Origin of the sequence: Clostridium algifaecis, assembly GCF_017874415.1 — a bacterium.
GTDB lineage: Bacteria > Bacillota > Clostridia > Clostridiales > Clostridiaceae > Clostridium_B > Clostridium_B algifaecis.
The window spans coordinates 1-57,671 of sequence record NZ_JAGGLM010000007.1; the positions used below are offsets into that span (position 1 = coordinate 1).

Annotated in this window: 57 protein-coding genes, 5 tRNA genes, 3 pseudogenes and 2 riboswitches (1 of these 67 running past the window's edge); of the genes and pseudogenes, 45 read left to right on the forward strand and 20 right to left on the reverse strand. The window is 29.2% G+C overall.

The features are described from left to right. The first annotated feature begins 570 nt into the window (after positions 1 to 570). The 5 genes from J2Z42_RS14840 to J2Z42_RS06890 all read left to right on the forward strand — a co-directional run bounded on the left by J2Z42_RS14840 (position 571) and on the right by J2Z42_RS06890 (position 2,957). Positions 571 to 690 carry a helix-turn-helix domain-containing protein gene (locus J2Z42_RS14840; RefSeq protein ID WP_209702023.1) on the forward strand — a complete coding sequence of 40 codons (120 nt, stop codon included), beginning with the start codon at positions 571 to 573 and terminating at the stop codon, positions 688 to 690. A gap of 207 nt (positions 691 to 897) precedes the next feature. Next, positions 898 to 1,017: a cell wall-binding repeat-containing protein gene (locus J2Z42_RS06875; protein WP_209701915.1), complete on the forward strand. Its 120-nt coding sequence runs from the start codon at positions 898 to 900 to the stop codon at positions 1,015 to 1,017. Positions 1,018 to 1,166: 149 nt separating this feature from the next. Beyond that, a complete protein-coding gene (locus tag J2Z42_RS06880; protein WP_209701916.1) occupies positions 1,167 to 2,000 on the forward strand; it encodes a cell wall-binding repeat-containing protein in 834 nt (277 codons plus the stop codon). Positions 2,001 to 2,060: 60 nt separating this feature from the next. After that, the gene (locus J2Z42_RS06885) at positions 2,061 to 2,237 is read left to right on the forward strand and encodes a hypothetical protein (RefSeq protein ID WP_209701917.1); all 177 of its coding nucleotides are present in this window, start codon (positions 2,061 to 2,063) and stop codon (positions 2,235 to 2,237) included. A gap of 30 nt (positions 2,238 to 2,267) precedes the next feature. Continuing rightward, positions 2,268 to 2,957: a DUF2786 domain-containing protein gene (locus tag J2Z42_RS06890; RefSeq protein WP_209701918.1), complete on the forward strand. Its 690-nt coding sequence runs from the start codon at positions 2,268 to 2,270 to the stop codon at positions 2,955 to 2,957. Positions 2,958 to 3,092: 135 nt separating this feature from the next. On the opposite strand, the gene J2Z42_RS06895 is transcribed toward J2Z42_RS06890, so the two are convergent. Further along, positions 3,093 to 4,124 carry a phosphatase domain-containing putative toxin gene (locus J2Z42_RS06895; RefSeq protein WP_209701919.1) on the reverse strand — a complete coding sequence of 344 codons (1,032 nt, stop codon included), beginning with the start codon at positions 4,122 to 4,124 and terminating at the stop codon, positions 3,093 to 3,095. Between the two features lie 272 nt (positions 4,125 to 4,396). Continuing rightward, positions 4,397 to 4,882 (reverse strand): DUF6803 family protein, encoded by a 486-nt coding sequence (locus J2Z42_RS06900; protein ID WP_209701920.1) that lies wholly within the window; start codon positions 4,880 to 4,882, stop codon positions 4,397 to 4,399. A 363-nt stretch (positions 4,883 to 5,245) separates the two neighbouring features. On the opposite strand from J2Z42_RS06900, the gene J2Z42_RS06905 reads away from it, so the two are divergent. Further along, positions 5,246 to 5,989 carry a LysE family translocator gene (locus J2Z42_RS06905; RefSeq protein ID WP_209701921.1) on the forward strand — a complete coding sequence of 248 codons (744 nt, stop codon included), beginning with the start codon at positions 5,246 to 5,248 and terminating at the stop codon, positions 5,987 to 5,989. Positions 5,990 to 6,206: 217 nt separating this feature from the next. On the opposite strand, the gene J2Z42_RS06910 is transcribed toward J2Z42_RS06905, so the two are convergent. Next, positions 6,207 to 7,142, reverse strand: coding sequence for a DMT family transporter (locus J2Z42_RS06910; protein ID WP_209701922.1), 936 nt, complete (start codon positions 7,140 to 7,142; stop codon positions 6,207 to 6,209). A 164-nt stretch (positions 7,143 to 7,306) separates the two neighbouring features. Between J2Z42_RS06910 and J2Z42_RS06915 the strand changes: the two genes are divergently transcribed. The 14 genes from J2Z42_RS06915 (at position 7,307) to rbr (ending at position 21,500) form a co-directional block, all read left to right on the forward strand. Then, positions 7,307 to 7,861: a helix-turn-helix domain-containing protein gene (locus J2Z42_RS06915; protein WP_209701923.1), complete on the forward strand. Its 555-nt coding sequence runs from the start codon at positions 7,307 to 7,309 to the stop codon at positions 7,859 to 7,861. Positions 7,862 to 8,308: 447 nt separating this feature from the next. Continuing rightward, positions 8,309 to 9,094 (forward strand): electron transfer flavoprotein subunit beta/FixA family protein, encoded by a 786-nt coding sequence (locus J2Z42_RS06920; protein WP_209701924.1) that lies wholly within the window; start codon positions 8,309 to 8,311, stop codon positions 9,092 to 9,094. A 20-nt stretch (positions 9,095 to 9,114) separates the two neighbouring features. Then, positions 9,115 to 10,053 (forward strand): electron transfer flavoprotein subunit alpha/FixB family protein, encoded by a 939-nt coding sequence (locus J2Z42_RS06925; RefSeq protein ID WP_209701925.1) that lies wholly within the window; start codon positions 9,115 to 9,117, stop codon positions 10,051 to 10,053. Positions 10,054 to 10,186: 133 nt separating this feature from the next. Continuing rightward, positions 10,187 to 11,620 (forward strand): D-lactate dehydrogenase, encoded by a 1,434-nt coding sequence (locus J2Z42_RS06930; protein ID WP_209701926.1) that lies wholly within the window; start codon positions 10,187 to 10,189, stop codon positions 11,618 to 11,620. Between the two features lie 43 nt (positions 11,621 to 11,663). Continuing rightward, positions 11,664 to 12,803, forward strand: coding sequence for an acyl-CoA dehydrogenase (locus J2Z42_RS06935; protein WP_209701927.1), 1,140 nt, complete (start codon positions 11,664 to 11,666; stop codon positions 12,801 to 12,803). Positions 12,804 to 13,072: 269 nt separating this feature from the next. After that, complete coding sequence (locus J2Z42_RS06940; protein WP_245331528.1) at positions 13,073 to 13,516, forward strand: MarR family winged helix-turn-helix transcriptional regulator; 444 nt, start codon at positions 13,073 to 13,075, stop codon at positions 13,514 to 13,516. A 153-nt stretch (positions 13,517 to 13,669) separates the two neighbouring features. Further along, positions 13,670 to 14,794 (forward strand): MFS transporter, encoded by a 1,125-nt coding sequence (locus J2Z42_RS06945; protein ID WP_209702025.1) that lies wholly within the window; start codon positions 13,670 to 13,672, stop codon positions 14,792 to 14,794. 392 nt (positions 14,795 to 15,186) lie between these two features. Beyond that, entirely contained in the window at positions 15,187 to 15,834 is a 648-nt protein-coding gene (locus J2Z42_RS06950) for a lactate utilization protein (RefSeq protein WP_209701928.1), read from the forward strand. A gap of 367 nt (positions 15,835 to 16,201) precedes the next feature. Next, positions 16,202 to 17,512 carry a glycosyltransferase family protein gene (locus J2Z42_RS06955; protein WP_209701929.1) on the forward strand — a complete coding sequence of 437 codons (1,311 nt, stop codon included), beginning with the start codon at positions 16,202 to 16,204 and terminating at the stop codon, positions 17,510 to 17,512. 52 nt (positions 17,513 to 17,564) lie between these two features. Next, entirely contained in the window at positions 17,565 to 18,257 is a 693-nt protein-coding gene (locus tag J2Z42_RS06960) for a response regulator transcription factor (protein WP_209701930.1), read from the forward strand. Next, positions 18,247 to 19,641 (forward strand): HAMP domain-containing sensor histidine kinase, encoded by a 1,395-nt coding sequence (locus J2Z42_RS06965; protein WP_209701931.1) that lies wholly within the window; start codon positions 18,247 to 18,249, stop codon positions 19,639 to 19,641. The genes J2Z42_RS06960 and J2Z42_RS06965 overlap by 11 nt, the downstream gene beginning before the upstream one ends. A gap of 67 nt (positions 19,642 to 19,708) precedes the next feature. Further along, positions 19,709 to 20,404 carry a DUF554 domain-containing protein gene (locus J2Z42_RS06970; RefSeq protein WP_342590010.1) on the forward strand — a complete coding sequence of 232 codons (696 nt, stop codon included), beginning with the start codon at positions 19,709 to 19,711 and terminating at the stop codon, positions 20,402 to 20,404. A gap of 70 nt (positions 20,405 to 20,474) precedes the next feature. Next, positions 20,475 to 20,858, forward strand: a complete 384-nt coding sequence (locus J2Z42_RS06975) for a desulfoferrodoxin (protein WP_209701933.1) — start codon at positions 20,475 to 20,477, stop codon at positions 20,856 to 20,858. Positions 20,859 to 20,915: 57 nt separating this feature from the next. Further along, positions 20,916 to 21,500, forward strand: a complete 585-nt coding sequence (gene rbr, locus J2Z42_RS06980; protein ID WP_209701934.1) for a rubrerythrin — start codon at positions 20,916 to 20,918, stop codon at positions 21,498 to 21,500. Between the two features lie 24 nt (positions 21,501 to 21,524). Here rbr and J2Z42_RS06985 read toward each other — a convergent pair whose 3' ends face one another. The 3 genes from J2Z42_RS06985 to J2Z42_RS06995 are packed head-to-tail and all read right to left on the reverse strand — an operon-like array spanning position 21,525 to position 24,345. Then, positions 21,525 to 22,313: an ABC transporter ATP-binding protein gene (locus J2Z42_RS06985; RefSeq protein ID WP_209701935.1), complete on the reverse strand. Its 789-nt coding sequence runs from the start codon at positions 22,311 to 22,313 to the stop codon at positions 21,525 to 21,527. After that, on the reverse strand, positions 22,313 to 23,365 hold the full coding sequence (locus J2Z42_RS06990) for a FecCD family ABC transporter permease (RefSeq protein ID WP_209701936.1): 1,053 nt from the start codon (positions 23,363 to 23,365) through the stop codon (positions 22,313 to 22,315). Before J2Z42_RS06990 ends, J2Z42_RS06985 begins: the two co-directional genes overlap by 1 nt. Before the next feature lie 23 nt (positions 23,366 to 23,388). Continuing rightward, positions 23,389 to 24,345: an ABC transporter substrate-binding protein gene (locus J2Z42_RS06995; RefSeq protein ID WP_209701937.1), complete on the reverse strand. Its 957-nt coding sequence runs from the start codon at positions 24,343 to 24,345 to the stop codon at positions 23,389 to 23,391. A gap of 106 nt (positions 24,346 to 24,451) precedes the next feature. Then, a riboswitch (cobalamin riboswitch) is annotated at positions 24,452 to 24,639 on the reverse strand. A 114-nt stretch (positions 24,640 to 24,753) separates the two neighbouring features. On the opposite strand from J2Z42_RS06995, the gene J2Z42_RS07000 reads away from it, so the two are divergent. The 16 genes from J2Z42_RS07000 to J2Z42_RS07075 all read left to right on the forward strand — a co-directional run bounded on the left by J2Z42_RS07000 (position 24,754) and on the right by J2Z42_RS07075 (position 41,259). Further along, the gene (locus J2Z42_RS07000; RefSeq protein WP_209701938.1) at positions 24,754 to 26,178 is read left to right on the forward strand and encodes an MFS transporter; all 1,425 of its coding nucleotides are present in this window, start codon (positions 24,754 to 24,756) and stop codon (positions 26,176 to 26,178) included. A gap of 77 nt (positions 26,179 to 26,255) precedes the next feature. Further along, positions 26,256 to 27,185: a methylenetetrahydrofolate reductase gene (locus J2Z42_RS07005; RefSeq protein ID WP_209701939.1), complete on the forward strand. Its 930-nt coding sequence runs from the start codon at positions 26,256 to 26,258 to the stop codon at positions 27,183 to 27,185. A 286-nt stretch (positions 27,186 to 27,471) separates the two neighbouring features. Then, on the forward strand, positions 27,472 to 28,395 hold the full coding sequence (gene pyrB / locus J2Z42_RS07010; protein WP_209701940.1) for an aspartate carbamoyltransferase: 924 nt from the start codon (positions 27,472 to 27,474) through the stop codon (positions 28,393 to 28,395). A 15-nt stretch (positions 28,396 to 28,410) separates the two neighbouring features. After that, on the forward strand, positions 28,411 to 28,845 hold the full coding sequence (locus J2Z42_RS07015) for an aspartate carbamoyltransferase regulatory subunit (protein ID WP_209701941.1): 435 nt from the start codon (positions 28,411 to 28,413) through the stop codon (positions 28,843 to 28,845). A 27-nt stretch (positions 28,846 to 28,872) separates the two neighbouring features. Beyond that, on the forward strand, positions 28,873 to 29,736 hold the full coding sequence (gene pyrF, locus J2Z42_RS07020) for an orotidine-5'-phosphate decarboxylase (protein WP_209701942.1): 864 nt from the start codon (positions 28,873 to 28,875) through the stop codon (positions 29,734 to 29,736). 1 nt (position 29,737) lies between these two features. Further along, entirely contained in the window at positions 29,738 to 30,511 is a 774-nt protein-coding gene (locus tag J2Z42_RS07025) for a dihydroorotate dehydrogenase electron transfer subunit (RefSeq protein ID WP_209702026.1), read from the forward strand. Between the two features lie 28 nt (positions 30,512 to 30,539). Further along, entirely contained in the window at positions 30,540 to 31,427 is an 888-nt protein-coding gene (locus J2Z42_RS07030; protein ID WP_209701943.1) for a dihydroorotate dehydrogenase, read from the forward strand. Between the two features lie 35 nt (positions 31,428 to 31,462). After that, positions 31,463 to 32,038: an orotate phosphoribosyltransferase gene (gene pyrE / locus J2Z42_RS07035; protein WP_209701944.1), complete on the forward strand. Its 576-nt coding sequence runs from the start codon at positions 31,463 to 31,465 to the stop codon at positions 32,036 to 32,038. A 231-nt stretch (positions 32,039 to 32,269) separates the two neighbouring features. Continuing rightward, a complete protein-coding gene (locus J2Z42_RS07040; protein ID WP_209701945.1) occupies positions 32,270 to 33,058 on the forward strand; it encodes a DUF3899 domain-containing protein in 789 nt (262 codons plus the stop codon). Between the two features lie 49 nt (positions 33,059 to 33,107). After that, positions 33,108 to 33,890 carry a sugar phosphate isomerase/epimerase family protein gene (locus J2Z42_RS07045; RefSeq protein ID WP_209701946.1) on the forward strand — a complete coding sequence of 261 codons (783 nt, stop codon included), beginning with the start codon at positions 33,108 to 33,110 and terminating at the stop codon, positions 33,888 to 33,890. A 201-nt stretch (positions 33,891 to 34,091) separates the two neighbouring features. Continuing rightward, positions 34,092 to 35,393: a trigger factor gene (tig, locus tag J2Z42_RS07050; RefSeq protein ID WP_209701947.1), complete on the forward strand. Its 1,302-nt coding sequence runs from the start codon at positions 34,092 to 34,094 to the stop codon at positions 35,391 to 35,393. Positions 35,394 to 35,517: 124 nt separating this feature from the next. After that, the gene (gene clpP / locus J2Z42_RS07055) at positions 35,518 to 36,102 is read left to right on the forward strand and encodes an ATP-dependent Clp endopeptidase proteolytic subunit ClpP (RefSeq protein WP_209701948.1); all 585 of its coding nucleotides are present in this window, start codon (positions 35,518 to 35,520) and stop codon (positions 36,100 to 36,102) included. A gap of 19 nt (positions 36,103 to 36,121) precedes the next feature. Beyond that, on the forward strand, positions 36,122 to 37,414 hold the full coding sequence (gene clpX, locus J2Z42_RS07060) for an ATP-dependent Clp protease ATP-binding subunit ClpX (RefSeq protein ID WP_209701949.1): 1,293 nt from the start codon (positions 36,122 to 36,124) through the stop codon (positions 37,412 to 37,414). 193 nt (positions 37,415 to 37,607) lie between these two features. Next, a complete protein-coding gene (gene lon, locus J2Z42_RS07065) occupies positions 37,608 to 39,923 on the forward strand; it encodes an endopeptidase La (protein ID WP_209701950.1) in 2,316 nt (771 codons plus the stop codon). Positions 39,924 to 39,953: 30 nt separating this feature from the next. Continuing rightward, on the forward strand, positions 39,954 to 40,544 hold the full coding sequence (gene yihA / locus J2Z42_RS07070) for a ribosome biogenesis GTP-binding protein YihA/YsxC (RefSeq protein ID WP_209701951.1): 591 nt from the start codon (positions 39,954 to 39,956) through the stop codon (positions 40,542 to 40,544). A gap of 22 nt (positions 40,545 to 40,566) precedes the next feature. Beyond that, complete coding sequence (locus tag J2Z42_RS07075) at positions 40,567 to 41,259, forward strand: CPBP family intramembrane glutamic endopeptidase (RefSeq protein WP_209701952.1); 693 nt, start codon at positions 40,567 to 40,569, stop codon at positions 41,257 to 41,259. A 62-nt stretch (positions 41,260 to 41,321) separates the two neighbouring features. Here the strand turns inward: J2Z42_RS07075 and J2Z42_RS07080 are convergent, their stop codons facing one another. Next, a complete protein-coding gene (locus J2Z42_RS07080) occupies positions 41,322 to 41,690 on the reverse strand; it encodes a hypothetical protein (RefSeq protein ID WP_209701953.1) in 369 nt (122 codons plus the stop codon). A gap of 193 nt (positions 41,691 to 41,883) precedes the next feature. Between J2Z42_RS07080 and J2Z42_RS07085 the strand changes: the two genes are divergently transcribed. Further along, positions 41,884 to 42,846, forward strand: a complete 963-nt coding sequence (locus tag J2Z42_RS07085; protein WP_209701954.1) for a helix-turn-helix transcriptional regulator — start codon at positions 41,884 to 41,886, stop codon at positions 42,844 to 42,846. Between the two features lie 145 nt (positions 42,847 to 42,991). On the opposite strand, the gene J2Z42_RS07090 is transcribed toward J2Z42_RS07085, so the two are convergent. Further along, positions 42,992 to 43,933, reverse strand: a complete 942-nt coding sequence (locus tag J2Z42_RS07090) for a VCBS repeat-containing protein (protein WP_209701955.1) — start codon at positions 43,931 to 43,933, stop codon at positions 42,992 to 42,994. A gap of 113 nt (positions 43,934 to 44,046) precedes the next feature. Between J2Z42_RS07090 and J2Z42_RS07095 the strand changes: the two genes are divergently transcribed. Continuing rightward, a complete protein-coding gene (locus tag J2Z42_RS07095; protein WP_209701956.1) occupies positions 44,047 to 45,255 on the forward strand; it encodes an ABC transporter substrate-binding protein in 1,209 nt (402 codons plus the stop codon). A gap of 70 nt (positions 45,256 to 45,325) precedes the next feature. Here J2Z42_RS07095 and perR read toward each other — a convergent pair whose 3' ends face one another. Beyond that, complete coding sequence (perR, locus tag J2Z42_RS07100) at positions 45,326 to 45,742, reverse strand: transcriptional regulator PerR (RefSeq protein WP_209701957.1); 417 nt, start codon at positions 45,740 to 45,742, stop codon at positions 45,326 to 45,328. 219 nt (positions 45,743 to 45,961) lie between these two features. Here perR and J2Z42_RS07105 point away from each other — a divergent pair. From J2Z42_RS07105 to J2Z42_RS07125, 5 genes are all read left to right on the forward strand, one after another. Further along, positions 45,962 to 46,037, forward strand: a tRNA-Val gene (locus J2Z42_RS07105). Between the two features lie 5 nt (positions 46,038 to 46,042). Then, positions 46,043 to 46,119: transfer RNA gene (locus J2Z42_RS07110), tRNA-Asp, on the forward strand. Positions 46,120 to 46,124: 5 nt separating this feature from the next. Then, positions 46,125 to 46,200: transfer RNA gene (locus J2Z42_RS07115), tRNA-Phe, on the forward strand. An 8-nt stretch (positions 46,201 to 46,208) separates the two neighbouring features. Next, positions 46,209 to 46,283, forward strand: a tRNA-Gly gene (locus tag J2Z42_RS07120). 23 nt (positions 46,284 to 46,306) lie between these two features. Next, positions 46,307 to 46,380, forward strand: a tRNA-Cys gene (locus J2Z42_RS07125). 149 nt (positions 46,381 to 46,529) lie between these two features. Here J2Z42_RS07125 and J2Z42_RS14755 read toward each other — a convergent pair. Beyond that, entirely contained in the window at positions 46,530 to 47,564 is a 1,035-nt protein-coding gene (locus tag J2Z42_RS14755; RefSeq protein ID WP_342590004.1) for a tyrosine-type recombinase/integrase, read from the reverse strand. Then, positions 47,509 to 47,631, reverse strand: a complete 123-nt coding sequence (locus J2Z42_RS14760) for an Arm DNA-binding domain-containing protein (protein ID WP_342590005.1) — start codon at positions 47,629 to 47,631, stop codon at positions 47,509 to 47,511. Before J2Z42_RS14760 ends, J2Z42_RS14755 begins: the two co-directional genes overlap by 56 nt. Positions 47,632 to 47,836: 205 nt before the next feature. On the opposite strand from J2Z42_RS14760, the gene tnpA reads away from it, so the two are divergent. Next, positions 47,837 to 48,235 (forward strand): IS200/IS605 family transposase, encoded by a 399-nt coding sequence (gene tnpA / locus J2Z42_RS07135; protein ID WP_209701958.1) that lies wholly within the window; start codon positions 47,837 to 47,839, stop codon positions 48,233 to 48,235. Between the two features lie 9 nt (positions 48,236 to 48,244). Then, positions 48,245 to 49,333 carry an IS200/IS605 family element RNA-guided endonuclease TnpB gene (tnpB, locus tag J2Z42_RS07140; protein ID WP_209701959.1) on the forward strand — a complete coding sequence of 363 codons (1,089 nt, stop codon included), beginning with the start codon at positions 48,245 to 48,247 and terminating at the stop codon, positions 49,331 to 49,333. Between the two features lie 87 nt (positions 49,334 to 49,420). Here tnpB and J2Z42_RS07145 read toward each other — a convergent pair whose 3' ends face one another. The 9 genes and pseudogenes from J2Z42_RS07145 to tnpC all read right to left on the reverse strand — a co-directional run. Next, complete coding sequence (locus J2Z42_RS07145) at positions 49,421 to 50,545, reverse strand: SLC13 family permease (protein ID WP_209701960.1); 1,125 nt, start codon at positions 50,543 to 50,545, stop codon at positions 49,421 to 49,423. A gap of 832 nt (positions 50,546 to 51,377) precedes the next feature. Next, positions 51,378 to 51,509, reverse strand: a pseudogene (locus tag J2Z42_RS14460) (flavodoxin); the annotation flags it as partial. A gap of 27 nt (positions 51,510 to 51,536) precedes the next feature. Further along, positions 51,537 to 52,571, reverse strand: a complete 1,035-nt coding sequence (locus tag J2Z42_RS07150; RefSeq protein ID WP_209701961.1) for a helix-turn-helix domain-containing protein — start codon at positions 52,569 to 52,571, stop codon at positions 51,537 to 51,539. 465 nt (positions 52,572 to 53,036) lie between these two features. Then, positions 53,037 to 53,501, reverse strand: a complete 465-nt coding sequence (locus J2Z42_RS07155) for a pyridoxamine 5'-phosphate oxidase family protein (RefSeq protein ID WP_209701962.1) — start codon at positions 53,499 to 53,501, stop codon at positions 53,037 to 53,039. Between the two features lie 42 nt (positions 53,502 to 53,543). Continuing rightward, on the reverse strand, positions 53,544 to 54,236 hold the full coding sequence (locus J2Z42_RS07160) for a radical SAM protein (RefSeq protein ID WP_209701963.1): 693 nt from the start codon (positions 54,234 to 54,236) through the stop codon (positions 53,544 to 53,546). 18 nt (positions 54,237 to 54,254) lie between these two features. After that, positions 54,255 to 54,962, reverse strand: a pseudogene (locus tag J2Z42_RS07165) (B3/B4 domain-containing protein). 110 nt (positions 54,963 to 55,072) lie between these two features. After that, complete coding sequence (locus tag J2Z42_RS07170; RefSeq protein ID WP_209701964.1) at positions 55,073 to 55,393, reverse strand: DMT family transporter; 321 nt, start codon at positions 55,391 to 55,393, stop codon at positions 55,073 to 55,075. 105 nt (positions 55,394 to 55,498) lie between these two features. Further along, positions 55,499 to 55,594, reverse strand: a riboswitch (guanidine-I (ykkC/yxkD leader). A 135-nt stretch (positions 55,595 to 55,729) separates the two neighbouring features. Beyond that, a complete protein-coding gene (locus J2Z42_RS07175) occupies positions 55,730 to 56,092 on the reverse strand; it encodes an NADPH-dependent FMN reductase family protein (RefSeq protein WP_209701965.1) in 363 nt (120 codons plus the stop codon). A 149-nt stretch (positions 56,093 to 56,241) separates the two neighbouring features. Next, positions 56,242 to 57,671: pseudogene (gene tnpC / locus J2Z42_RS14830) on the reverse strand (IS66 family transposase); it runs 123 nt beyond the window's last position.

Consider the following 57,671-nt stretch of genomic DNA (forward strand, 5'->3'; position numbering starts at 1 on the left):
TAATAATAAAAAATATAATAAAGCAGCCTAGTTAAAGGGCTACGCCCAAAAGAAGTTGAGCGAAGCGAAATAACGCGGCTATGGCCGCTTTTTTATAAGTTTACAGCAGCTTATAAATCAATATCAAAATTATATAGATTTAAAATTAATAGGGTTCCCGGATAATTGGGTAGAGGTACTATCAAAGATATAGAATTAAAATGTTTATTGAATAAAATTTGCCCTCTTTTTTGCCCCCTATAGTTTGAAATAAATAAGAATGGACAGGCATATGTTAAAAAATCAAATGACTATATATAAGGGATTGAGGGGCATTTAAAATTATCAAAATATGCTCCTCGAAAATCCAGAGGTCGTGGGTTCGAACCCCACTGGGTGTACCAGTATCAAGGCTTCCGCTAAACACAGAAGTCTTTTTTAATGCAAAATAACACAACCTACAAAGATCTATAAAAAATAAAAACAAAAAAATACTCAATAAATTTATGGAGTAAAAAAATACAGTTTTTTATTGTGCTAAAAAATAATAAAACACCGCTCTTTTACCTGTATAATTAAGGAAGAAAGGTGGTGCTTATCATAGAAGAACTACTCAAATCAGCCGGGTCCGGCGATGAAAATTCCATGAATAAAATCCTTGAAAAGTTTACCCATTTCATAATTAAAAAGGCATGGTTAAATTCTGCTTAATAAACTTGTTTTTCTTGCTATCATATAAAAGGAATCAATATGTTCCTTGATTTGTCATTTAATAAATCCACTGTATTTAAGTATAGGCCTCTTATTGTTAGATTATTTTTAAATGTTTAAAGTTTCATACTATTAAGCTCGATAAAAATACTAATTATATTTTGATATAAAATAATGGGGGTTAATTTATGAAAAATGCAAAAATAATTGCTATTGCAATCTAACAAGGTTAAAGCTGCTTCAAGTCAAATTGAAGATATAACGAGAATGGGAGGAGCCGACAGGTTTGAAACATCTGTAAAAATAGCAAAGCAGCTGATATTTTAAATTCTAAATCAAAAATAGAAAAAATATACATTGCACCTGCAGATAAATTTCAATATTCATTAATTGCAGCACCCTATGCAGCTAGAGAAAATGGGGTAGTACTTTTTACAAGCGGCAGCGATATCAATGACACAACTAAAAATGAGATTTTGAAATTAGGAGTAAAGGACGTATCTATAGTAGGTTCATATAATATAGTTTCATATGATGCAGAAGCCCAATTAGAGAGCTTGGGAATTAATTGCTTTAGAATACATGGAACTACACCCCAGAGTATAGCATCCGATTTTATTAATGCTAATGGAAATAATAGTGATGGCATATCTATTGCAAGTGGTGATATGTTCCCGGATGCACTCTCGGGTTCTGTGTTAACAGCAAAGAATAATTATAATATATTACTTGCAGGCGGCGGACTCAGATATACTGTAGGTGACAATGTAAAACATGCTTTTATATTTGGTGGAACGGGAGCGGTAAGTGATAACTTAGGAAATTATATAAAAAGCACAAAAAACAGCAGAGACATTTCAAATGATGAAATATATCAATTATATGCGGATGCCTGGGTATCGATGGAAGATATAATGTTCTCTGTATCAAATAGAGAAGAATATAATAGGAGAATAATGCATAATGGAATAGAATATGTTCCAGTACCAGAACAGTATAATAGTGTGGATAAAATTAAAGATGTTCTTTCAAACTACTACACGGAGGATTATCTTCCAACTGTTACGGGACGTTTCCCATCATTAACTAACATAGATGGACAAACAGTAGCTAATCTTGGTAATGAGGGTGATTCATTTTATTATTACATAAAGGCTTTTAAAAGTAGACAAAATATAGATAGCAATACCATTCAGGTTAATTATAATAATTATAATGTAAGTCATAATTTTGAGGGTATCATAACAGTAACTTTAAGCTTTGAGAATAACAGCTGGAAGGTATCTAATATTCAATATAGCGATAATTAGATTTATCTATATATAAGTTGATTTTTATGAATTGTGTAAAATGGCGGTACCATGAAAGTGATGCTGCCCTTATTTATACTAACTGATATAGGTAAAATCATAGATAATGCTATAGGAAGCATTCAACTGTATAATAAAAATGATGAAATGGATACATTGGGAAGGGTTTATGAATATTTCCTGGGGAAATTTGCACAACAGGAGGATAACTTAGTAATTCAAAAATTTAAAGAGTGAAATTTAAGAGAACATACAGGAGATGAGACAGTGGATACAAAAATAGTTGAAAAAATTAAAAAACTTTTAGCATTAAGTGAAAGTAGTAATGAATATGAAGCAAAAGTTGCCATGCTTAAGGTACAGGAACTCCTTGTAAAATATAAATTATCTATGAAAGAAGTAAAAGACTATAAAATTTGCAGCAGTAAAGTATTAACTAAAAAGACTAAGATAAGTTTTACATCTGCAAAATGGAAAGGAAGGTTAGCATCTTTGATAGCAGATAACTTCAGCTGCTATTGTTACTATAAAATTAAGAGAACGAATATAATAACATTTTTAGGTAGAGAGGAAGACGTAACAGTTTGTAATATAGTTTTAGAATATGCCATTGATTGTATTGCAAGCGAAACTAATAGGATCAAGTATCAATATAGGAGAGATGGATATAGCACGGTGGGTATTGTTAGTGATTATGCTATAGGCTTTATATCTGGATTGAATGATAAGTTTGAGGAACAAAAGAGAAAAAATCAAGAGTGGGGAATTATTTTAGCAAAGGATACAGAAGTTACTGAGCAGTATGAAAATATTGATTTTAATAGAAGTATTAATCTAAACCAAAAGTTTAAAGGAAATTCGGATGTGCTTGAACAAGGAATTGAAGATGGAAGAAAATTTAGTATATCTGATAAAGTTGAGCAAGGAAAATCAGGTGAAATTGATTTATTAATGTAAAATAAATCATAGTCTATATTTGGAGGCTTGGGTAAGAAAACTCTTTATATTTGCCCCCCATCTCTATTGTATGCGTAGGTGGGAGGTTTAATTAGCTTCAAATAAATTGTAATATTTAATTTCAATGTTGTATATCTAAGTTCTAATCCATTGTGACCATGTAGTTTTAAAGTTGTCATCATTTTCAACACAATACCTATAAAATCTTTTTATTAATTTAGCTCTTTGCTTGGAGCGGTTCATTAGGTATGGTTCATCTCTAAGTAAGTTCTTTCCCCCTAATAAGACCTGTCTATTCATTATATTTTGGAGACTGACATTTTTAGCGTTTTTCATCATATCATACATTACCATAAAAGTAGCTGTTCTTCCTTTCCCACCTTTACAATGAAAATGCAGCCAGGTATTTGGAAGCAATGAATTAACGAATTTTATAAAATAGTCAACCATGTCATTAGTGGGCTTTTCTTTATCTGTTACTGGTATACGCATATATGACATACCGCAGCTTTGAACTAATTTTTCTTCATCTTCAACTTTTCTCGGTATTAATGTTTTATTGCCAATATATATTGGTTTGTCTAATAAGATGCTTTGTAATCTCGCATTTTCATCAAATAAAACTTCTTCTTTAGTCAAGCCTTTATTAGCTTTGTTTCTGTTACCTGACCAACTTACAGCTACACCGTTAATAAATCCATGTGATTCTTGTCTTAAATCAACTACAATTATTGGCATAGCATCACCTAGGGATTGTTTAATTAATACAAGACTATTTTCAGAGAATTGGGAACTACCAGATATATTTAAATTAGCTAATCCGTGTAAGTTTATAACTTTACTACCTTTAAAATTAGTTAAATCAGTAGTTTTGCGAAAGTGGTTAGATAACTTTTTTGTATTATAAGAATTTATAACAAGGCGTATATTATTATTTTGGGGTTCATAATAGCGTCCTTGTATCATTCCATCATTCATATGCGAGCCATATTCATAAAAAAATGGATGATAATAAGTAGGTACTTTATATGGGCAATGGTGTAAACAATAACAAAGATGTGAATATTTATATAAATAAGCATGCCAGCCATGATGGCCATGTTTAAAACTATCCTCAATTGAATTGTCATTTGTGAAGTTATTTGAAATTATTTGATTTTGTTTCATATATAATTCTCCATAAAAATTTTTCACATTATATTGTATGATATTAACTCATATTGTTCTTAACTATTTCTACCAATTTTATAGTTTTATTATGTAATTCATGTTTTTTTATTAATGTCAATTTTATCGGAGGAAGTGTTAATTCATAGAGGATTATATGATGTATATGTTGATGCAGAAGCTTACATGAGTTCTGGATTTGAGGAGAGAGTAAGACACCGAGCTTTTAGCTAGGTGTCTTTATTTATACTTTAAGGTTTTAAAGTATTGTATTACATTTTCATTCCTGGCATACTATTTATTATTTGTGGATTGACCATACCAAAAATCATTGCGACATGTGCAACTATTAAAAATCCACCTATAAGAATAAAATGAATTTTTAATTTATCATGAGTAGATTTAGTTTTAAAGATTATTCCTAATTCCATTAGTGTTATTGGTACTAAGAATATCACACCACTTAAATAAGAAAGCACTGCAAGTACATCTACCCATGTATGCCATCCATTAGTAGTCGTGAGAGGAATTACTGCATTTACCATGAGATAAATAAATATTATTGTAAAATAAATACCATCAAAAATTCCAATTGCCTTATTTAAAGCTTTTATACCTCCCTTTTCGATTTTATTGTAAATTATAAAAAATTCTGTGATAGTAAGGAATTCAGCACATATTACAGGTATAGCCATAAAGATAATTAAGTTCCAAGGCTGGTTATTCATTAATAAGGACATATAGTGAGTTGTATTCATTATTTTCACCTCCAATAAATCTTTATTAGAATAATACTAAAAAGATATGAAGATCATATGAAGAATTATATATGCACAAATATTTGGATGCGAATATTATCAACTATAAAATAAATACTAAAAATTAAGGGAAAGTTTATAACTTTTTAATATATTTTATTTAAAATAAAGCTTTTTAGAATGTATTCTGGTAAAATTAAAAGAGAAAAGGTATTTTTTAACCTGCCATCAGCTTATGTTTTTCACAATTTAACATCATATTATTACGATAAGATTCTAGTAATACCTGTATTTGTAGTAACTTACTTTGAAAGCTATATTTTACACATACTAAATCTAATATTGAAAGCAGGAAATTAACTTATGCTAAAAAACTTATTTAGAGGAATACTTATAGGCTTGATAACAGGTATGCCATTAGGTCCTATTGGTGCCATATGTCTTAAGAACACTATCTCATTTGGTCGTAAATATGGATTAATATCAGGACTTGGATCAGCAATTACGGATAGTATATATGCAGGACTTGCTGCATTAGGATTTATATTAATAGAAAAGTTTATAATTCTACATAAATTTTACTTCCATATATTAGGCGGACTTATGTTAATTAGCTTTGGTATGTATACTTTTTTAAATGAAAAAAATGATAAGGTAATTAAAACAACAAATAAAACTGTAATATCAGTAAAAAATATTTCTTCTGGCATTTCACCACTTAAAGTTTTTTCTTCAACATTTTTAATAGCACTTGCAAATCCAGCAACTATTTTTTCATTTATATCTGTATTTACAGGATTGCACATGGCTCAAATACAAGACAATATTAAAGACAAAATATTTATGATTTTAGGAGTATTTATAGGCAGCATGATATGGTGGCTCATATTAGTTTTTACTGCTGTAAAATTCAATAATAAATTAAATAGAAAAAATACAAGCATTATAAGTAAGATCTTAAGTTTAATAATAGTATTTTCAGGATTATTTATATTTTTGGGTGCATTTAATAGATTTACAATGCATAAGTCTCTAACTTTACATTCAAAATTATTTGAACTATTTTTTAATATTAAGACAAAAATACCATTTCATAAATTTAGGTAAGAGAATTTTTCTCTTACCTTTAACTATAGAATCAAGTTCTTCAAATTGTATATTGCAATACTAAGTATAAAGTTCATTTTATTTCCAAAGGATAAAAAAGAAAGTAGAAAAGTTTAAATAACTGGAACTTAAGTGTATGTTCTCATATTAATTCATGGATACTTCAATGTTTAATGAATATTATATAAGGTAGATATTCGATTTGTAGAATTCACTACTATGATTTAATAAGACTATTTAGAATCATCCCAATAATAACCATCATTATTCCTAGTAGGCTAATAAAAGTTGGGCTTTTATCATGGAATATAAATACTCCAGCTAATATAGTAAATATTACTTCACCAGACTGCGTTGATTCTACGATTGCTAATCTATATGTATTATCGCTTACTATATCTGTTGCTTTAAAAAATAATATTGTAGCAATAATTCCAGAAAATACAGCTACAATTAATGACTGGAATACTTGTCCATTACTTGGTAATCCAACAAAGGACATACCAAATGATGATATTATTATCCAAAATGGCATACTACATAGTGTCATGCCGAACACTCTTTGAAAGGTATTAAGTTTATTATTACAAACCTCTATCATTTTTCTATTACCAAGAGGATAAGAAAATGCAGCTATAATGACAGGAATAATTCCTATAAATGATTTGGTAATGGAAATATCCTTTGCATGCTGTATTTGCATCAAAAATATACCTAATAATATTATTGATGACATTAACAATACCTTTTTAGGAATCTTATTTCTTATTTTTACAACTCCATTTTCAGTATTTATGCTTTTAAAAAATAATGGTGTAAGAAGTGCCCCTGCAATTATGGTTATTTGCCATGTCCCAGCTACTAACCAGGATTCACCATATGTTGAAGCAAAAGTTAAAGGAGCATAGAATAATCCAAAGCCTACTGTACTCCAAACCACCCATCGAATAGGTTTTTCTGTTATATCCTTTAATACATCAAACAACTGATTTTTTATAATCATGATAATAAGCAAAATTGGTAACGTGAATATATACCTTAAAGATGAACTCCACAGCCAACTGCCTCCTGAAATATCAATTTGCCGATTAAGTATAAAGGTAAATGCAAAAAAGAAAGATGCCAATATTCCTAATATAAATGCTTTAGTCATTTTAATTCTCCTTAATTAAAGTTATAGCAATAAACCAGAATATCTTTGTATGCTATATTATAATAATGTATGCTATATTATACAATATAAAATTTATACAGTCAATAAAGCAATGTAATATATGCTATAATATATAAAATCCTATAAATAAAAGGAGTAAAATTATGAAAGATTTAAATCTAATTATAGGTAGTAAATTGAAATACATACGTAACAAAAGAAATTTAAGTTTAGATGAAGTGGCTAAATTAACTGGTGTCAGTAAAGCTATGTTAGGTCAAATAGAAAGGGGTAAGTCAAATCCAACAGTTTCTATACTATGGAAAATTGCAACTGGATTAAAAGTATCCTTTTCATTATTTATTGACGAAAATCAAGAAGATTTGAAGATAATACATCAAAATGATATTACTCCAATAATAGAGGATAACAGCGTAATGAGGCTATATCCAATATTCCCGTTTGATGCTAATAAAGGTTTTGAAATATTTACTATAGAATTAGAAGCAGGCTGTAACCATATATCTACTCATCATAATGAAGGGGTTGAAGAATATATCATAGTTACAGAAGGCAAAATTGAACTAAATATAAATGATAAAATATATGTATTGCAAAAGGGTGATTCTATCAGATTTTTGGCTAATAAATCTCATTCATATAAAAATATAAACCAAAATAAGTCGGTATTTCAAAATATAATATTTTATTTTAAATAATTTAATTAATATGTATTTTTACTGTTAATATTTGGTATTATAATCACAATCGAGCCATACTTTGTGAAATTTTTGTTTTTTTTAAGCGAAAATATTATACCATAAAGTTAGATACTATTTAATATTAATTATTCAGTAATGTAATTTTATAAAACTTATTCTAAGTCAAATGTATCAATGATGCCTTGAATCAAAGGTTAAATGTTAGCGACATTAGGCATAAAAAAATTTTTAAATATTATGCTAAAAAAAATCGTATAAATGCTTGAAGTATTTCAACTATTGTGATAAGCTTTTAACTAAGGTGGTAGTACCATTAAATAATACTTTTGTAGAAGTTAATTAAAACAATAGTTAAAAAAATGGTGCTTTATAAAAATTTAAATATACAATGGTTCTATTAAAAAAACAGCTTAATAATGTAAAAGTGTAAAGGAGAAGGAAAGTATGAAGATTCTGATATGTGTAAAACAGGTTCCAGATGATTCTATTGAAATCCATTTGGATAATAAGACTAAAAAACCTAATTTGAATGGAGTAGGTTTGGCAGCAAATGCATTTGATACATACGCATTAGAGTTAGCAGTTCGTTTTATGGAAGCTAATGGAGGAAATGTTAGCGTATTAAACGTTGGAGCAGATGATTCTTTAAACACATTAAAAAATTGTCTTGCTGTAGGAGCTAAAGAAGCATTTTTTGTAAAAGATGATTCATATGCAAATTTAGATGCTATGGGAGCAGCTGATGCTTTGGCAGATGCTATTCATAAAATTGAAAAAGACAAAAACGAAAAATTTGATTTAATTCTTTGTGGAAAAGAATCAACAGATGAAATTACTGGTCAAGTAGGAGCAATGCTTGCTGAAAAATTAGGAACAGGTTTCGTAAGTAGTGCAATTGAAATCGATTTAAAAAATGATAGCTTGGAAGTTCATCAAGAAACTGAAGAAGGATATAATTTAGTTTCTTTAAAGACTCCAGCTGTATTAACAATAAGTAAACCAGATTATGATCCACGTTATCCTACTATTAAAAATAAGATGGCAAGCCGTAAAGCAGTCATCCCAACTTATTCAGCAGCAGAAATTGGAGAGGTAAAACAAGCAAAAGTATGTTGTGTTGAATATGTTGAACCTCCTAAGAAAGAGGCTGGCATCAAAATTCAAGAGAAAGATGCTGCATTAGCAGTAAGTGCTGCTATGGAACAAATGAAAAAAGATAAGGCAATCTAATTAAGGGGGAGAACGAAAGTATGAAAGCATTATTGTTTATTGAAACAAATGAAGAAAAAGTATTAGGCGGAAGCCTTGAACTGATTAGTGCAGTAAAAGCATTAAATGCAGAAGGAACAGCTCTTGTAGTAGGTAACAGAGCTGCTGCAGATACAGTAGCTGCTTTAGGAATTCCAGTTATTTTTATAGATGCTGCTAGAGACTGCGATACTTTGACAGAAGTATTATCAGAAACTGTTAAGGAACAAAATCCAGATGTTGTTCTATTAGCAAATACAGTATTATCTAAAGATGTTGCACCACGTATTGCAGCACGTGCATCTTTAGGATGTGTAAGTGATGTAACAGGAATTAGCAATACTGATGGTAAAGTTATATATACTAGACCAGTTTATGGTGGTACAGTTTTAGAACATATTGAAGTAGAAGGTAAAGCTGTAATTACAGTTAGAAATGGAAGCTTTTCAAAGCCAGAGGCTGCTTCAAATGCAGGTGTTACAGAGAAAAAAGTAGAAATTCCAGCTGATGCTGTTAAGGCAAAAATTGTCGATGCAGTAAAAGAAATTTCTGAATCTGTTAACTTAGAAGAAGCACAAGTTATTGTTTCTGGTGGACGTGGAATGGGAAATGTAGAAAATTTCAAACTTGTGGAAGAATTAGCAAATGTACTTGGTGGTGTGGTAGGCGCAACAAGACCAGCAATTGAAGATGGATGGATCTCTCGTGCACACCAAGTTGGACAATCAGGAAAGGTTGTAGCACCAAAACTTTATATTGCATGTGGTATTTCTGGAGCAACACAGCATACATCAGGAATGTCAGGTTCCAATTATATTGTGGCAATTAATAAAGATGAAGATGCTCCAATTTTTGAAATTGCTGATGTAGGTATTGTTGGAAATGTAATGGACATTCTTCCAGCTATGATTGAAGAAATGAAGAAAGCAAAAGCCAAATAAAGATATTCCTATTTCTTTAGCTTAGGAATGAAAACTAATTATATATAATTTTATTTTTTTTATTTTGTGTGCAAGTATAATGCTCCATTAATTGGAGCATTATATAATAAAAAATTAGAAAGGAATGATTATTATGGCAGAGTATAATCAATTGACAGAAGAGTTAATTTCTAAATTAAAGGAGGCAGCTCCAGGACATATTTTAACAGGTGATGATATCAATGAAGATTATTGTCACGATGAAATGCCTATCTATGGTAAATCAGTTCCACAAGTTGTATTTATGGCACACTCTACAGAGGAAGTAGCTGCAGTAGTAAAAATATGTAATGAAAATAAAATACCAGTAACTCCAAGAGGAGCAGGAACAGGGCTTACAGGTGGAGCAGTTCCAATTTTGGGTGGCGTTGTAATTGATATTACAAAGATGAATAAAATACTTTCTTATGACTTGGAAAATTTTGTTGTCAATGTTCAAGCAGGTGTTTTGCTAAATGATCTTGCAGATGATTGTACAAAACAAGGATTATTATATGCTCCAGATCCTGGTGAAAAGTTTGCTTGTTTAGGTGGGAACGTTTCAACAAATGCCGGTGGAATGAGAGCTGTTAAATATGGTGCAACACGTGATTATGTACGTGCAATGACGGTTGTTCTTCCAACAGGAGAAATTACTCACTTTGGAGCTACAGTATCAAAAACAAGTTCAGGTTATAGTCTTTTGAACTTAATGATTGGTTCAGAAGGTACTCTTGGAATTATTACAGAACTTACTTTGAAAGTTATGCCAGCACCAAAGGTAGTTGCTAGTTTAATTATTCCTTTTGAAAATTTAGATGATTGTATTTCTACTGTTCCTAAATTTAAAATGAATCATATGAATCCACAAGCATTGGAGTTTATGGAAAGAGAAATTGTTTTATCAAGTGAAAGATATATAGGAAAGAGTGTATTCCCACAAGTAATTAATGGAGTAACTGCAAATGCTTATTTACTTGTTACTATAGATGCAAATGATGAAGATGAATTAAATAATACTATTGAACAAGCAAGTGAAATAGTATTAGAAGCAGGAGCAATTGATGTTCTTGTAGCAGATACACCTGCACAAATAAAAGATGCATGGGCTGCACGTTCTAGTTTCTTAGAAGCAATTATGGCAGAAACAAAATTATTAGATGAATGTGATGTCGTAGTTCCTGTAAATAAGATTCCTGCTTATCTTGAATTTGTAAATAAAACAGGTGAAGATTGTGGACTTACTATTAAGAGCTTTGGACATGCAGGAGATGGAAATCTTCACATATATCAATGTAGTAATGATCTAGAAGAATCAGAATTTAAATCAAGAGTTGATAAGTTCTTCAATATTATTTACGAAGAAGCAACAAAATGCGGCGGCCTTGTTTCAGGAGAACATGGAATTGGAAGAGGAAAGGTAAAATACTTAGCAGCTAGCGTTGGAGAAACAAATATGAGCTTAATGCAGGGTATTAAAAAAGTATTTGATCCAAATTCTATTATGAATCCAGGCAAAGTATGTTCTTCATTAGATAATGATAAATAATAAAACACAATTATATAAAAAAAAAGAAAGGTAGGAAATTAACATGGATTTTAAACAAGATGAAAATCATCAACAATTACAAGATATGTATCGCGATTTTGCAGAAAAAGAGGTAAAACCACTTGCAAAAGAAATCGATGAAACTATGCGTTTTCCAGAAGAAAATGTAGCAAAAATGGCTGAAATGGGCTTACTTGGAATTCCATTTCCTGAAGAATATGGTGGAGCTGGAATGGACACATTAAGTTATATACAATGTGTAGAAGAATTATCTAAATGTTGTGCAACAACAGGTGTTATTGTTTCAGCACATACAAGTCTTTGTGCAACACCAATTTACACATATGGTACAGATGCACAAAAAGAAAAATATTTAAAACCACTTGCTTCAGGTGAGAAATTAGGTGCCTTTGGATTAACAGAACCTGCTGCTGGAACTGATGCATCTATGCAAAAAACAACAGCAGTACTTGAAGGAGACCATTATGTATTAAATGGTAGTAAGATCTTTATTACTAATGCAAAATATGCAGACACATATATTATTTTTGCTATGACAGATAAGAGTAAGGGAACAAAGGGTATTTCAGCATTTATCGTTGAAAAAGATTTCCCTGGTTTTACTGTTGGAAGTCATGAATTAAAGATGGGAATACGTGGATCTTCTACATGTGAATTATTCTTTGACAACTGCATAGTTCCAAAGGAAAATCTTTTAGGAGAAGAAGGAAGAGGATTTAACATCGCAATGGCAACTCTTGATGGAGGCCGTGTTGGTGTTGCTTCACAAGCTCTTGGTATTGCAGAAGGTGCAATAGAAGAAACTATAAAATATGTTAAGGAACGTGTTCAGTTTGGACGTCCTATTGCAAAATTCCAAAATACACAATTTGAACTTGCTCAAATGCGTGCAAATACAGAAGCAGCAAAACTTTTAGTATATCAAGCTGCATGTGCAAAGGATGATCATAAGAGATTTACACATTTAGCTGCTATGGCAAAATTAGTTTCTGCTAGAAATGCCAGCGATGTAACAAGACGTTGTTTACAGTTATTTGGTGGCTATGGATATATAAGCGATTATCCACTTGAAAGAATGATGCGTGATGCAAAAATAACAGAAATTTATGAAGGAACATCAGAAGTTCAAATGATGGTACTTTCTGGCTGGATGTTAAAATAGTATATATAACTAAAATTAAAAAAAACAGATGTTTAGGGAGATGATTCCTGAACATCTGTTTTTTTTAGCCTTTATGTATGTGAAAACCTTAATGATTAAGTACTCTTGGACTTCATTTATAGCTTTTTGTAAGAAAATGAAAATTTAGATTTAATTATTGTATTCAGTAATAAAAATGCATTTTCAACTTATGTACTTAGGATATATATCTATCATGACTACTTTTTATATACTTGACAATAGTGTATAGTATATATACAATTATTGTTATGGATAAAAAATTACAGGTAGATAGACTGCCAAGAAAATTATTAAATATTATAAATCGTTTTAATGAAATTGATAAAAAAGCCCGAAACTTTGGCACGGATATGGTACTTCATCTTTCAGAAATTCATCTCATTGAATTTATAGGTGACAATGCAGGACTTTCTATATCAGAAATAGCGCGTAAAAAAAATATCACGAAAGGTGCAGTTTCACAGACACTAATTAGATTGGAGGGTAAAGGACTAGTTGTAAAGGCATTAAATCCTGAAAATAAGTCCCAGGCTGTTATATCATTGACTAAAAAAGGTTGGACTGCTTATTGCGAACATAAGAAGTATCATGAAAATATTAATAAAATTATTTTATCTTGCATACAGGGTAAATCAGAAGAAGAGATCAATACTATTTATACCTTTTTAGAACAATTAGAGAATTTTATTTAAAAGAGAAGATTCCTTTAATTCTATAGTATATATACACTATACACTATAGAATGATTTTGATATTCAGCTGTACTTTTGAAAGGAGGTTTTTGACAATTGAATGATATTATAAAAGAAAAGAAGTTTGTTTTGAAAAAATCATTGATAGTACTCATGGCAGTTGCCTGTGGTGTTTGTGTTGCAAATCTATATTATGTTCAGCCTCTGGAATCTCAAATTGCAAATACATTTCATGTATCACAAAATTTAGCAGGGATAGCTGCTACAGTTACACAAATTGGTTATGCATCAGGACTTTTATTTATAGTTCCACTAGGAGATATGTGTGAAAGACGCTCGCTTATATTGCGTATGTTGGTTTTAGTTATATTATCTTTAATTAGTGCTTCATTTTCAGCAAACTATTTATTAATGCTTGTATCAATGTTTGCAATTGGACTTACAACTATAGTTCCACAGCTTATTGTTCCATATGCTGCCCACCTTTCACCAAACGGCAAACAGGGAAAAGTTATAGGAGATATTATGAGCGGTCTTCTTATAGGCATTCTGCTTTCACGTACTTTTAGTGGAATTATAGGTTCAATTTTTAACTGGAGAATTGTATACACTTTCGCTGCAATGTTTATTGCCATATTATTTGTTTTTATTTTAAAACTTTTTCCTAAGGATGAACCAAAAGAAGAAATTTTTTATGGAAAGCTTTTAAAATCAATGCCAGATTTGATAAAAAATCAAGTTACTTTGCGTGAAGCAGCAGTTAATGGATTTTTTATGTTTGCTTCCTTCAGTATATTTTGGACATCACTTATTTTTTTACTTGAAACACCTGCTTATGGTATGGGTACCATGGAAGCTGGTTTATTTGGACTTTTTGGAGTAACTGGTGCATTGGCTGCACCTTTGATTGGAAAGAATGCCGATAAAAAAAGTCCCAGATTTACAGTTGGAATAGGTGTAATACTTTCTAGTACTGCTTACATATGTTTCCTAGTTTTTGGGTATCACATCTGGGGTCTTATGTTAGGTGCAATTATTCTCGACCTTGGAAATCAATGTGGACAAGTATCAAATCAGGCAAGAGTGCAGCTTTTAAAAGATGAAACCCGCAGTCGTAATAATACCGTGTTTATGTTTTCATATTTCGTCGGTGGTGCAGTAGGCTCTTTTTTTGGAACTCTTTGTTGGCAGAACTTTGGATGGTATGGTGTTTGTGGCGTAGGGCTTATTTTTCAGAGCCTAGCCATTATTGCTCATTTTCTTATTTATAGAAGGTGATATAAAGTTAATCAAATAGTATCTTACGACTTTTAAGCCATGATTTGGATGTAATTTGTAAAACAAGTGAGAGAGCTGCAGTTAAGCATGGTTTATAGATGCTATTTTTTAGTAAGTAAATCTACTAACTATAAATTATATAAAAAGCTAGTAAAATCAACTTATTATGTAAGTAAGATAATTAATTTATAAAAGTAAATTGTTGCAAAGAAGCAGGGCTAGCACATGAGTAAACAAAATGTTAAAATGGTTAAAATAGTAAATTCAGAGCTTTTTTGAATCTATTATTATGGTATTATAAATTTATATGATTTATAATAAAATGGTAAAACATATTGCAGACAAAATACAAAAATTAAGCATAAATTATTATTCTAAAGGAGGATTTTAAAATGATAAGACAATTGCCATTAGAACAACGTTATGATAAATTAGGACCAAAAGTAATTGAGGCCTTAAAAAAGAGATATTTTGATGCGTATTATTGCAAGACTAAGGAAGAAGCATTACAACAAATTTTAGAACTAATTCCTAAAGATCATGTTGTATCCTGGGGTGGTTCTGAAACGTTGAAGGAAATTGGTGCCCAAGAGCTTATAAGTGAGAAGGGTTATCAAGTTATTGACAGAGATAAGGCAAAAAGCCCCGAAGAACGAACAGAAATTATGAAACATGCACTTTTATGTGATACATTCTTAATGAGTTGTAACGCTATTAGCGAGGATGGCCAGCTATTTAACATTGATGGAAATGGAAACCGTGTAGCAGCAATGATTTTTGGCCCAAAGAGTGTCTTAGTTGTAGCTGGAATGAATAAAGTTGTAAAAAATCTTAATGATGCAGTACACAGAGCTAGAACAATTGCTGCACCAGCAAATATACAGCATTTTCAAAACATGAAGACTCCATGCTATACAACTGGCAGCTGTGCGGATTGTATAAGTCCAGATTGCATTTGTGCATATATGGTAACAACAAGAATAAGCCGCCCGGCGAATAAGATAAAAGTAGTATTGATTGGGGAAAACCTTGGATTTTAAGGTATTTAAATTGTAGATTAATGTTGTATGAGCTAAAAGTTTAGTTAAGTATAAGAAAATATGATTTTTATTTTCATATTTTAAGGAGATTTTAATAATACAGTTGTAATATAATAAATATCCTAAGGAAATACCTTAGAGAAAATAAAAAATAATAGTCCCCCTATTATTTATATTACAAAAAATAAGTACCTGTCATTTAGGGTACTTATTTTTGCGTTAAAATAATCTTATATCATAAAGCAATGACTTTTTTAATCTTCACAAAATCTTCATAAAAGTAATAACTAATACTTTAAAAATATTTTGTAAAATTAAATTATATATTTGATTTAAATAAAATATTAAAACAAATTAGGAGGATTTCATGGAAGACATACATGTAAAAATGGAGAAATATTATAAGAATATAACTGTACTTGGAATTTTAATTAGTATTTTGTGGGTGGCTTTAGTAAATACGCAGCCATTTTCTGATTTTGCATATTATGACAGGATTGCAAAACAAATAGCAAGCGGTGGACAATGGGGTGATACGTACACATCTGTGGGATATTCTATTGTCTTAGGATTTATATATAGAATATTTGGAAGCACTTTGATTGTGGCAAAGATTTTTAACTTGATTTTAACGTTTATAAATTATATGTTGGTGTATAAAATATTAAATAAAATAGACTTGGAAGAAAAAAGACGCAAACTCATTTATGGATTATTTGTTTTATTCCCAAATAATATATTCTACAATAGTGTACTAGCAACGGAAATATTGTTTACTACGGTACTACTTTTAATAACTTTCCTATATTTTTCTGATATTAGAAATAAATATATTGTAATAGGCGTCCTTACAGGTTTTAATGCTATAATAAAACCATTTTTCATGGTGTTCTTTTTTGTCATATTCATATTGGAAGTGTGTACAAAAGTCAAATTTTTAGAAGCCTTAAAACATACAGCTATCATATTGATGGTTAGTCTTATTACTATAGCACCATGGATATATAGAAATACTAAGCTAATTGGTGAGTTTACATCTATATCAAACAATGCAGGAATAGTACTTTATATAAATAATAATTCTCAAAATAAATCTGGTGTGTGGATGGATGCCAGAAATGTTAAAAATTCAATTGTGAATACAAAGGAATATGTTAATGCAAATGCTACAGAAAAAAATAAGATGTTATCTAAAGCGTCTAAGAAATGGATAATAAGTCATCCAGTATCATTTATAAAATTAGGTTTTATAAGATTATTTAAAACCTATCTTGATGGAAGTGATTTATTTTACAGTTTGAATGGAACAAATTTAAATTTATTCTTTAAAATATTATTTGCAGTTTATACTTATATAGCAAGGTACGTAATATTTGTTCCTGCAATAATTTTAATGTCTTTATACAGTGCAAAAGTAATTAAAAATTTGATTAAAAAAAGAGAAATTGATCCATATTCGCTATATAATTTAATTTGTTTTTATATGTTTTGTTGTACTTACTTTATAACTGAGGGGCAGCCGCGTTACTCATTCCCATCTATATTTATAGCTGTTTATTTTTTCTCATATTCCATAGAGAAGATAAGTATACCATTTGGAAAAAAGCAAAAAAATTATATAAATAAAATGATGTATAATAGAGGTGTTATATATAGAAATAGTATAAAAAGGAAGTGAATTTTAGTGAAGGTTTGGTACTTGTTATATACTTTCTCACTAAAAATAATTTATGGATAATACTATACTGGTAGTTGATGATGATAAAGATATTTTGGATATAATAGAGATTTATTTAAAAAATGATAACTTCAATGTAATTACTGCTGAAGACGGTTCAATAGCAATGGACAAACTTAGAAAAAATCATGTAGATTTGATAATACTGGATATAATGATGCCAAATCTTGATGGTATACATGCATGTCTTGAAATTAGAAAAAAAGAAAAAGTGCCAATAATAATGCTTTCAGCTAAAAATGACTCAAGTAGTAAAATATTAGGCCTCAACGTTGGGGCAGACGATTATGTTACGAAACCTTTTAATCCACTAGAATTAGTTGCAAGGGTTAAATCTCAAATTAGAAGATATTCTGAATTCAATGTGGAAAGGCCTAAAAATAAAGAAGAGATTGTTATAAATGATATGTTAATAAATATTGCATCTAGAGAAGTATTTATCGGAGAAAAGTTAATAGAGCTTACGCCAATTGAATTTTCAATTTTAGAAGTGCTTGCAAAAAATAGAGGAAGGGTTTTAAGTACAGAAAATATTTATGAAAATGTGTGGAAAGAACCTTTTTACAATGCTAAAAATACAGTTGCAGTACACATAAGAAATATAAGAGAAAAAATAGAGATAAGTCCCAAAGATCCGAAGTATATAAAAGTTGTCTGGGGAGTAGGTTATAAAATTGATAAATAAAATAAAGAAGGTTATATTTAAGAGCATATCAAGAGAATTTTTGATTATAAATGTAATTAGTTTTGTCATACTTATACTTGGAATAAGTGCTACTCTCAATATTATAATGAATGATACAAATAATCCTCAAAATATTGTAAATGCATCAAACGACATTTATGCTAATGTAAACAGATATGTACAATCTACAAATCCTGAAGTCCAAAGTTATATAAATAATTTAGCTCAGCAGGACAATCTAAAGATAGTTATTGCAGATACAAGTGGACATATAATTTTTAAATCAAGTGAAGTAGAAGGCAATTATGTTGATTTGAATAATATAAAAAGTCTCATACTTCATACTACTCCTAGGCCTGGAGACACAGTGTATCAAGTATATAATCTAAATATATCAGGTATTAAATATATGCTTGTTACATGGAAAATTACAGGCCTATATCATAATATTTTCAAGTATATGTCAATGCTAGTGATTCCAATAATTCTTTCACTTGGAATTGTATATTTATTGTCATATAGGAAAACTAAATATGTAAAGTATATTTGCAATGGAATAGTAAAGATATCACATGAAAATTTGAACTACAGGTTGGAAAAAAGAGGCTACGATGAACTTGGAACTTTAGCAGATGAAATAAATCATATGTCACTTAATTTAAATAATATGATATCTCGTGAGCAATCTGTTCAAAAATTCAAAAATGATTTAATAACAAATATATCACATGACTTGAGAACTCCTCTTACGTCATTAATTGGGTATTTGTACTTAATGAACGATAAAAATGTTTCTATAGAAGATAAAGAAGTGTATGGAAAAAAATCAATTGAGAGAGCGGAAAAGCTAAAAGTTTTAATAGAAAATTTATTTGAGTATTCAAAACTTGAAAGTGGTCAAATAAGCCCAGAAATATGTACTGTAAATATTATTGAAATTATAGAGCAAATAATAGGAGAGCTTTCTATTATGGCAAAAAAATCACAAATTAATTTTGTGAAAAAATATAATATTTCGGAGCTTAATTTAAAAGTTGACCCATATTTAATGAGTAGGGTATTTCAAAATATTTTATCAAATGCAATAAAATACAGCGTAAAAAATAGCAGTGTATATATAGATATTATTTCAAATAAAAATAGTACAATAATTAGTTTTGAAAATGTATCTAATAATAATTTATCAAGTGAAGATATGGATAGAATATTTGAAAGATTTTATATGGGTGATAAATCTAGAAATTCTCACAAAAATAATTCAGGATTAGGACTTGCTATAGTTAAAAATATTGTTGATTTACATGATGGAGAAGTTTGGGCAAAAAATAATGGTAACATCTTTACAATATGTGTAAAATTAAAAAATGAAAAAATTATGGTATAAGAAACCTCATATGATATAATTTTTAGTATTGCATCATTTTGAAATACATCGATTATAAAAGGGGGTAATCCGTACGCTTATTGGGACTATTGTTAATTTTTTTACTATTATTATGGGCAGTTTAATTGGACTTTTGCTTAAAAAAGGAGTGCCTAAAAAAATAAGTACTACTGTTATTCAGGGAGTAGCACTTTGTACAATTTACATAGGAATAGCAGGACTTACTAAAGACTCCAACATTATATTAATTATAATTTCTATTGTTATAGGTGGTTTTATAGGAGAATTAATAGATATCGATAATTTACTTCAAAAATTGGGAGATAAAATTGGAGATAAATTTAAATCTAAAAATGCAAAGATTTCAGAAGGATTTGTAACTGCTAGTCTTCTATTCTGTGTCGGTTCAATGGCAATAGTAGGTTCACTTGAAAGTGGTCTTGAAGGGAATAATAAAATACTTTTTGCAAAATCTATGCTTGATTGTATAACATCAATAATTTTTACATCTTCACTTGGAATAGGGGTAATGCTTTCATCTGTTTCGGTTTTAATTTATCAAGGAATTATAACTATTGCTGCATTTGCATTAAAGGCAATTTTGATTCAATCTGTAATTACAAATATGACTGCAGTAGGAAGCCTTCTAATAATAGGCCTTGGTTTTAATTTATTAGATATAACAAAAATAAAAATTGCCAATTTACTTCCAGCTGTGTTCATTCCAGTTTTTTATCAACTTTTTTTAAATTTAATGAAATAGTAAAAGGATTTTCTGTTTTTCTGTAGAATATATTAGAATATACCAAATTATTGTTTTAGGAGGAATTATTATGATAGAAGTTAAACAAGTTTATAAATGTGAAATTTGTGGTAATATAGTTGAAGTTCTCTATAAAGGAGGAGGAGCTTTGACTTGCTGTGGCAAACCAATGAAACTTATTGAAGAAAATACTGTGGATGCAGCTCTTGAAAAACATGTACCAGTAATTGAAAAAGTAGATGGTGGAGTAGTAGTTAAAGTTGGGACAGTTGAACATCCAATGTTGGAAAAACATTATATTCAATGGATAGAAATTCATACTGAAAATAAGATTTATAGAAAATACTTAAAACCAGGTGAAAAACCAGAAGCAATATTTAAGTTAGATGAAAAAGATGAAAAAATAATTATGGCTAGAGAGTATTGTAATTTACATGGACTTTGGAAAAGATAAATAATAAGAATATATTAATTTAATTTATTTTGAAATTAAATAATCAGGAGGTAAATTATGAAATCTTTAAAAGGTACTAAAACTGCTACAAACTTAATGAAAGCTTTTGCTGGAGAATCTCAGGCAAGAAATAGATATACTTATTATTCATCTACTGCTAAAAAAGAAGGTTATGTTCAAATTTCTAACATATTTCTAGAAACAGCAGAAAATGAAAGGGAACATGCAAAGAGATTTTTAAAATTTGCAAATGAGGATTTATGTGGAGAAACAGTAGAAATAAATGCTTCTTATCCAGTTGCTCTTGGAGACACCAAGACCAATTTAAAAGCAGCTGCATCAGGAGAAAATGAAGAGTGGACTAAGCTTTATCCTGAATTTGCAAATACAGCTGATGAAGAAGGTTTCTCTAAGATAGCAGTAGTTTTTAGAAAAATAGCTGAAGTTGAAAAACACCATGAAGAAAGATACCTAGCATTGCTTAAAAATGTGGAAAATAATACGGTGTTTAAAAAAGAAAAAGTATATAAATGGAAGTGCCTTAACTGCGGATATATTTATGAGGGATTAGTTCCTCCTGAAAAATGTCCTGCATGTGATCATCCTCAGGGATATTTCGCATTACTTGAAGAAAATTATTAGTAATTATTAGTAAATTAAAAAATATTATTCTGTAATAGGTATAATGAGAGGTTTGCCTGTTACAGGATTTTTTATTATACATACATTTATATCATAAACTTCTTTTATATTTTTTTCTGTAAGTACTTGATCTGAAGTACCTTGAAAAGCTATGGAACCATTATTAACCAGAACTAGATAGTTACTGTATTGGGCTGCTAAATTTAAATCATGAAGTACTGCTATGACAGTTACTTTTCTACTCAGTAATTTAATTGTATTTAGAATTTCAATCTGTTGATGTATATCAAGATGAGATATAGGTTCATCTAATAATATAATGTCAGTTTCCTGAGCTAATGCTCTTGCAATAACAACTCTCTGTTGTTCTCCTCCACTTAATTCATTTATACATTTATTATGAAGATGCCAGGTGTCGGTCATTTCCATGGCGTGTTTTGCAATCTCATAATCTTTTTTTGATTCATCTTGAAATCTAGGAATATGTGGATACCTTCCCATCAATACAATATCCAGAGCAGAAAAATTAAAACTTAATATGGCATTTTGAGGAACTACAGCAAGTTTTTTTGCTAGAGCTTTATTGGTTAAATCTAAAATATCTTTGCTTTCTATAAAAACAGTTTTTTTAGAAGGTGTCAATGCTTTTCCAATATTTCTTAATAGTGTAGTCTTACCAGAACCATTAGGACCTAAAATACTATAAAATTTATTTTTAGTGAAATCTATACTTATACTGTGAAGTATTTCTTTATCTCCTAAATTACAGCTTAAATTATTGAGTTTAATTGAACAAGAATCTAAAGCTTCCACTATATCACCTTCTTTTTTGATTTAATCAAAAGATATATAAAATAAGGAGCTCCAAATAGAGCAGTTATAGAACCTACTGGTATTTCAGCTGGTGAGGCTATAGTTCGTGCAAGGGTGTCAGAAATAACCATAAATCCAGCACCAAAAATTAAAGAAAAAGGCATCAAAATTTTATTATTTGGGCCTAAAAGCAGCCTAACTACATGTGGAATTATAAGTCCAACAAAGCCTATTATACCACTTACGGCTACACAAGCTGCGACAACCATTGAGGAGACCACGAGTACTATCCTTTTTACTTTTTCAACTTCAATGCCAAGACTTCTGGCTGTTTCATCGCCTGTAAGTATTATATTTAAATCTTTTGAAAAACAGAGAAGCACTAATATGCCAATAAATAAAAATGGTGTAAGTAAAATAATTTCATTAAAATTTGCGGTTGAAACACTTCCCATAGTCCAAAATACAATCTGTTCAACTTCATCTCTATTAAATACCATAATTATGGAAATTAGCGAAGATAAAAGAAAGCTCACAGAAACACCGGCTAGAAGAAGTGTTGTAGTTGGTATTTTATTTTTTACTCTTGCTATGTTATAAACAAGAATGGTAGATATTATTGCACCTATAAATGCTGTGATTGTAATTGCAGCAGAATTTAAAAGTGAACTTTCAAGTTTAAATACAAATCCAAGAGCTGCTCCAAGGGCAGCACCAGAAGATATACCGAGAATATATGGATCTGCCATTGGATTTTTAAATATTGATTGAAAAGCTGCTCCAACTATAGATAATCCCATACCAACAAGTGCAGAAAGTATTATTCTAGGTAATCTTATTTTTAATATAATAAGAATGTGATTTTCAGGTATTGCATATGTAGATATAAAATTATTTATAAAAGGTACCTTACTTAAAATTACCTTTAAAGATTCTATAAAAGATATATTGGCAGTACCAAAAGTGGTGGATATTATGATTATAAAAAATAATAGAATTGTACCAATATAAAATGTGAATCTAAAATATTTTTTATTATGAGATAAATCCATAGTTAGAATCCTTTCGTAATCGGTTATTTAAAAGCTTCAGGATGAATTAGCTTTGCTAAGGCTTCCAGTCCATCTGCAAGTCTAGGGCCCTGCCTGTTAATGATATCTTCATCAATTTCGAAAAGCTTATTCTTTTTTACTGCATCAAGATCTTTGTAACCATTCGAAGTTTTAATTTCATTTTTTGAATTTAATTTATTAGAACATATAAGTATATCAGGATCTTTTTCAATTAGTTTTTCGGTGCTGTATTTCCAGCCAATTGTGTCATCAGCTGCATTTTTACCACCAGCCATTGTAATCATTTTACCAATAAAGGTATCTTTGCCCGCAGTAAAATCGCCGCCTTTGCCAAAAGCAACTACATAATATACTGAAGGTGTGCTTTTTCCCTTAACTTTTTCTTCTACGTAGGCTACTTTTTTCTTCATTGCAGAAACTACAGAGGCAGCTTTACTATTTGCATTAAGAATTTTACCCACGTTATTTATAACATCGTATGTGCTTTCAAAACTATCAGGACCGGATAGTACCACAACTTTTATATTAAGTTCTTCCAGCTTCTTTAAATCTTCCATTCTGAAGTGATTAGAAGCTATAACTAAATCAGGTTTTAACTGGGCGATTTTTTCAATATTAGGATCGGTTAAACCGCCAATTGATGGGATACTGCTAACTTCTTTAGGATATGTACAAAAGTCAGTTCTTCCAATTAAAGTATTTTGTTTATTAAGAGCATATATTGTTTCTGTAATATTTGGTGCAACTGATATTACTTTTTTAGGTTCTTTTTGAATAGTAACTTCTCTATTAAATGAGTCCTTTATTTTAACAGGATAAGTTGTATTCTTTAATGTTTCAACTTGTTTATTATTTTCTTTTGAAGTTTGTGAAATAGAGCTTTGGGTGCAGCCAATTAAAGAAAATACCAATATCAAGACAATAGATAAAAAAGAAAATTTCTTTAGTTTATTATACAATTTTTATTCCCCCTCATAGTTCATTTTGAATATAAAAAGCTATTATCCCGTAGATAATAGCTAAACATACAAAAATGTTAATACCACCTTATCCACGTAAGGTATCCAGTATACTAAATTTTAGGCAGGTCTCCTGGCTTGGATTCATCATATACTAATACCTTCCCTGTTACCAAGTGGCATAAATTAGCATACTCTTCACTACAGTGGCGGGACCGCATGAGATTTTAACTCATTTCCCTTTTGAACTTATAAATTAAAAAATAAATAAGTACCTAAAATTTATATTAAATTATTACACAAGTATAGCACTTATTTTATGTAGTATCAAATAAATTAATCATTTAACAGACTGGCAATTATTTAAGAAACAGGTTAATATAGAAACATGGAAAGGATGGAGAAACATTGAATAATACTGAAGATCAGATATATAAAAAAAGATGGATAATTTTATTTACGGTACTTTCTGCTACATTTATGTCTACATTAGATGGCAGTATAGTAAATGTTGCTCTTCCAGATATGTCAGCTAAGCTTGGTGTTACCATGGCTGCAATTGAATGGGTGGTTACTGGATTTTTAATAGTTATTGCAGCTACTATTTTAATATTTGGGAGACTTGGAGATATAAAGGGAAAAACCAGGATTTTTAAATTTGGAATTGTTCTTTTTACGTTTGGTTCTCTTTTATGTGGATTTTCAAATTCACTTTTAATGCTTATATCTGCGAGGGTTATACAGGGAATAGGTGCATCTGCTACAATGGCGACCAATCAGGGTATAATAACTCAGACTTTTCCAAGAAGTGAAAGGGGAAGGGCTCTTGGAGTTCTTGGAACTTTTGTAGCATTGGGAGCAATGGCAGGTCCACCACTCGGAGGAATGATTGTTTCAGCTTTGAGCTGGAAGTACATATTTTTAATTAATGTACCTATTGGAGTAATTGTATTTGTATTAACTATTAAAATATTTCCTAAAACAAATACTGTACTTAATGAAAGACTTGATAGAAAAGGAGCTATTTTATTTACAATATCAATTGTATTGTTATTTGGAGCATTAGTTCAGGGACAGAGCATCGGATATGATAATCCTGTAATGATTTCATGTTTCATTATTTCAATTATAGCTTTTGGGATATTTATTTTTGAAGAAAAAAGAATTGAAACTCCATTACTTAAATTAAGCATTTTCTCAAATAGTTTATTTTCAATAAGCATAATATGTGCTTTTACATCATTTTCTGCTATAAGTGCGTCTAATATAATACTTCCATTTTATTTCCAGGATACAATTAAGCTTTCTCCAGCTGTAACAGGATTATTTATGATGGTATCACCAATTGTATTATCTGTTGTTGCACCTTTTAGCGGATATTTATCGGATAAAATAGGATCGGAAATACTAACATTAATTGGACTTTTTGTTACAGGTGTGGGGTTGTTTCTTATAGCAACTTTAAATGAAAATTCATCATTGGCTTTGCTTGTAGCTTATATAGTTATTATGACTATAGGTAATGGTATGTTCCAGTCTCCCAATAATTCTCTTGTTATGTCTACAGTATCTGCTGATAAACTTGGAATCGCAGGAAGTGTAAATGCACTTGTAAGAAATCTTGGGTTTGTATTTGGAACGGCTTTTGCAACACTTCTTCTTTATAATAGGATGAGCTATAAGATAGGGTACAGAGTTATTGATTATGTAAAAGGCAGAGATGACATATTTATCTATGGAATGAGGTATGTATATATTTCTGCTGGAGTTATGTGTTTGATTGGCACTATTTTGACTGCTTTTAGATTTTGTTCAAGCAAAAAAAAGAAATAAGTTGAGTTGTATTGTAAATAAAAATGAATTAAAATAAATTTTATAAGTTATTAATTTGTGATTTGAGGGGAGAACACATGATAAAAGAAAAAATATTAAACAAGAAGATGGGAATAATAACATATGCCATAACTCCACCAAAGAAGAACAATACAACTGAAAAGATTGTTGAAATCTCTAAAAGACATATTGAGAGAATAAAAAATTTAAATATTGATGGGTTGATTATTTATGATCTTCAAGATGAAGTGGATAGACAAAGTGGAAAAAGGCCATTTCCATATATGGAATCTGTAGATCCGGCTATATATGGTGAAAAATATTTAGGAAATATAAAAATTCCTAAAATAATATATCGCTGTGTTGGAAAATATGGAATTGATGAATTTTCAAAGTGGCTGGAACATGATAAAAAAGATGATAGATTTTCTGTATTTGTTGGAGCATCTTCAAGTAAACAAGAAGTCAAATTAAAATTAAATCAGGCTTATGATTTAAAAAACAAATTGAATCCAGACTTGTTTTTGGGTGCTGTTGTCATACCGGAAAGACATATAACTCACAAGGATGAACATCTTAGAGTTATTAAAAAAGCTGATAAAGGATGCAGTTTTTTTGTATCTCAGGTAATTTATAATTTGGAAGCATCTAAAAATTTTCTTTCGGATTATTACTATTATTGCAAAGAAAACAATATACATATGAAGCCTATAATATTTACTATTACTCCGTGCGGTTCTGAAAAAACTTTAAATTTTATGAAATGGCTGGGGATAAATGTACCACGATGGCTGGAAAATGATTTGATGCATTCAGAAGATATACTTGAAAAATCAATAAGTTTATCTAAAAATATTTTTGAGGAACTATTTGATTTTGCACTGGAAAAAGGAATACCAATTGGATGCAATGTTGAGAGTCTTTCAATTAGAAAAGTTGAAATTGAGGCATCAATAAAATTAGTCAATGATATAAAACAAATTATTGATAAAAAGTTATCCATTTGATAATAAAATATAGAATATGAATATTTCTAATAAGTAGATTTTAATAAAGTTTGTTGTAAAATAAAAAATTCAAAAAAAATAAATGTTATTGTATTGACTTTAATAGAGGCCTATGTTATTCTTATAGCAATAAAATATTACCTTTAATGTGGTCCTGTGAGACTAAGAAGGTTGTTATTTATAATTATTGAGTGTTAACATAGTGTAATTATGCCTTCTTTTAAAAAGAAGGCATTTTTTATACCTTTAAATTTAGCACAGAGAGGCTAAGAAGGAGGAATGGCAAATGTTAAAAGGAAGAAATCTTATAGATATAAAAGATGTTACAAAAGAGGAATTAAATGAAATTTTCGATTTGGCAGATAAAATAATTTCAGATCCAGATAAATTTTCACATATATGTGATGGAAAGATTCTGGCAACATTATTTTATGAACCAAGTACAAGAACAAGGCTCAGCTTTGAAACTGCTATGCTTAGACTTGGAGGAAGGGTAATAGGATTTTCAGAACCTAATTCCACTTCTGTATCCAAAGGAGAGACTATAGCAGATACTATAAGGATAATAAGCTGTTATGCAGATGTAGTTGCAATGAGGCATCCAAAAGAAGGTGCTCCAAAGGTAGCATCAATGTATTCCAAAATACCAGTCATAAATGCAGGAGATGGCGGACACCAACATCCAACTCAAACGCTTGCAGATCTTTTAACTATAAGGTCTATAAAAGGATCATTATCAAATCTAAAAATAGGTTGCTGCGGAGATCTTAAATTTGGCAGAACTGTACATTCACTTATAAAAGCAATGTCTATGTATGAAAATAACAGTTTCACTCTAATATCCCCACAAGAATTAAAAGTACCTGATTATATAAAAAGAGAAATGGGTAAAAATAATATAAAATATATGGAAACTAAAAAATTGGAAGAAGTTATAGGTGACCTGGATATACTTTATATGACTAGGGTTCAGAGAGAAAGATTCTTCAATGAGGAAGAGTATATAAGACTTAAAGACAGCTATGTTTTAGATAAAGATAAAATGGAAAATTCAGGAAAAAATATGATAATTCTTCATCCACTTCCAAGAGTCAATGAAATTGCTTATGAGGTAGACGATGATCCAAGAGCTTGCTATTTCAAGCAGGCTAAGTATGGTATGTATGCAAGAGAAGCTCTCATAATGAAACTTTTAGGTATGGATAAATAATTAGGAGGCATTTGGATGCTTGAGATAAATAGTATTAGAAATGGAATTGTAATAGATCATATAAAAGCAGGATATGGTATGAAAATATTTAATTACCTTAAACTGAATAATGTAGACTATTCTGTAGCACTTATAATGAATGCACAGAGTAAAAAGCTTGGCAGGAAAGATATAATAAAAATAGAGAATAAACTTGAAATTGATTTTAAAGTTCTAGGTTTTATAGATCCTAATATAACTATAAACATTATAAAAGATGAAGTTATAGAGAATAAGGTAAATTTGAAATCACCAGAAAAAATAGAAAACATTATAAAATGTAAAAATCCAAGATGTATAACTTCAATAGAAAGGAATATAAAACAGTCTTTTTATTTGGCAGATAAGGGGATTGGTGAATATAGATGCATTTACTGCGATGAGCCTTACAATGAATCCCAGATTGTATAAAATAATAATTTATAGGAGTCTTAATTTATGATAATAGATGAATTATATGAAAATGTAAATAAAAAAGGAAATGTATGTGTAGGGCTTGATACTTCCATAGAGTATATGCCTGAGAGCTTTTTAAAAAAACAAATTAATGAAGCAGACGCCATATTTGAGTATAATAAAAATATAATAGATAGCACATATGATATAGCAGCTTGTTTTAAAGTTCAAATTGCATATTATGAAGCACTTGGACTTAAGGGACTTGAAGTTTATTCAAAGACTTTAAAATATATAAAACAAAAAAAATGTATAGCTATTGCAGATGTTAAAAGAGAAGATATAAAAAAGACTGGTGAAATGTATGCCAAAGCACATTTTGAAGGAGATTTTGAGAGTGACTTTATAACTTTGAATCCATATATGGGTCTTGATATATTGGATCCTTTCATACCATATATGGAAAAAAAGAATAAGGGAGTATTTGTGCTTATAAGAACTTCAAATGAAGGAGCGAAGGATATACAGTATATTGATACCAAAGATAATAAAAAAGTGTATGATGTACTTGGAGAAAAGTTAAATGAAATTGGAAGTAAGTATTTAGGAAGTTGTGGATATAGTGCTATTGGAGGCGTAATGGGCTGTACTCATCAGGAAGAAGGAAAAGAACTTAGAAAGAGGCTAAATAATGTATTTTTCCTTATACCGGGCTATGGTGCTCAGGGAGGAGGAGCAAAAGATGTAGCAGTTTATTTAAAAAATGGTAACGGCGGAGTTGTAAATTCCTCAAGAGGCATTTTAATGGCATATAAGAAATATGAAAATGGAGAATCCAGATATGCAGAGTGCTCAAGAATGGAAGTAATAAAAATGCGTGATAGTATTTTTGCTGAAACTAGATGAAATGGAGAAGATACAATTGGAAAATAAGTTGGATTATATCACCTGTAAAGTTGCAAAAAACGAAAATATAAATGACAATATATATAAATTTGAATTCAATGGCAATTTTAAAGGAAAACCAGGACAATTTTATATGTTAAGAGCATGGGACAAGGAGCCATTGCTTTCAAGACCTATAAGTATAAATTATTTAGATGATGAAAAAATAGTATTTTTATATCAGGTTGTAGGTACTGGAACTAAAAAATTATCTTTATTAAAAGAAGATGATGAAGTAAAACTTATGGGCCCACTTGGAAATGGATTTGATATAGACAATATAGATGGAAAAGTTGCTATGATATCTGGAGGAATAGGAATTGCTCCAATGTTATATCTTGCGAAAATACTTAGTGAGAAATCATCTAAAAAAGATATGCAGCTGGATTTATATGCAGGTTTTAAAAAAGAAACTTATATATTAGACAGATTCGATGATTTTGTGGATAATATATATTATTCTCTTGAAACAGGAAAAAGTGAAAATAAAGGATTTATAACAGATATCTTTCATCCACAGTTGTATGATATGGTGCTTTGTTGCGGACCAGGACCTATGATGATGAGAGTAGTTACAATGTGCAGGGAGAAAAATATACCAGTATATGTATCTATGGAAAATCATATGGCCTGTGGTGTAGGTGCGTGTCTTGTATGCACATGCAAGACAAAACATGGAAATAAGAGAACCTGCGTTGATGGACCTGTATTTTTAGGTGAAGATTTAGTTCTATAATTAAAATTTTATAAAAAGGAGAATTTCCATGAAAGTTTGTGGTGTCAATTTTAAAAATCCTGTATTAGTTGCTTCAGGTACTTTTGGATTCGGAGAAGAATATAATAGATTTTTTGATGTGTCAAGATTAGGAGGCATATGTTCTAAAGGACTAACCTTAAATGAAAAATATGGAAATGATGGAGAAAGAATTTTTGAAACGGCATCTGGGATACTTAATAGTGTTGGGATGCAAAATCCTGGAGTAAGGCATTTCCTGAAATTTGAACTACCAGAGATGAAAAAATTCAATACTGTAATAATAGCAAATTTGGGAGGCGGAACTTTAGAGGAGTACATAGAAGGAATTAAATTATTAAATGATTCTGAGGTTGATATGGTAGAGCTCAATATATCATGTCCTAATGTAAAAAGCGGTGGCATGGCTTTTGGAATAAAGTCATCTACAGCTTATGAAGTAGTGAGTTCAGTTAAAAAATATTGTAAGAAACCTCTTATAGTGAAGCTATCACCAAATGCTGAGGATATTGTGGATATGGCGGTCAAATGCTGTGAAGCGGGGGCAGATGCACTGTCTCTTGTAAATACATTTAAAGCTATGGCAATTGATATAATAAAAAGAAAACCTGTATTTAACAATGTAACGGCAGGTTTGTCAGGTCCGGCTATAAAGCCTATAGCACTTAGAATGGTATATGAAGTTTCAAAAGCTGTAAATGTTCCAGTTATAGGACTTGGTGGAATATGCTCGTGGAAGGATGCAGTAGAATTTATAATGGCAGGTGCAAGTCTTATACAAATTGGAACTGCAAATTTTAGTAACCCACTTATTTCCCTGGACATAATAAATGGACTGGAAAATTATATGAAAAATGAAAATATAAAAGATTTAAGTAAAATAAGAGGAATAATTTAATTTAGAATAAATTTTATGAATATTAGGAGGTCAATATGGACAATATAGTTGTAAGTAAATTAAAAGAGGTTGGGGCATTACTTGAAGGTCATTTTCTTCTATCTTCAGGAAGGCATAGTGATAGATACTGCCAATGTGCTAAACTTCTTCAATATCCAGACAAAGCAAGTGAAGTATTGAGTGTTGTAGCAGACAAATTAAAAAAAGTTAATTTTGATATAATAGTTGGACCTGCAATGGGAGGAATATTGGTATCATATGAATTGGCAAGACAATTGAAAAAACCTGGAATATTTGCAGAAAGACAAAATGGTGAGATGACTATAAGAAGAGGATTTGAAATAAAAAAAGGTGATAAGGTCATAATATCAGAGGATGTTATAACTACAGGAAAATCTTCTCTTGAAGTTGCAAAAGTTATAGAAGGACTTGGAGGAGAAGTGGTTGGACTTTGCAGTATAGTTGATAGGAGAACTGAAGATGTAAAAATTCCATATCCAGTTTACAGTGCTGTCAAACTAGACATAAATACTTATGATCCAGAAGATTGTCCTCTTTGCAAACAAGGTTTGCCTTATGAAAAACCTGGAAGCAGGGTAATGAATAAGTAAAGTTAAATTATGTTTGAAAGCTCAATATTTCCAGACGTGGTTACATAATGCCTGGAAATATTTTTATCTAATTTTATAAATTCATAAAAAGTTAGTATTATTTATTAAAATTTTGCGTTATAATAAAAAATGAGTTTTTGTGGTAAATTAAAATATTAAAATTAATTTATTAGTTTTTATAAAAGCTATGGAAGGGAGGTACTGCTGCTATAAATAGGCAGTGGAAATCTAGTGAGTAGAAAGCCAAGTATTTTCAGTAAAGATTATGAAAAAAGAATGAGACATAGAAAGGTAAAAGTTTTTGTAATTTCTATCATTTGCTTAGCAATTGTAATTTTAATTGGTGTGTATTTGACTGGAACCTTTAAAAGTGCTTTAAGTGATGCTAAGAACCAAAAGCAAAATATAGTTTCTGATAATAAAAAGCCAAGTAGTACATCTGTTAAAAAATCATCTGAAATTTCAAAACCTGAATCAGAAAGCAACGGTAAGGAATCACAGTATACTGTGAATTTAAGCAATGGTAAAAAGATAAATTTAACGTATGAGACTAAAAATAAAGATAAAGTGTTCAAAAGTGTAACGCCTAAGGATTCAAATGTTGCTTATAGTATAAGTCCTTCAGGAAAAAATATACTTATATTTGATAATAAATCACAGAGCATACTTAAATTTGACTCTAATGGAAATAAACAAGATGTAACGAACCCTCAATATGTTTCAACTACAGGATCTACTATAGAAAAAAATGCCCAGTTATCAGCTAATCCAAATTATATATGGTGCAGTTCACCTAAATTTATAGATGAAAATAATATTGCATATATAAGCCAACTACCATGGCTTGGAAAAACTACTAAATATGTTTGGATAGAAAATCTTCAGACTAAAGCTAATGTTATGGTTCAATCTATAGAAGGAGAAGATATAAAGTTTGATGCTGTTAAGGACAAGGGACTTACAACTATTGTAGATGGAAAAACTGTATATGTAACGACATCAGGAGAAGTTAGCCAATAAAGCTTATGTTTTATTGGCTTTTTAATATGTATAATTTGGAGGGGATTTTATGGATATAGGTATTTCATCAGCATGTTTTTATCCTTATCTAAAAACAGAGGATAGTATAGCACTTATGAATAGAATAGGGTTTAAAATAGGAGAAATATTTTTAAATAGTACAAGCGAATACGAAATCGATTTTGCAAAAATTCTTTTAGAAGAGAGATTAAAATATGATTTTAAAATAAATTCTGTACATTCATTTTCTGTTTCATTTGAACCTTATTTGTTTGATGAATATAAAAGGAGGAGAGATGATTCATTTGTATTATTTGAAAAAGTATGCAAATTAGCAGAGGTAGTAGGTGCCAAATGTTATACTTTCCATGGCATGAGATATAAAAATATAAGAAATATGGATATGAAACTTGTAACAGATGTATATAATAAATTGACATATACAGCAGAAGAACATGGAATAAAATTATGCCAGGAAAATGTATTTTGGTGCATGTCAAATAATATTGATTTTTTAAAGGAAATAAAAGATAAATGCAGTGGTCCTCTTTATTTTACACTGGATATAAAACAGGCATATAAGGCAGGAAAATTGCCGGAGGATTATATAAATGTAATGGGAGAGAGAATAGAAAACTTTCACATAAATGACAGGGATAATAATAACATATGTCTTATGCCTGGAAAAGGAAGCGTTGACTATAAAAAAATTTCTTGTAAATTTAAGGAAATAGGTTATAATGGAATAGGTATACTTGAAGTGTATAGAGAAAATTTTAACAAATACAGCGAACTTATGTGGAGTAAAAATTATATTGAAAAGCAGTTCTAAATACAAATATTATACAAAATAAAATCAAAATTGGCTATAAAATTTGTGACACTTGGTATATAATTATAATAAATGGCTTTTTTTATATTGTGGATGGGTAAAACTAGAATACTCATTGCTTAATTTGTATAAATATATAGGAATATATGTTATAATATCATAGTTAACATAAGTGCATAGTGTATTAGGAGGAAATGAATAATGAATGTCAAAATGGAAAAAATAGAAAATAATGTAGTGAAATTAGAAGTAACAGTGGAGTCAACAAAATTTAATGAGGCTATGAAGAAGGCATTTGCTAAGGATGCTAAAAAATTCAACATACCAGGATTTAGAAAAGGTAAGGCTCCTATGAGTATAATAAAAAAATATTATGGAGAAGGAGTATTCTATGAAGATGCTATAAATTTCTGCTGTGATGAAACATATCCACAAGCTTTAAAAGAAAATGATGTAAAACCAGTAGATTACCCTAAAATTGATATAGTACAGATTGGAGAAGGAAAAGATTTTATATATACAGCAGAAATAACTGTAGTACCTGAAGTTGAACTTGGAGAATATAAAGGTGTAGAAGTCAAGAAGAATACATATAAAGTTGAGGATAAAGAAATAGAAGATGAGTTAAAAAGAAGTCAGGAAAAAAATGCTAGAATTGAAACAAAAGAAGAAGGAGAAATAGAAAAAGGAAATTTGGCTATAATAGATTTTGAAGGTTGTGTAGATGATAAACCTTTTGAAGGCGGTCAGGGAAAAGACTATGAACTTGAAATAGGTTCAGGTACATTTATAGATAATTTTGAAGATCAACTCATAGGATTAAAAACTGGAGATTCAAAGGATGTAAATGTAACATTCCCTGAAGAATATGGCAGAGAAGATTTAAATGGTAAAAAAGCAGTATTTAAAGTAACAGTTAAAGGCATTAAAATAAAAGAATTACCAGCTTTAGATGATGATTTTGCAAAGGATATATCAGAATTTGATACTTTGGATGAAGTAAAAGCTGATATAAGGAAAAAGAAAGAAGAAGAAAATAAGCTTAAGTCCAAGAGAGAATATGAAGATGCTGTTATAGATGCAGTTAGTGCAAATGCAAAAATTGATATTCCTGAAGTTATGATAAAAAAAGAAACTGACAATATGCTAAAAGATTTAGAAATGAGATTAAAATATCAAGGACTTGATCTTGAATCTTATTATAAATATACAAACAATACAGAAGAAAAAGTTAGAGGATATATGAAAGACACTGCAGAAAAAAGAGTTAGAGTAGACCTGGTAATTGAAAAAATAGCCAAAGTTGAAAACATAACTGCTACAGAAGAAGAATTGTTAAATAGAGCTAATGAAATGGCTAAACAATATGGAAATAATGATGAAGAGAAAATATCAAAGACAGCAAAATTAATACTTGATAGTCAGAAGAGTTATTTAGAAGCTGATGTAATAAATGAAAAAGTTATAAAAATGCTTGTTGACAATAGCAAATCAGTAGCATAATATGTTGATTAAGAATTAATTGCCAGAAAGCTTTCTGGCAATTAATTTTAAATAATTTAAATTGTGAATAAAAAAATATATGTAATAATCATTTGAAGTGGTTATATAAAGGAGGAGAGATTTTATGAGTTTAGTACCAGTAGTTGTTGAACAGACTAATAGAGGAGAAAGATCTTACGATATTTATTCTAGACTTCTAAAGGATAGGATAATAATGCTATGTGAAGAAGTTAATGATGCTTCAGCAAGTCTTGTAGTAGCACAACTGTTATTTTTGGAAGCAGAAGATCCTGACAAAGATATATATTTATATATAAATAGTCCAGGGGGTTCTATAACAGCAGGAATGGCAATTTATGATACAATGCAATATATAAAATGTGATGTATCTACTATATGTATGGGTATGGCAGCTTCCATGGGAGAATTTTTACTTACAGCTGGTGCAAAAGGGAAAAGATTTTCACTTCCAAATGCTGAAATAATGATACATCAACCTTTAGGTGGTTTCCAGGGTCAAGCAACAGATATAGGAATTCATGCAAAAAGAATAATTTCAATAAAGAAAAAAATGAATAAAATATTGAGTGAGAGAACAGGTCAACCATTAGAAACTATTGAAAAAGATACAGAAAGAGATAATTTTATGACAGCAGAAGAGGCTAAAAATTATGGATTAATAGATGAGGTTATTGAGAAGAAAAAATAACCTTTAGTGAGGTGTAGTAATGGCCAAAAATGATGATAGAAAACAACTTAAATGTTCATTCTGTGGTAAAACTCAGGATCAGGTAAGAAGATTGATAGCAGGACCGGGAGTATACATTTGCGATGAATGTATAGAACTTTGTTCTGAAATAATAAGTGATGAATTTGAAGATGATGTTCAATTAGATATGACTTCACTTCCAAAGCCTTTGGAAATTAAAAATTATTTAGATCAATACGTAATTGGTCAGGATCAAGCTAAAAAATCATTATCAGTAGCAGTTTATAACCATTATAAAAGAATAAATTCTAATTCTCAAAATGATGATGTTGAGCTTCAAAAAAGTAACATACTTTTATTGGGGCCTACTGGTTCAGGAAAAACTCTTTTAGCACAAACACTGGCAAAATTCTTAAATGTTCCATTTGCAATAGCAGATGCTACTACATTAACTGAAGCTGGATATGTAGGAGAAGATGTTGAGAATATTTTACTTAAACTTATACAAAATGCTGATTATGATATAGAGAGAGCTGAACATGGAATTGTATATATAGATGAAATAGATAAGATAGCTAGAAAATCTGAAAATCCATCTATTACAAGAGATGTTTCAGGAGAAGGTGTGCAGCAGGCACTTTTAAAGATATTAGAAGGCACAGTTGCATCTGTACCACCACAGGGAGGTAGAAAACACCCTCATCAAGAGTTTATTCAAATAAATACAACTAATATATTGTTTATATGTGGAGGAGCTTTTGATGGAATAGATAGTATTATAGAGCATAGAACAAGAACCAGTACTCTTGGCTTTGGTGCTAAAATACAATCCAAAAAAGAAAAGGATATAGGAAAGCTTCTTAAAGAAATAATGCCAGGAGATCTTCTGAAATTTGGACTTATACCTGAGTTTATAGGAAGAATTCCTATTGTTGTTACCTTGGAAGCATTAAATAAGGAAGCACTTAAGAATATACTTGTAAAACCTAAAAATGCACTTGTAAAGCAATATAGAAAACTTTTTGAATTAGATAATGTAGAGCTTGAATTTAAAGATGAAGCTCTAGATGCAATTGCTGATGAAGCATTAAAAAGGAATACAGGTGCAAGGGGACTTAGGGCTATAATAGAAGAAACTATGAATGATATAATGTTTGACATACCTTCAAAAGAAGATATATGTAAAGTTATAGTAAATAAACAGACTATCAGTGATAAAAAGCCTGAAGTTGTAAAAGTTGAAAATGGTGAAAAAAGACCTTCTTTAAAGGTTAAGAAATCAAGAACTAGGAAAGGTCCGGAAACAGCATAGAAAAAATTTTAAAAAAATAAAGGATTTAGTATCGAATTTTATTTTTGATACTGAATCCTTTTTTTATATAAAGTTACTATTGCTGAAAAAAACTGAATAATTGAAAAATCATTGTTTTATAGTTATAATATATTAGTCTGATGTATTTTGGATGATTTTTATAAGGCAAATTGTTTAAAGTGAGGAGAGAAATATGGATAAAAATTTAGAAGTTATTCCTCTGATTCCATTAAGAGGTGTTACTATATTTCCATATATGGTTTTACATTTTGATGTAGGTAGAGAAAAATCTAAACTTGCGTTAGAAGAGGCTATGATTAATGGACAAAAGGTATTTTTGTCATCGCAAAAAGAATATGTAGTTGAAGAACCTAATAAAGAAGATATATTTGAAACTGGTACAATTTGTACAATAAAGCAGATGTTAAAGCTACCTGAAAATACTATAAGAGTACTTGTAGAAGGTGAAAAGAGAGGTATATTAAAAGAATATTTAGAAGAAAAACCTTTCTTTAAAGTTAAAATTGAAGTAATAGAAGATAGCAAAGATGTTGATGATAATTGCAAGGCATTAATTAGACTTGTAGTTAAAAAATTTCATGAATATATGAATTTATCAGGAGATAATGGATCTGAGTCTATAATTGAATTAGATGATATGGACAATCCGGGTAGGTTAGCAGATACTATAAGTGCATATTTGGAAGTAGATCAAAATAAAAAACAGCAAATTTTAGATGCTTGTAAAATAGAAGACAGGTTGGAAAAAATACTTTCTATTCTTGCAAACGAAATAGAAATTTTAAAAATAGAAAATAAAATAGGAATAGAAGTAAAAAATAATATAGATAAAAATCAGAAAGATTATTATTTGAGAGAACAACTTAAAATAATACAGAATGAACTTGGCGAAGATGATAGAAACAAAAAAGAAATAAAGAAATATAAAGAAAAAATATTAAAAAGAAAGCTTCCAAAACAAGTTAAGGAAAAAGCAATTTATGAACTTGACAGATTAAAAAATTGTGGAGATTATTCTACAGAATCGGGAATAATAAAAACGTATTTGGATTGGATACTTGATCTTCCATGGAATGTAAAAACAAAAGATAATCTTAATATAAAGAATGTTAGAAATGTACTTGAAAAAGAGCATTATGGTTTAAAAGATGTAAAAGATAGAATAATTGAATATCTGGCAGTTAAGAATGTGAGTAAATCTTTAAAGGGTCCAATTTTATGCCTTGTAGGACCTCCAGGGGTAGGTAAAACATCTATTGCTAAATCAATAGCAAAAGCATTAAACAGGAACTTTGTGAGAATGTCTTTGGGTGGAATAAGAGATGAAGCTGAAATAAGAGGTCATAGGAGAACTTATGTAGGTTCTATTCCTGGAAGGATAATATATGGAATAAAGGAGGCAAAATCCAATAATCCGTTATTTTTATTAGACGAAATTGATAAAATGGGACTGGATTTTAAAGGAAATCCTGCAGATGCACTTTTAGAGGTCTTAGATAGTGAACAAAATAATACATTTAGAGATCATTATATTGAACTTGATTTTGATTTATCAAATGTGCTTTTTATAACTACTGCTAATACCTTGGATACTATACCAATGCCTCTTATTGACAGAATGGAAATAATACAGGTGTCTGGATATACAAGTGAAGAAAAATTTCATATATGCAAAAATTATTTAATTCCAAGACAGTTAAAAGAAAATGGAATTAAAGATGATAAAATTAAATTTTCTGATGCGGCTATATATACTGTAATTGATAATTATACAAGAGAATCTGGTGTAAGAAATCTAGAGAGAAAAATAGCTTCTATAATAAGGAAATCAATTACTGAGATCATAGAAAAAAATAAACAAAAAATATTTGTGAATGTTACTAAGGCAAAATCGTATTTGGGTTCTGATATGTTTACATATGATAAAGCAGATATGGAGGATAGAGTAGGCGTAGTAATGGGAATGGCATGGACGGCTTATGGTGGTGACACTCTTCCTATAGAAGCAGCTATTATGCCTGGAAAAGGAAGACTAGAACTTACAGGTCAGCTTGGTGACGTGATGAAAGAATCAGCTAAAGCCGGGTATAGCTATGTAAGGGCTAATTGTAAAAAATATAGTGGTATAGAAAAAGACTTCTATAAAAACTATGATTTACATATACATGTACCGGAGGGAGCTATTCCTAAAGATGGACCTTCAGCTGGAGTTACTATGATTACAGCCATGGTTTCTGCACTTAGCAAGAAAAAAGTCAAACATAATGTAGCTATGACGGGAGAAATAACTCTTACAGGCAGGGTACTTCCAATTGGTGGACTTAAGGAAAAAAGTCTTGCAGCTTACAGAGCTGGAATAGATACTATTATAATACCTAAAGATAATGAAAAAGATTTGAAAAAAATACCTAAAGATGTGAAAAGTAAAGTAAATTATATACTTGCAGATAACATAGATACAGTATTAAAAAATGCTCTAATGAATTAATATTAGGGCATTTTTAGGAGGTGAGTAATTGTGGAGGTAAAGCAGGCTGAGTTTATAATTTCAGCAGTAAAGAAAAATCAGTATCCAAAAGATAATTTTAAGGAAATAGCTTTTGTAGGTAGATCTAATGTAGGAAAATCATCTTTAATAAATACCATTGTAAATAGACGAAAATTGGTTAAAGTAAGTAGTACGCCTGGAAAGACAAGACTTATAAATTTTTTCATGATTAATAAAAAATTTTATTTTGTAGATTTACCAGGTTATGGTTATGCTAAAATTTCAAAATCACAAAAAGATAGCTGGAGAAAAATAATAGAAACATATCTTACAAGAAGAGAACAGCTAAAGGCTATAATTTTACTTTTAGATTCAAGACATAAGCCAACTTCAGATGATGTTACTATGTACAATTGGATAAAATATTATAAATACAATGTTATAGTTGTAGCAACTAAAATAGATAAACTATCTAAAAATCAATTAAATAAAAATTTAAAAATTATAAGGGACACCCTTGACTTAGATTCTAATCATAAGATTTTAACATTTTCATCATTAAATAAATTTGGTAAAGATCAGCTTTTAAATGAAATTGAAGGTATAATAGAGGATAATTAGTATTATATCGGAGGAAATTATTATGATTAAATTAAATTTAATAAAAAATGCACTGATCTTTTTTATAGTGTATATTCCACCACTTATAGTATTTGGAAAACATTGGCTTAAAAGAGAAAGAAATAAGATAATTTTAGCAATTATAAGTATATTATATGTAGTTCTTTGTTTTCATACTCAAAACATCGTACCTTTTCTATTTGTAATATATGATATAGTTTATATGAGATTTACAGATGAATTTTATGTATTTAATATTAGAAGATTCAATTTTTTTAAATGTTTAAAAGCAGCCGTGTTCTCTTACTTAGTTACTATATCAATATTATTATTTGAGAGAACAATAGCCTCTAATCTAAATTTTAATTTAAATAATCAACAAATTGTAACAAATATGATAGATATGTCATTAAAAAGAGTTATATTTATGGTACCTTTAGTTGTAATTTGTGCACCTGTACTTGAAGAGTTTATATTTAGATGGCTATTTTTTGAAAAAATCTTTAAAAATAGAATAGGAATATATTTTTCAGCTATTTTAAGTAGTGTTATTTTTTCAGTTGTTCATTTTAGCTTAGCTGCTTCTCTGGTAATATTTTGGATAGGCATATACAATTGCTATTTAATACACAAAAAAGGATACTGGTACGCAGTATTTAATCATGCCTTTTTTAATAGTATAACTATGATGATAATTATTTCTCAAAAAATATAATTTATAATAAGTTTAAACACAAGCACTGTTAAAACTTAATCTAACAGTGCTTTAAAGTTAGTTTAATTATTAAAGTTTGAATCAACGAAATCATTTAAAGATTTTGCTGCATCAGGAGAATTTTTTAATTCTCTTATTTTTTTTAATAATTCATCTTCCATAGCACTTCTATTTTCAAGATTTGAAAGTCTACTTTCTAAAGTTGAAAGTTTAGATTTTAAATCAGAATTATTAAATTTACCTGATCCATCTTTAATTGAATTTCCAAGGTTTAAATTGTTAAGCATTGAGCCAATTTGGTCATTTGACCCTGAGTTTCGTGAGCCACTTATAGAGGACATTATGGATATAAGTTGTGGCAAATCTATATTGCCTAACAAATCACCTAAATTAAATCCAGTATTCATATTTTTGCGGTGATGTTTTGACATTTCAATTAAGCCTCCTTAAAGAGTTTTTATTTTCTTATCTTTATGTGTTATATTTATATACTATATATTATTCAGAAGAAAAATATTTGATACAAATGTAATTTTATAAATTTTATTTAACCACACTAAAAAAACGATAAAAGTTAACGATAACAATAAGAGTTATTATAATTTATAGCGGAGGTAAAATAGAATGTCAAAATTTTCCCATTTATTGGAAATAATATTAACATTGCAATATAAAGAGCTTGTTACAGCTAGTGAATTATCTGAAACTCTAAAGGTTGATAAGAAAACCATATATAGATATATAGATAGCTTAAATAAGGCAAATATACCTGTACATACTGTAAAAGGAAGATATGGTGGATTTTATATAGATAAGAATTTTTATATGAAACCATTTAACTTAACTAAAGAGGAACTAAAAAGTCTTATTATGTCAACATATCTGCTTACAAAGGAAAACGGTTTTATTTATGAAAATCAACTTAAAGATGCTGTTTGCAAGATAAAACAACTTAGTTTAAATAATTCCGAAGAGTTTAACGATTTTAGGGATACTGGTTTATTTTCTTTAGAACTTATAGGTAATGAAGAAAGTTTGGAAGAAAAAATATCTAAAATAAATATATCCATGAACAGAGGGAGAAGTTTAAGCATAGATTATTTTTCAATTAATAAAAATGATTCTTCTATGGTAAAAGTTGATCCATATAATCTGATATTTAAAGAAGGTTCATGGTATGTAATAGGATATTGCGACGTAAAAAATGATGTGGATGTATTTGATTTAACCAGGATAAAATCTTTGAAAATAACTAAAGATGTATACATGAGACCACATAATTTCTCGTTGAATGAATTTTTGAATAAAAACTGTTGTACCTTTAATGAAAACAAAACAAAAGTTGTAATAAAATTTACAGGAAAATCAGTAGCATTTATAAAAAGCTGTAAATGGCATATTAATCAGCATATAAAAGAACTTTCTAAAGATAGTATACTGTTTACCATATATTTAGACGGCACTGATGATGTAAAGGCATGGATATTGGGATTTGGAAAAGATGCAGAGATAATAGAACCATTGTATTTAAGAAATGAAATAAAACAGGAAATAGATGAATTAAATGAAAAATATAAAAATTTTTAATTAATGTGAATAAAATACTTATTATGGGGCATTATATTAATTGTAATCGGAGATACATTCTCCTAACATCAAATATATTTATTTGATGTAATAACCCCCCATCCCCCTTGGGACCGTAAAAGCGGTCCCTTTTATATTTTCAAAATCAATACATAGATATTATTTTGAAATAATTAGAATTACTACTATTTTTATCATATACGAGAATTAAATTTATAGTATAGTTTTTCATTATAGAAGAATCTGAATTTGAAAATCCCTTAAAATTTAGGGACCATGATATTTCATAAGAATTACCTTTTTTATCACACTTCTTTTCCATAAACAGAGCGTCCTGAAATACATAAGTATTATTTTCTTTAGCTAGTTTATCTATCAGATATGTATCTTCGTTAGATAAATTAGGAGAAAAAATATTATTTGGAACATAAGATTTACTTGAAGGAAGTCCCTGAATAAAATTTATAAAAGAACAAATTGTATCTTTACCTATAAAACTGGGATTATCTTCTAAATTATAATTTTTAAATTTATAATTTAAAAATATGTAATTGGTAAGAGACATATTATAACCATCAAATTTTCCAGTAATAATTTTAGGAGTTCTATTGTTAGTACAATCTATAAATCCAAGTATATTATTAGAATTTGAAAATATATTTTCAAATTTAGTTCCATTAAAAGCAAAAACTCTTTGAAGAGAATTTTTGCCAAGGGAACCTTGAATAAATATTTCTGGGATTCTATTTCTAGATACATCCATTATTGTTATTCTAAGAGGCCAATATGGATAATAATTGCTTATTGTTGATTGATTATCATCAGTAATAAGGTCAAATATCTTATCTTTTATTTTTATCTTTCCTAAATATTTATTACCGGATTGCTTTATATACAGTGCATCATTTATTCCATCTCCATTAAAGTCAGCTTTTAAAATTGTATCTTTTGATATATTGCTGAAGGTTGGAGAAGTTATATAAAAATAATGTCTATATATTAAAAATACCATCATTAATATAAATACAATTAGTGGTATTATAAATAAAATATGTTTTTTCCTTAGAAATATTACTCTTAACTTCATAAATTTCACCTCCAATTAAATAAATGAATCAATTATATATTTAATTAATATGCACAAAATAAATTTATATGATGATATGTAGAATTGATTTTATAAAAAGGTGGCAGAGGGATATGTTTTATAAAAAAGTAACTCTATTTTTTTTAATATTTATTCTTTTATTTAATAGTACCGGCTGTTCTTTTAAAAAGGAAGTGTCTAGAGAGAAACAACTTAATTTGTATATAGGAGTAAAAGATAAAGAAAATTTAAATACAATAAAGACTTTGACAGACCTATATAAAAAGAAAAATCCCAAACTGAAATTGAATGTAAATAATTTTGTAAATGATAAAATAGATAGCAATATAGTGAACAATAATGATATATTGTTTATTAAAAGAGATGATATGTTTAATTTTTCTAGAAAAGGATTAATCTCAGATATGAAAAATTTCTATACAGAAAATAATATTGCAAACAGATACTATTCTGTGATGAAGTCATATGGAAGGTTCAATGATAAATATTATGGTATTCCAATAATTCCGTATACATTTGAATTACTGTATAATAAAAAATATTTTGAGAAAGAAAAAATAAAAGTTCCAGAGACAACTGAAGAATTTCATAATTTATTAAAAAAAATAAATTCAACTTCTGAAAAAGTTCCAGTGATTTTAAATGAGGGAATGGATATAAATAATGGACTATTTTCTTTAATGGCAGCTAATGAGCTAATTTCTATGTCTAAATTACAAGAAATATATGATAGTAGTCCTGAAAAATATAAAGAGCTGACTTATATTCAAAAAATTTTCAACAATATAAATAATCTAACTAAAAGTGGATATATAACTAAGGATACTTTTCAATTAGGAAATGAAAGTGCAATAAGTAAATTTGATAGGGGAGAGATACCTCTGATTTTTATGTCATCTTATTATATAAATGACATAAAATCTCAATATATAGGTTCTTTAGATGAAAAACTGCCAAATATAAAAATACCTGTTATATCAAATATGGTAATGTGTATTCCAACTAAAAGCAGTAATGCCGCCGAAGTAGATGATTTCATGAAATTTACTTTTGGAGATAAGATGCAGAAAGAATTTTCTAGAATGGGATTTGTTACAGGTATCAAGAATACAAAAATTCAAAATAAAGGGGCAAAAAATATTGTTTTATCACATATAAAAAATTCTACAGAAGACACAATAGCAATTGTGTATAATATTCCATATAAAATTGTAAGAAATATATCTTCTAAAATAGATGATATATTTTCAGGAAAATATACGGGAAATGAATGGAATGATATAATAAATAGTTCGTATTGATATTTATAAAGAGGGGCTAACTTATAATAGAAAGTATTTTTCTATTTTAAATTAACCCTTTTAAAATTGATTAGTTCTTCTTTTGACAATCCGGACATATTCCATAGAAATATACCTGATTGCTTATGACCTCATAATTGACTTTATCTTTAATTTTTTCATTCAAGCTAGAAAAGCAAATTCCTTCTACATCATCTACTCTTCCACATTGTATGCATTGAATATGTGGATGTGGCTGTGTATTGCCATCATATCTAAAGTTACCTTCACCTACATTTAGTTCTTGTACTAAGTTTACATCAACTAGTGTTTTAAGAGCTTTATAAACAGTTGCCAAACTCATGGTAGGATATTCTGATAGAAGAGATTTGTATATAGTTTCTGCAGAAGGATGTTTTTTGGTAGATTTTAAAAACTTATATACAGCTATACGCTGTGGAGTTAATTTTAACTTTTTTTCTTTAAAAATACATGTTAAATTATCCATACTCATCATCCTTACTAGTAATATTAATTATAACTATATAATAAAAATTATTACTTGTCAAAAGTAACTTTTAGCAGATATTCTTAAAAATTTAAAAAATGGATTTTCAAATTTTTATTCATTTATTATGAAAAATTTATAATTAAGTATTGACAATATAAAGTTGAGCATATATAATATTAATTGTTGCGACGGCAAAGTGACAATGATTAAAGTTTTGGGCGCATAGCTCAGCTGGGAGAGCATCTGCCTTACAAGCAGAGGGTCACAGGTTCGAGCCCTGTTGTGCCCACCATAGAAGGCCCAGTGGCTCAGCTGGTTAGAGTGCCGGCCTGTCACGCCGGAGGTCGAGGGTTCGATCCCCTTCTGGGTCGCCAAAGTTGGCCAGATAGCTCAGTCGGTAGAGCAGAGGACTGAAAATCCTCGTGTCCCTGGTTCGATTCCTGGTCTGGCCACCAGTTTTGTTGCGGGAGTGGCTCAGTGGTAGAGCGTCACCTTGCCAAGGTGAACGTCGCGAGTTCGAATCTCGTCTTCCGCTCCAATAAAACATAATATTATATTTATGGCGCTATAGCCAAGTGGTAAGGCAGAGGTCTGCAAAACCTTTATCTCCAGTTCAAATCTGGATGGCGCCTCCATAGATAAGCCCTTGAAATTCAACAGTTTCAAGGGCTTTAAAAAATATTAAATTAATATAAAAATTAGTGATTTGGTTGTCTTTTGGCTGTATTCTAAATTTTTACAATTAAAAACACTAATAAAGTGAAAGATTTTTTGAAATTATTTTTTATAATATACGATTTAATTTTTGTATTTCGTCTCTTTGCATAGTTGTGTCCACATGTGTATAAGTATCAAGAGTAAAACTAACTCTAGAGTGACCCAATCGCTCTGAGATGACTTTTTCATTGACACCTAATTTTAACATCATAGTAGCGTGTGTGTGACGTAGATCGTGGAATCTTATAGAAGGTATATTATTTTCACTACAAAGCTGCCTGAATCTTTTTGATATAAATTCAGGTCTGTATATAGATCCATCTTTTTTACGAAATACATAATTTAAATCTATGCCATGTTCAAGTTTTTGTTCCATGGCTTTTTTCTTTAGTGTTTTTAGGAAGATTATAGTTGAATCTAATAAAACAACTTCTCTTTTAGAGTTTTCAGTTTTAGGTTCTTTGAGAACTAATTTCCCGTTTAATCTTGATAATGTTTTATTTATTTTAACAGTACCATTAATCATATCTATATCATCCCACTGTAGTGCTAACAGCTCACCTTCTCGTAATCCAGTGCTAACAGCTACAAAAATTAGGGGATATAATTCTGTGCTTTTTAATTTTTGGAGATAAAAGGGTACTTCATCTGCATTCCAGTATTTTATTTTTATTGGAGTTGACTTGGGAGGATCTACTATATCGCATACATTTACAGCTACCATCTGCCATTTTTGAGCATGTCTAAGTGCTAGGTGGAGCATACGGTGAACTTTAATTATAGTATTATTAGATAATCCTTCTTTTTCACTTAAATCATTATAAAATTTTTGTACAATCAACACATTTAGTTTAGTAAGCTTGTACTTTCCCAAATACTCAATTATATGTTTTGAAAATTCTTTGTATCTTTTATAAGTAGTAGGCTGGCATTGCTTCTTAGGATATACTTCTAACCAGTAATCTAGAAAATCTTTTACATTAGATTGATCATTTATTACTGCAGTGCCTTTTTCTAAATTTGTTATAAAATTTGCTAATGAGGATTCACATTCTTTTTTTTGTTTTAAAACCCCTTTTCCTTTTATATTTTTTCTTCCCATTTTGATCCTCTCCTATATAAACTAAATAAGACCATGTTGAACCATTTTTTCTTATCGTGCCTTTCACTAAAATCGTCTCCCTTTTAATATTTAATGAGAACTTACGTTCTCATTAAAACTAAAAAAATATATAACTAAAGTAAATCAAATTTTAACTTCCTGTGCTGTCCATCTCCCATCCTCTATAGGTGGGAGATGGACAGCACTTGCCGATAGGTAACAACTGTGATAATCTATAATCAGTTACATATACTAAAAAGGTAGTGTTATCAATGAAATTTGACAGCAATAATCATTCAGTGTTCTTACTAAACTATCATCTAGTATTGGTTATAAAGTATAGACGAAAAGTCATAGATGATAAAATATCAAATAGATTAAAGGAAATATTTGAATATATATGCCCTAGATATAATATTACTTTAGAAGAATGGAATCACGATTTAGACCACATACATTTACTTTTCCGTGGTAGTCCTAATACAGATATATCAAAATTTATTAATGCTTACAAAAGTGCGAGTAGTAGACTAATAAAAAAAGAGTTTCCACAGATAAGAAACCAGTTGTGGAAAGAATATTTTTGGTCGAGAAGTTATTGCCTTATAACAACTGGTGATGCTTCAATAGCTATAGTTAGAAAATATATAGAAAATCAAAGAATGAAATGAGGTGAGAAAATGTTAAAAGCTTATAAATTCAGATTATACCCAAATCAAGAACAACAAATATATTTATCTAAAACATTTGGCTGTACTAGGTTTATATATAACCGAATGTTATCAGATAGAATTAAATCCTATGAAGAAAACAAAGACTTGGATATTAAGCAGATTAAGTATCCTACACCTGCACAGTATAAAAAAGAATTTGAATGGCTTAAAGAAGTTGATAGTTTAGCTTTAGCAAATGCTCAAATGAATTTAGATAAGGCATATAAAAATTTTTTTAGAGATAAATCAAATGGTTTCCCTAAATTCAAAAGTAAGAAAACTAATTATAACAGTTATACAACCAATAATCAAAATGGTACTGTGTACATTGAAAATAACCATATTAAAGTGCCTAAATTAAAATCTACGATTAAGATAAAGCAACATAGAAAATTTGTAGGAATAATAAAATCTTGTACTATATCTCAAGTGCCAAGTGGTAAATATTACATATCAATATTGGTTGATACTGAAAATATTCAATTACCTAAAACAGATAAAAAAATAGGTGTAGATGTTGGGCTCAAAGAATTTGCAATATGTTCAGATGGATACAGAGAACCTAATCCAAAGCATCTTAGAAAATCAGAAAAGAAGCTTATCAAACTTCAAAAGGATTTATCAAGAAAGCAAAAAGGTAGTAACAATAGACGTAAAGCTAGGCTAAAAGTAGCAAAACTACATGAAAAAATATCTAATCAAAGAGCAGATTTCTTAAATAAGTTATCAATTAAACTAATCAGAGAAAACCAATCTATAGTTATTGAGGACTTAAGAATAAGTAATATGCTAAAGAATCATAAGTTAGCAAAAGCAATAAGCGAAGCTTCATGGTCAGAATTTAGAAGAATGTTAGAGTATAAGGCTAATTGGTATGGCAGGGAAATAATAATTGCACCATCTAATTATGCTAGTTCTCAATTATGTTCAGTTTGTGGGTATAAAAATAAAGAAGTAAAAAATCTAGCACTTAGAGAATTGACATATCCTAAATGTGGAACACACCACAATAAAGATATAAATGCTAGTAAAAATCTGCTGAAATTAGCTATATAATTTTGGTAATATACTGAGGTTGGAATGACCTTTATAGCTTGGGTAAACTTGTTCCAGTAGGAATATTGACCAAGAAGCCATCCACTTCTATAAGTGGTGGTAGTTCACAAATATATAAAATAGCAATGTAAATATTACAAGGCTAACAAAATTATATATGGTAAATTTAAATAGATATTTTTTTCCATCATATTCCTTAGCATAAAATTTATAAGATATTAAACTGGCGAGTGAAGCAATAATTGTTCCCGTACCACCAATATTTACTCCAATCAATATCTCTTTCCAATAATTTGTAAATTTAGATAAAAGTATTGTACAAGGAAGGTTACTAATTAACTGACTAAAAAATATAGATGAAAAATATATATTTGTACTATTTGTTAAAATTCTCCTCATAAAGTTATCAATAATTGTCATATTGGATAAATTGCCTATTGCTATAAAAAAACATACAAAAGTAAGCAATAAGAAATAATCTACTTCCTTAAATAATTTTCTTTCTATAATAAAACTAACAAGCAAGGTTATTATAAACGCGACTCTATAGTCAACTACATTGAAAACAGAAAGTAGTATAAATATAAATAAACTACAGTAAATAAACACATTTTTTTTATCTTTGATTTTAATTTTATCTAAATGGAATTCCAGATTTATATTTGAAATTCTGCAATTAAGAATATACAACCACAATGCTCCTATTGATACGAAAGCTATTGTGACCTTAAAGAAAGGTAATATACCCATTTTAAAAAAGGAAAACAAATATAGATTCTGTGGATTTCCCATTGGGGTAAGACTACTACCAATATTCACAGCTAAGGTTTCAAAAATTACTATTTTTATTGGATTAAACTTAGCCTTTTTTGCAACAATCATGGTAAGTGGTACAAAAGTTATTAGGGCCACATCATTTGTTATTAACATTGAAGAAATAAAACATAAGGAAGTTAATATTAATGAAACCATTCTAAGACTTTTATGTTTGGTTAATATTTCAACCGCTATCTTATCTAATAATTTTAATCTTTCAAATGCACTTATTATCATCATAAGATTAAACATTAATATTAATACCTGGAAATTTATATAATTTAATTTTGGTATAGAAATTATGGAAGTGCAGACCGCTAAAAATAAGGAAATAACGAAAACTATTTCTGTTTTAAAAATTTGTATGGCATTATTCCATAACTGCTTTACATTCATAAAATATTCCTCCGATGGTGATAATAGATTAATTATAACCTATTTTAAATACTAAGTAAATTTCAAACAACTTATAATTTATTTTATAACACCGTATTATTCAGTTATCAAAGATCATTGTTCGTACTTTAAATTTCGATAGTTAAGACGTAATATATTCAAATTTGCTTTAATATTTTTGTATGCTATACTGTCTTTAATGTGTATTGTACTCGATTTCTATGATAAAATAAAAGCCTTTGACAAATTGATTATAATAATTTCATCATATGCACTATTATTTACTATTGCTTGTTTTTTAGGAGGAGTTGATAATATGGTTGCTTGCTTATTCGTTAACTTTATAACTACTTTTATCACGGGAATCAGAGATCAGGTAGAGTACACCTTTTATTCATTCCTGGTATTTTTGTATTACAGATATAAAAAACGCCATAAAATTTTTAAAATAATACGGCGTTTCAATAAATTATTAACTTTTTAATTGTTACATGAAAAAAGAAAAATGCGTTTATATTATTCCTCTTCGATAAAGACAATACCAAATATTAATTACTAATGCGATACATGTGATTACTATAATTTCAATTGCTAAAGTCAATGTTATTTTCTGAGAATGTTTATTAATCAAGTAAAATATAATGGCATCATTTAATGCAACAACTAATACACCTCTGATAATAAGCTCTTTTAAAATAGTCATAATATCAGACCACCTTTTTTAAAACATGATAAATGAATCGAACACATAAGTAGTTTATCAAATTAGGACATAATTAATTACAACTGTTTAAATATATTAAATTTACATTTAATAAATCCTATAAGAATACTAGAAAATTATAAGATGTTTTGCAAAATCTTTAGCATTCTCAAAATCAGTATCATTCGGTCTACCTTTTGCAATTCCGCCAAATAATTTAAATGGTCCAAAAGTATCATAACCTCTACATGCAAAACTACCATATTAGCTGTTTTATCAATTTTAGTATTATTCTAGCAGAGATTTTATTCTAGGATCATCTTTTACAAAATCAAGTTTTTTGTCTTTTTTAATTCTCATTTTTGCTAAGCTTTCATATTTATCTTTGTTCCAACTATTGGCTGACTTCCATTTTCTATGTTTGTATAGCTTTGACTTCATAGTATCCATACTGTCTGCTTCGTTTACCATATTTATAATCATCTCTATAGCTTTTTCTTTATCTTGCTTTTCCTTTGCCAAATATAAATCTAATGCATATTTCTGGTACAATCCTAAATCAAACACTTCAACTACACTTTTTGCACGCTCTGTGTATTCTTCTGCCTCATTAAATTTATTTTCTTTTAATAGCATCTCTATTATAAAAAATAAAGCTGCCAATGCTTCATGTGCATCATTAAATAATATGTATTCACAAACGTCATAAGCCTCATCAAATTTTCCACTGCTTTCAAGTAGTAGCACATGTTGAATTTTTTTCTCCGTATCTAGATCCATATCTGGAATTTTATCTAATATTTTTTGAGCTTTTTCATACTCTTTTTTCTCTCTATATATTGCAGATAGTGCTAACTTTGCCATAGAAGCTGTCTTTTCATTGCCACTTGCTGTTGCAAGTTCAATCCAAGCAATAATTTTCTTCTCATATTTATCCTTTTCTTCCATTGGGTGTGCAGCTAAAAATAACCTTAATATTGATGCTATTCTGAGGATTAATTCATCACTAATTGAATACTGTTTGATTAAATCGCTACCTCTTTCAAAAGCCTTTTGAAAACCTTCTTTTGAGGCTATTTCACCAACTTCTTTCCCAAATTTATTAACCTCTGTCTGTGTTAAATTTTCATTAAATGCTAATAGAGTATTAACATCAATTTTCAGAACACGTGCGAGAGGTGATAGCAACGTTATATCTGGATAGGATATTCCATTTTCCCACTTGTTCACTGCCGGTGTACTAATATTTAAATAATTAGCAACTTGTTCTTGAGTAAGATTTTCTTTTTTTCTGCAATTTCTAATAACTTCACTTATTCCCATAAAATAAACTCCTTCACTTATCTATACATTTAATTAATTTCGACCTCTGTTAATTAAATCATATCAAAGCTATATAGTTTAAACAATTGAAGTATTTTCATTTTTTATTCGTAAAAATTAACTATTGGTTAACGTAGTTTTCCTAATAGAATATTCAGGATCTTACTTGTGATACAGTATTTTCACTTGCAAATATAGCCTTGCCAAGGTTATATCAATGGTTAAGGCTAAAAAACTCCATTATTTATAATGTTGTAAAAGGAGCATCTGTGTTATGTACTAAAAAGTAAATGTTATAATATGGAACTACTATTTATGAAAACATAAAAACTGTGTAATATCAGCAAACATATCCATGGACAAATTAACTAAACTATGGTAATTAATATAACAAAAAGGCGCATTGACGATTGATACGTCTTTTAAGAATATTACGAAACTTCATATATTATAAGTTAATATTAACTATCTCCTTGCTTTGCCAGAAATGTGTTCAATATTAATTTTTATTACTTTAGTTGCTTTACTTGCATTTTTAATATATTCTTTTCCTTTTTCAATATAATCTGGCGAATATTTATTTAATATTTCTAAAAGAGTTAAACTTTTTTCATCATCAAAAACTTCAACTGCCATTCCAAATATAATTACACTCTCATATTTTGTACTAAATTTATCTGGTAGAATACAAGTTTGTCCAACTACACAAAAAGAAACTTTACTATTATTTAATATATTATCTAATTTATGTCCTTCTGTAGCACCATGAAAATATATTGAGTTATTTATATAAACATAACTTATTGGTACACCATAGGGATATCCATTTTGACTTATAGTTGATAGTATACCATAATCATTGTTTTTTAAAATTTCAATGACTTCATCATTTTTGAGTTCTCTGTCTCTTCTTCGCATTTTTCTAAACATATTCATCACTCCATATCATTTTTAAATTTTATGTTGACTAATTCATATAATATTTAGTAATACTTTTGAAATTTCATCAAGTCTTTCAGTAGATATGCCAAGTTTTTTCTTAAATCTTTCATCATTCATTCTTTCAGCAATTATCTTATCTGGAGATAATTCAGTAATAATATTTTTTATCTTATTAATAGATTTCTCTGTATCGTTATAGCCCTTAATAATTGTTACTTCTAAAATAAATTTTCCCTCATATTGTTTATTAAATAAAATCATATTTGAAATATATTCTTCTAATGTATACCCATCAATTGGTCTTTGTATTTTTTGAAAATCTTCTTCTGATATTGCTTTTATCTCCCCAATAATTTCATCACACATATTGGCTATTTTTATATATTCATTTCTACCCAGTAAGTACCCATTAGAAAGCAATCTTACAGGCAATCCTTTGCTTTTAATTAGATTAATAATATTACTAATTTTATCATTTACCAAGGCTTCACCTTTTGAGTTAATAAATACTAAATCTACTTTATTATTTTCTATCATACTTTCGAGTCCTTTTAATGAACTTTCCATTTCCTGAAATGATTGAGGTTTATCTACTTTGTTATATGACCTTCCAATAGGACAGAATATACAATCAAAGTTACAATACTTTTCAGGAAGTATATTCACTTCCAGTACCCTTTTTCCATCTTCAATATAAATATCTTTATAACTAAAATTACCCATTACCTTATCCTCCTGAAACTACTTTATTAATACTTCTTTATTGTTAATATCAAGAATTGAAATCTTACATTTTCCACCTAAATTATCCTGCACTGTTTTTGCTAAATCTTTTAAAGCATTCTCAAACGCTTTTAATCTTTTTTCATCAATTAATTCAATGCACAAAAAAGCATTATTTGTACTTTCAGTGAGTATTGTTCTTACTGCTTCACGCCAATTTAAACATCTGCAAATAGTTCCTTCATCATCTTTATATACAATTTCACCTTAATACGGAGGTTCATTTTTATCTGTTCCTAATGTAACAAAATTTTCATTTCCAACTGCCTTAGTCAATAGTATATCACCAACAAATGTATCGATATCTTCTCCACCGCAAGGTAAGGCATATCTTAAAGAAATAGAATTGTAAATATCAACTAGCGGATTAATAGTTCCAATATGATTTCCTTTATGAACTCGTTTTAATAATGCTTCAATAGATGATCTTGCACCTTTCTTTGTTTTAAATTTTTGAAAGGACTCTCTCCATACTTTTATAACTTCGTTGCTGCTGAATTCTGCATTCTTGAAATATTTTAAGGCTTCCTTTTCTGAATTATAAATCATATCCTTATATTGATCTTCATCTTTTATAGAGTTATCTATGCCATGACAAATAACAACTCCAATTCTTGCATTAGGAAATAATCTCCAAAAGTCATCTTCAATGACAAACTTTTTCACTAAAATTCCTCCTTTATATTAAAATGAGATAGCTGCATATTTTCCACTTATCACTTTTCTTTTGGTAATATTATACTTATCTTTTACTATTTCTAAATTATATACGATTATTAGTCTATTGATGTTAATTTTAGACCAACGATCCCAAGAATTATAAATACAATACAAATCATACGTATTACATTAATCGGTTCTTTAAATAAAATAATACCTAAGACTACAGTACCAACAATCCCTATACCTGTCCAAATTGCATATGCATTTCCTAGTGGTACTCTTTTTAAAGACAATGATAAAAAATAGAAACTTGCAACCATTCCTATAACAGTTAATATACTAGGTAATATTTTTGTAAATCCTTGTGAATACTTCAGCCACATTGCCCATCCTACTTCGAAAAAGCCTGCTATAACTAAATAAATCCATTCCATAAACTTTACCTCCCTAAATCAGTAGTTAAGATTAGTATATTAATACCTAATGGCTTATTTAAAAGAAGATAAAAATAAAAAAGCCTAAGGAAATATTATAAAAATATCTCCCAGGCTTTTATCCTTCCGTGTACACAGTTACCTGTGAGTTTTCTCTCGGACCAGCCAGTTATAAACTGCGGAACCCTAGAAAACTAAACTATATAAACTTTTTTTGAAATTTATAAAGCTAGTTTAGCATAGTAGTAGATTTAAGTCAACTTAATTTTTTTCTTCGCAACAAATTACAACTGTTTAAATATATTAAATTTACATTTAATAAATCCTATAAGAATACTAGAAAATTATAAGATGTTTTGCAAAATCTTTAGCATTCTCAAAATCAGTATCATTCGGTCTACCTTTTGCAATTCCGCCAAATAATTTAAATGGTCCAAAAGTATCATAACCTCTACATGCAAAACTACCAATAACCTCAAAATTCTTTTCTTTTAATTTTTGTTCAACTAATTTATTATATTTAATTTTTCCTTGCCCACTTGTCGAAAATACAAAGGCTTTTTTGTTAGATATAGTTTGTAGCTTGTCAATTAAATGGAGAATACTTTTATTTAAATTACCATAATATATACCTGAACCAAAACCTATTAAATCATATTCTCTCAAAATGTTTATATTTACAGTATTTGCTTTAATCATATCAGCATTTAATATTTCGCTTACCTTTAAGGTTTAGGAGAAATTTCAATCTAAATATTTTTTATAATTAATATAAAAAATGTAAACGCCAAATCATGCGTACCAGATAAAAATATAGCCGCCATTTTGGCGGCAAATTAAAGTATCACTTACTTTTGCTTTTTACATTCAATTGGAAGCTTTTCTGACCATGGAAGGAGATCTTCTAAGAAATCAAGGTTAGTATCGTCCATATGCTTTGGAATTTCTGTAAGAAGAAACTCAAAATAATTGTAAGGCTTTAAATTATTAGCTTTTGCTGTCTCTGCAATACTGTAAATTATTGCACTAGCTTTAGCACCATCTATGGTGTCAATCAAATGCCAGTTATGTTTTCCTATGCAGAAGCCACGAATACTGCTCTCAGCTGCATTGTTATCAGCAGGAACATTTCCATCTTCAAGGAAAACTTTCAGATACTTTTCTTGATTCAAACAGTAGGTAAATCCTTTTCCTGTTTCAGATTTTGGTAATACCTCATTCTTATGCTTTTTTACCCATTCAAAGAAAGCATCAACCAGAGGTTTTACAGTTAATTGTCTCTGTCTTCGACGTTCCTCTGGATTTTTCTTTTCCAAAAGTTTTTACAACATTTACAAATCTACGCCTTGCGTGGCTCCAGCAGCTTGCTATTTTGAGGTCTTCACGTTCTTTTTCAAGTGTGTGGTAAACCTGATAACCATCGGTAACTACTGTGCCACTGTAATCTTTCAAGAATTCACGTGGATGACTGGCATTACGTGTTTTCTGATATTCATACAACACAATAGGTGAAGCATCATACATTTTTCCTGTACGATATACCCACATATAGCTTTTAGCCCCAGCCTGACGGCCATCCTTATTTACACAAACAGGAATTTCATCAGCCTGAAGTACACTGCTGTTGTATATCTCTTTATGGAGTTTATCATAAAGAAGAGAAAGATAGCGTTCTCCACACTTGATTGTCCAATTAGCCATTACCTTGTCTGCTTAGTACCACATCATTCCTTAAAAATTCTTGTTCCAAACAATAAAGAGGTATAGCATTTACATATTTACTGTTCATGATAGCAGCTTCAAGTGAAAGAGTAACAAGACTATTACGAAGAAGATCAACTGGTCTTTTACCACGGATAATAGTTTCGTTATTATTACCTGCATATACTGCAACATGATGTTCTTCAACTTTAAATTCCGCAGGATGAAAAGTAAGCCTTTTATATACTTCATCGGGCAGTCGCTTCCACTTATCGCCTAAACGTTCCTTTAATTCTTCAGATGTTAACTCGTGCATGATTATTTCTACCGGAAGGTCCTTTAAATCCGCATCTCGCTTACCTGATGATTTTCTTCTCTTATAGGCTTTAGGGCGGACTTCTTCCAGCTCTGGTTCTATAACATACTTTGTTTCAATGGTAACCTCTGCTTCGTTGAAACACATTCCTAATTGACCATCATAAATCATCTTTTCTGAAGAACGTCCAAATCTTTTGTTTTTTGAAATGCTTATCTGTTCTAAAATCAATTTCATATTTTGATTTACTTGTTCCAGCTG

What these genes read in the sequence shown, in the direction of transcription:
- tnpA (WP_209701958.1), top strand. Translation starts at nt 47,837, where the DNA reads ATGAAATTTGACAGCAATAATCATTCAGTGTTCTTACTAAACTATCAT.
- J2Z42_RS06905 (WP_209701921.1), top strand. Translation starts at nt 5,246, where the DNA reads ATGCTAAAAAACTTATTTAGAGGAATACTTATAGGCTTGATAACAGGT.
- rbr (WP_209701934.1), top strand. Translation starts at nt 20,916, where the DNA reads ATGAAATCTTTAAAAGGTACTAAAACTGCTACAAACTTAATGAAAGCT.
- pyrF (WP_209701942.1), top strand. Translation starts at nt 28,873, where the DNA reads ATGATAATAGATGAATTATATGAAAATGTAAATAAAAAAGGAAATGTA.
- J2Z42_RS06910 (WP_209701922.1), bottom strand. Translation starts at nt 7,142, where the DNA reads ATGACTAAAGCATTTATATTAGGAATATTGGCATCTTTCTTTTTTGCA.
- tig (WP_209701947.1), top strand. Translation starts at nt 34,092, where the DNA reads ATGAATGTCAAAATGGAAAAAATAGAAAATAATGTAGTGAAATTAGAA.
- J2Z42_RS06955 (WP_209701929.1), top strand. Translation starts at nt 16,202, where the DNA reads ATGGAAGACATACATGTAAAAATGGAGAAATATTATAAGAATATAACT.
- J2Z42_RS07045 (WP_209701946.1), top strand. Translation starts at nt 33,108, where the DNA reads ATGGATATAGGTATTTCATCAGCATGTTTTTATCCTTATCTAAAAACA.
- J2Z42_RS06950 (WP_209701928.1), top strand. Translation starts at nt 15,187, where the DNA reads ATGATAAGACAATTGCCATTAGAACAACGTTATGATAAATTAGGACCA.
- J2Z42_RS06925 (WP_209701925.1), top strand. Translation starts at nt 9,115, where the DNA reads ATGAAAGCATTATTGTTTATTGAAACAAATGAAGAAAAAGTATTAGGC.
- J2Z42_RS06960 (WP_209701930.1), top strand. Translation starts at nt 17,565, where the DNA reads ATGGATAATACTATACTGGTAGTTGATGATGATAAAGATATTTTGGAT.
- J2Z42_RS07170 (WP_209701964.1), bottom strand. Translation starts at nt 55,393, where the DNA reads ATGGAATGGATTTATTTAGTTATAGCAGGCTTTTTCGAAGTAGGATGG.
- J2Z42_RS06945 (WP_209702025.1), top strand. Translation starts at nt 13,670, where the DNA reads ATGGCAGTTGCCTGTGGTGTTTGTGTTGCAAATCTATATTATGTTCAG.
- J2Z42_RS07005 (WP_209701939.1), top strand. Translation starts at nt 26,256, where the DNA reads ATGATAAAAGAAAAAATATTAAACAAGAAGATGGGAATAATAACATAT.
- J2Z42_RS06895 (WP_209701919.1), bottom strand. Translation starts at nt 4,124, where the DNA reads ATGAAACAAAATCAAATAATTTCAAATAACTTCACAAATGACAATTCA.
- perR (WP_209701957.1), bottom strand. Translation starts at nt 45,742, where the DNA reads ATGGATAATTTAACATGTATTTTTAAAGAAAAAAAGTTAAAATTAACT.
- J2Z42_RS07080 (WP_209701953.1), bottom strand. Translation starts at nt 41,690, where the DNA reads ATGTCAAAACATCACCGCAAAAATATGAATACTGGATTTAATTTAGGT.
- J2Z42_RS07150 (WP_209701961.1), bottom strand. Translation starts at nt 52,571, where the DNA reads ATGGGAATAAGTGAAGTTATTAGAAATTGCAGAAAAAAAGAAAATCTT.
- clpP (WP_209701948.1), top strand. Translation starts at nt 35,518, where the DNA reads ATGAGTTTAGTACCAGTAGTTGTTGAACAGACTAATAGAGGAGAAAGA.
- J2Z42_RS07155 (WP_209701962.1), bottom strand. Translation starts at nt 53,501, where the DNA reads ATGTTTAGAAAAATGCGAAGAAGAGACAGAGAACTCAAAAATGATGAA.
- lon (WP_209701950.1), top strand. Translation starts at nt 37,608, where the DNA reads ATGGATAAAAATTTAGAAGTTATTCCTCTGATTCCATTAAGAGGTGTT.
- J2Z42_RS07015 (WP_209701941.1), top strand. Translation starts at nt 28,411, where the DNA reads ATGCTTGAGATAAATAGTATTAGAAATGGAATTGTAATAGATCATATA.
- J2Z42_RS07025 (WP_209702026.1), top strand. Translation starts at nt 29,738, where the DNA reads ATGGAGAAGATACAATTGGAAAATAAGTTGGATTATATCACCTGTAAA.
- J2Z42_RS07030 (WP_209701943.1), top strand. Translation starts at nt 30,540, where the DNA reads ATGAAAGTTTGTGGTGTCAATTTTAAAAATCCTGTATTAGTTGCTTCA.
- J2Z42_RS07145 (WP_209701960.1), bottom strand. Translation starts at nt 50,545, where the DNA reads ATGAATGTAAAGCAGTTATGGAATAATGCCATACAAATTTTTAAAACA.
- clpX (WP_209701949.1), top strand. Translation starts at nt 36,122, where the DNA reads ATGGCCAAAAATGATGATAGAAAACAACTTAAATGTTCATTCTGTGGT.
- J2Z42_RS14755 (WP_342590004.1), bottom strand. Translation starts at nt 47,564, where the DNA reads ATGGGAAGAAAAAATATAAAAGGAAAAGGGGTTTTAAAACAAAAAAAA.
- J2Z42_RS06940 (WP_245331528.1), top strand. Translation starts at nt 13,073, where the DNA reads ATGGATAAAAAATTACAGGTAGATAGACTGCCAAGAAAATTATTAAAT.
- J2Z42_RS07075 (WP_209701952.1), top strand. Translation starts at nt 40,567, where the DNA reads ATGATTAAATTAAATTTAATAAAAAATGCACTGATCTTTTTTATAGTG.
- J2Z42_RS06990 (WP_209701936.1), bottom strand. Translation starts at nt 23,365, where the DNA reads ATGGATTTATCTCATAATAAAAAATATTTTAGATTCACATTTTATATT.
- tnpB (WP_209701959.1), top strand. Translation starts at nt 48,245, where the DNA reads ATGTTAAAAGCTTATAAATTCAGATTATACCCAAATCAAGAACAACAA.
- pyrE (WP_209701944.1), top strand. Translation starts at nt 31,463, where the DNA reads ATGGACAATATAGTTGTAAGTAAATTAAAAGAGGTTGGGGCATTACTT.
- J2Z42_RS06935 (WP_209701927.1), top strand. Translation starts at nt 11,664, where the DNA reads ATGGATTTTAAACAAGATGAAAATCATCAACAATTACAAGATATGTAT.
- J2Z42_RS07095 (WP_209701956.1), top strand. Translation starts at nt 44,047, where the DNA reads ATGTTTTATAAAAAAGTAACTCTATTTTTTTTAATATTTATTCTTTTA.
- J2Z42_RS06915 (WP_209701923.1), top strand. Translation starts at nt 7,307, where the DNA reads ATGAAAGATTTAAATCTAATTATAGGTAGTAAATTGAAATACATACGT.
- J2Z42_RS06900 (WP_209701920.1), bottom strand. Translation starts at nt 4,882, where the DNA reads ATGAATACAACTCACTATATGTCCTTATTAATGAATAACCAGCCTTGG.
- J2Z42_RS07160 (WP_209701963.1), bottom strand. Translation starts at nt 54,236, where the DNA reads ATGGGTAATTTTAGTTATAAAGATATTTATATTGAAGATGGAAAAAGG.
- J2Z42_RS07085 (WP_209701954.1), top strand. Translation starts at nt 41,884, where the DNA reads ATGTCAAAATTTTCCCATTTATTGGAAATAATATTAACATTGCAATAT.
- J2Z42_RS07090 (WP_209701955.1), bottom strand. Translation starts at nt 43,933, where the DNA reads ATGAAGTTAAGAGTAATATTTCTAAGGAAAAAACATATTTTATTTATA.
- J2Z42_RS07175 (WP_209701965.1), bottom strand. Translation starts at nt 56,092, where the DNA reads ATGATTAAAGCAAATACTGTAAATATAAACATTTTGAGAGAATATGAT.
- pyrB (WP_209701940.1), top strand. Translation starts at nt 27,472, where the DNA reads ATGTTAAAAGGAAGAAATCTTATAGATATAAAAGATGTTACAAAAGAG.
- J2Z42_RS06920 (WP_209701924.1), top strand. Translation starts at nt 8,309, where the DNA reads ATGAAGATTCTGATATGTGTAAAACAGGTTCCAGATGATTCTATTGAA.
- J2Z42_RS06975 (WP_209701933.1), top strand. Translation starts at nt 20,475, where the DNA reads ATGATAGAAGTTAAACAAGTTTATAAATGTGAAATTTGTGGTAATATA.
- J2Z42_RS06930 (WP_209701926.1), top strand. Translation starts at nt 10,187, where the DNA reads ATGGCAGAGTATAATCAATTGACAGAAGAGTTAATTTCTAAATTAAAG.
- J2Z42_RS06885 (WP_209701917.1), top strand. Translation starts at nt 2,061, where the DNA reads ATGCTGCCCTTATTTATACTAACTGATATAGGTAAAATCATAGATAAT.